The organism is Streptomyces sp. NPDC045431 (genome assembly GCF_040646655.1).
GTDB lineage: Bacteria > Actinomycetota > Actinomycetes > Streptomycetales > Streptomycetaceae > Streptomyces.
In genome coordinates this window covers 509,102-564,894 of the sequence record NZ_JBEZAQ010000001.1, presented here as the reverse complement: position 1 = coordinate 564,894, position 55,793 = coordinate 509,102, and the positions used below count along the sequence as shown (strand labels likewise).

Sequence of the window (55,793 nt, the reverse complement as noted above, 5' to 3'; positions counted from 1 at the left end):
GTGCCGCCCAGGTCGCGGAGCCTGCCGCGGATGGAGAGCGCCACCCCCATGCGTCCCTCTCCCTCCGCCTGCGCGAGCCGCCCCTCCGGGATGCCCGGCCCGTCGTCCCGTACCGTCACGATCACCTCGTCGGGCCAGTCCTCGACGAGGATCCACGCCTGGGCACCCTCGCCGGCGTGTCTGCGGACATTGTCCAGGGCGGCACTGACAGCGGCCGCCAGCTCCTTCGCCGCGGCGGGCGGCAGCAGCACCGGAGCACCCGGTTCCGAGAAGGTGACCCGCGATCCGGCGTGCGGGGCGAGCAGCGTGCGCAGGTCGACGGGGGCGCCGGGGGCGGTGTCGTCGTCGTCCGGCTCCTCCACCACGCGGACCACCGCGCCCTGGGACTCGTCCTCGGAGACGTACGAGGCCGGGGTCAGGCCGCCCGCGACCAGGGTGCGCAGCGCCACCTCCTGCTCCCCCGCCATCCGGCCGAGCTCGGCGGCCTCGCCGCCCAGCGCCGTCCCCCGGCGCTGGACCATGGCCAGCACCTGGAGGACGGAGTCGTGGATGTCGCGGGCCAGCCGCTCGCGCTCGCGGGTGGCGGCCTCGATCTCCAGGGCCCGCGCGAGGGTGCGCTCGGAGGCGCGGGCCACCTCCACGACGTAACCGATGGCGATGGAGGCCACCCATACGAGCAGCACGTTGTGGAGGGTGTCCCGGCTGGGCTGGCCGCGTTCGACGATGTTGGCGACGGCCACCAGGGACGAGGCGAGGGCGGCCCAGCGCCAGCCGCCCTTGATCGCGTACGCGAGGACCGAACCGGCGGTCCAGATGGTCGGCAGCGTCGAGCCGTCGAACGTCTGGGCGTGCACGTCGGCGAGCGGCGTCAGCAGGATGCCGGTGAGGGCGAGGGTGAGGTCGGCGACGAGGAACCGCTTGGTGCAGCCGGCGGCGCCGGCGACCTTCGGGAGGGTGGCCAGCGTCCACACCGACATCACGGCGAGGAAGGCGACGGCCACCCAGGGGCGCTCGAACTTGTCGCGGGTGAAGACGAACAGCAGCACCGCGTACACCATGGTGAGCACGCGGTACGCGGTCAGGGCACGCCACAGCGGCTGCTCGACGGACATGCGCACGACGCGCTCGCGCTTGGCCAACTTCCCCACCCCTGGATGTACAGCGGAACGTACGGACCGTACGGCGGCGTCAGGCGCCGGGCCGCTCGCGCGACGCGGCCTTCGCCGCTTCCCTGGCCGCTTCCTTCGCTGCTTCCTTGGCCGCCTTCTCGGCGTCGGCGATCTGGCGCTTGGCGGCGGTCGCGTAGACGTCGACGTACTCCTGGCCGGACAGCTTCATGATCTCGTACATCACCTCGTCGGTGACCGAGCGCAGGATGAACCGGTCGCCGTCCATGCCGTGGTAGCGGCTGAAGTCCAGCGGCTTGCCGATGCGGATGCCCGGGCGCATGAGCTTGGGGACGACCTTGCCGGGCGGCTGGATCTTCTCGGTGTCGATCATCGCGACCGGGATGACCGGCGCCCCGGTGGCCAGCGCCACGCGCGCGAGGCCGCCGGGCTTGCCGCGGTAGAGCCGGCCGTCCGGCGAGCGGGTGCCCTCGGGGTAGATACCGAAGAGCTCACCGCGCTCGATGACCTCGATACCGCTCTTGATCGCCGCCTCGCCGGCGCCGCGGGCACCCGAGCGGTCCACCGGCAGCTGGCCGACGCCCTTGAAGAACGCGGCCGTCAGCTTGCCCTTCACGCCGGGCGAGGTGAAGTACTCGGCCTTGGCGATGAAGGTCACCTTGCGGTCGAGGACCGCGGGCAGGAAGAAGGAGTCCGAGAAGGAGAGGTGGTTGCTCGCGAGGATCGCCGGCCCCTCGGCGGGAATGTTCTCGAGGCCCTCCACCCAGGGCCTGAAGGCGAGCTTCAGCGTCCCTCCGATGGAGAACTTCATTGCGCCGTAGATCAAGTTTCGAGTGCCTCTCCTGTGTTCCGTCGAACAGACCATAACCCGTGCGGCGCCTGGGCTCTTCCTGATGGGCTGATGGGTGGGACGACGGCTCTGGTCGGTGTCAGTCCGGTCGCGTACGGTGAAGTACACCTCCTTCCCGAGATCCACCCCCGCCCCATCGATCACCCTTTCCCGAACAGGAGACCCCCGTGCCGGTCGTCCCCGGAGCCGAGCCGTACCGCCACGAGGGCGGCCGGGTCGGCGTGCTGCTCTGTCACGGTTTCACCGGCTCGCCGCGGTCCATGCGGCCCTGGGCCGAGTACCTGGCCGCGCGCGGCCTGACGGTGTCGCTGCCGCTGCTGCCCGGGCACGGCACCCGCTGGCAGGACATGCAGGTGACCGGCTGGCAGGACTGGTACGCGGAGGTGGACCGCGAGCTGCGGGCGCTGCTGGCGCGGTGCGAGCAGGTCTTCGTCTTCGGGCTCTCCATGGGCGGGGCGCTCACCCTGCGGCTCGCCGCCCGGCACGGCGACGCCGTACGGGGCATCGTGCTGGTGAACCCGGCGAACAAGATCCACGGGCTCGCCGCCCACGCGCTGCCGGTCGTGCGCCACCTCGTCCCGTCGCGGCCCGGCATCGTGGACGACATAGCCAAGGAGGGCATGACGGAGGCCGGGTACGACCGGGTGCCGCTGCACGCCGCGCACTCGGTACGGCGGTTCTTCCGGATGGTCGACGGGGAGCTTCCGCAGGTCACGCAGCCGGTGCTGCTGCTGCACAGCCCGCAGGACCACGTGGTGTCGCCGGCCGACTCGGCCCGCATCCTGAGCCGGATCTCCTCGGTGGACGTCCGGGAGGTCCTGCTGGAACAGAGCTACCACGTGGCGACGTTGGACCACGACGCGGAGCGGATCTTCGAGGAGAGTTACGCGTTCATCGGCCGGCTCGCTCCGGGCGTCGGCGAGAAGGGGAGCACCACCGGTGGCTGAGCAGCACGACTCGGACAAGCGGGACGAGCAGCCGTTCGACGAAGAGGCGGCGTGGGCGGCGATCGTCGCCGGGTACGGCGAGGAGCCGGCGGACCCGCCGGGCGTGAAGCCGTTCACGTTCAAGGCCGTGGAGGACCTGGCGCTGCCGGAGGGCGACGTCAACGGGGACCTCGAGGACGGCGGCGTGGAGACCCGCGACGCGGGCGGGGCCTCCGACCGGCCGCTGGGCAGCTCGGTGGTCTTCGCCCCTGGCGTCGGAGGCGGCGGCCCGCGCGACTACGAGCTGCCCGAGGCCAAGGAGGACGACCTCGACGCATCGGACGAGGGCCACTTCGTGCCGCCGGAGCCGCCCCCGCTGCCGGAGGCGGACACGACCGCGAAGTTCGCGTGGCTCGGCGTGGTCGGCGGCCCGGTGCTGATGCTGGTCGCGGTGCTGCTGCAGTGGGACATGACGTGGTGGCTCACCACGCTGTGCGTCGGTGGCTTCGTCGGCGGCTTCCTCACCCTGGTGGCCCGGATGCGCCACGGCGACGAGGAGGACGACGACCCGGGCCGGGGCGCCGTGGTCTAAACGGTCCGGGCGGCGTCGCCGGGCACCCTGAGCGCCGCCAGGACCGGGAGGTGGTCCGTGGCCGCGCGCAGGTCCGTGTCCGTGATGCCCGGCAGACCCCGCGGGACGCCGCAGCCGAGCACCTCGACGCCCTTCGTGGCGAAGACCGCGTCGATCCGCTTGCGCGGCCCGCCGGGCGGCCAGGTGAGCTCGCCGCCCCAGGGCCGTACCGCCCAGCAGTCCTGGAGCTCGGCCGCGAGCCGCCGGAACGCGGTCCCGTCCGGCTCGTCGTTGACGTCGCCCGCCACGATCGCGTGCGGCGTGTCCAGGGCGGCCAGCCGGTCCAGCGCCATCCCGGCCTGGGCGTACCGCTCGTCGGAGCGCAGGCTCAGGTGGCAGCCGACCAGCCCGAGCCGGGCGCCCCCGACGCGTACGACCGCCGTCGCGAGGCCCCGCCGGTGCAGGCCGGGCGTGAGCGGCAGCAGGACGTCCTCGGTGCGCTCGACCGTCACCCGCAGCGAGCACAGCAGCAGCGGACCGGCCGCGCTCGCGCCACCCGTCAGCACCACCAGCTCGCTCTTCTTGGCCAGCCGCGCGGCGTGCTTGCGCCACCGGAAGAAGCGGGGCGCCTCCTGTACGAAGACGACGTCGGGCCGGCACGCCCGGATCACCCGCGCGAGCGCGTCCTCGTCGTCGCGCAGCGAGCGGACGTTGTAGCTCAGCACCCGGATGACGACGGAACCATCGGGCTCGGTACGGGAGTTGGGCAGGTCGTCGAGCGTCATACCAGCACGATATGACGGTGCCCGCCGCATCCGGGGGAGGACGCGGCGGGCACCGTGGGACGGAACGATCAGCCCTGGCGGGCCAGGTCCGCCGCGCCGACGAGCCCGGCCTTGCCGCCCAGCTGGGCCGCGAGCACCTGGGCGTGCGGGCGGTAGCGGCCGCCCACCAGCCAGCGGCGGAAGGACTTGCGGATCGGGCCGAGGACCAGCTCGCCCTCGTCCGAGACACCGCCGCCGACGATGAACGCCGACGGGTCGAACAGCGACGCCAGGTCGGCGAGGCCCGCCCCGGCCCAGCGGGCCAGCTCGCGGAACGAGTCGACGGCGACCGGGCAGCCCTGGCGGGCGGCGTCGCTGATGTGCTTGCCCTCGATGCCCTCGGGGGTGCCGTCGCCCAGCGCCAGCAGGATCGTGGCGTTCTCCGGGGTGGCGGCGGCGCGCTGCTTGGCGTACCGCACGAGGGCGCGCCCGGAGGCGTACTGCTCCCAGCAGCCCTGGCTGCCGCAGCCGCACAGCAGGCCGTCCGGCACCACCCGGATGTGGCCGAACTCGGCGGCCACGCCGAAGCGGCCGCGGCGAAGCTTGTTGCCGATGATGATGCCGCCGCCGAGCCCCGTGCCGAGGGTGATGCAGATGACGTCGTCGTGGCCCTGGCCGGCGCCGAAGCGGTACTCGCCCCACGCCGCGGCGTTCGCGTCGTTCTCCACGACCACCGGAAGGCCGGTGCGCTGCTCGACCTTGTCCTTCAGCGGCTCGTGCCGCCAGTGGATGTTCGGCGCGAACAGGACGGTGGCGCGCTTGTCGTCGACGTAACCGGCGGCACCGATGCCGACCGCCTCGATCTCATGGCCCTTGCCCGCTTCGGCGACGGCGGCGCAGATCGCGTCGACGATGCCGTCGGCGGTCGGCGGGGTGGGCACCTTGTGGATGTCGAGGATCGTGCCCTCTTCGTCGACCACTCCGGCCGCGATCTTCGTGCCGCCGATGTCGACGCCGATGGTGAGTCCCATGTGTCCCTCAGTTTTCGGTCGAGCCCCGCTACGGCCAACCGTACCCGAGGGCGGGCACGGAGCTCTCGGTCCCGGCCCCTCAGTCCAGGTCGATGTGCTCGCTCGGGTCCGGGCCTTCGCGGTCGTCGCGACCCCGGCCGCCGCCGAGGCCGTCGTCCTTCCCGGCCGTCGGCCGGCCCTGGGTCCAGCGGCGCTCCTGGCCCTCGACGGCGGAGCGGTACGCGGCGAGCAGTTCGCTGCCGGCGGCGGCGAGGTGGTCGAAGACCTCGGGGTTGCGCTCGATCACCGGCTCCACGGCCGACTTGGCCTGGCTGACGAGCTGCTGCACGGCGTTCTGCGCGCCCGCGCCGAGCAGCGGGGTGCGCAGCGAGGCGACCTTGTCGGCGACCGCGTCGACGAGCTTGCGCAGCTCCTCGGCGGCGGTGCCGGGCGGCGGTCCGGCCGGCCCGCGGCGGCGCGCCCGCTCGGCGTCCAGGTCCTCGGCGCAGGCCCTCGCCCAGGCGTCGGCGTCGGGATGCTGGGTGGCATCGCTCATGGCGTACTCCTGCGGCTGCTGCGGCTGTGTGGCTGGGTCACCCTCGACGTTACCGCGTACGGGGCCACAAATCCGGGTCGGGTGTGAAGCGCACGCTCAGCACGCCGTCCGCGAGGCCCGCGCCCGAGACGGTGCAGCGGCGCAGGGCGGACGGCAGCGGCACGATGCGGCGGAACGGGCCGACCGTGAGCACGAGTTCGTCACCCCGGCGGACGAGCCCGAGGTCGGGCTTGCCGGCTCCGGGCAGCGGGATCCGCCAGACCAGCACGCCGTCGGGGTCGCGGCGGTCCTCGACGGCCCACTCCGACGCGGGCCGGGCGCTGCCGGGAGGTACGTCGAGGGGCGCGAGGTCGCCGGCGGAGCGGGGCGCGTGCCCCAGGTGCGGCACCTCCCGCACCGCGTGCACGCCGTCGCCGAGGTCCTCGTACAGCGCCTTCAGGTGGTCCTGCTGCTGGGCGGCGAGGCCGGAGAGCCACGGGTCGGGGGAGGCGGTCGGCAGGATCCGGTTGGCGACGGCCGTGTCGACGGCGAGGCCGTACAGGGCGAGCCCCGCGCGGGCGGTGCGCAGCGCGGCGGTGGCGGCCGGTCCCGGCTCGGCCACGAGCCGCACCGAGGTCGTCGGGGCCTCGACGAGCGCCTGGACGGCGGCGAGTTCGCCGTCCCAGCGGCCCGCGGTCTCGTACAGCCACTCGGCGGGCATCGGGACGCCGGCGAGCTGCGCGAGCATCGGCCGCAGCGCGCGGGCGGCCTGCCGCTCGGGCGGCAGCAGCCGCCGCAGGTAGCGGCGCAGCTGCGCGGGCAGGGCGAGTACGGCGAGGGCGTCGGGCAGCGGCGGCATGTCGACGACGACGAGGTCCCAGTCCCCGGCGGCGGCGTCCCGCAGCGCCCGCAGCAGGGCGAACCGGTCGCTGCCGGGCAGTTCGGTGAGCTCCTCCTCCGCGAAGGGGGCCGCGCCCAGCAGACCGAGCGCGGCGCCGGCGCGCTCCTGGAAGGCGAGGAGCTCGGCGCGGAAGTGCGCGCCGGAGTCGATGGGGCGGACGACGGGGCCGTCACCGTCCGGGAAGCGGTCCCGGAACCACTCGCCGGGCGCCCGGTCGGCGGTGACGAGCAGGACCCGCCGCCCCTGCCGGGCGCTGCCGAGAGCGGTCGCGGCGGCGAGGGTGGTGCGGCCGGCGCCGCCGGGGCCGGTGACGAGGAGGGTGCGCATGGCGCCCCACGCTACCGGGGTGGCCCCCGGGGGCCGGGACGAGGCCCGGGCCCGGGGGCCATGAATGTTCGGTGCGGTGCCGGGCGTCGTGAGCCCGGCGGGGCGCCTTAGGGCGCGGTCGACTCGACGCGCTTCTTCAGGCCGTCCAGGGCCCGGTCGATGATGACCTTCTCGGCCTTGCGCTTGATCATGCCGAGCATCGGGATCTTGACGTCGACCGTCAGCCGGTACGTCACCTTGGTGCGGGTGCCGCCCGCGAGCGGGGCCAGGTGGTACGTGCCGTCCAGCGCGCGGAGCATCTGGGACTTGACCAGCGTCCAGCTGACCTCGTCGTCGCCGGTCCAGGTGTACGCCAGGGTGTGCTCGTCCCTGATCGCGCCCGCGTCCAGCAGCAGCCGGACCTTCTCGGCGCGGCCGGCGGCGTCCGTCGAGAGGACCTCGGCCTCCTTCACCTCGCCCGTCCACTCGGGGTAGCGCGCGAAGTCGGCGATCACGCCCATGACGTCGGCCGGCGCCGCCTCGATCTCAATGCTCGAGCTGGTGTGTTCCGCCATCGCTGTGGCTCCTTGGGTGAGTCTGAGGTGGGAAGGTTATCGCGTGGCCGCGGCTCACCATTCCAGGGCCCACGGCGTCCCGGTCGACGCGAAATGGCCGACGTTCACGCACTCCGTCGCCCCCACCCGCATCCGCCGCGCCAGCGGCTGGTGGACGTGCCCGAACAGCGCGTACCGCGGCTTCGTCCGCCGGATCGCGGCGAGCAGCGCCCGGCTGCCGCGCTCGAAGCGGCGGGCGACCGTGTCGTAGGTGAGCTCCGGCAGCTCCGGCGGGATGTGCGAGCACAGCACGTCCACCTCGCCGAGCGCCTCGACCTTCGCCGCGTACTCCTCGTCGGAGATCTCGTACGGCGTGCGCATCGGGGTGCGCAGCCCGCCGCCGACGAAGCCGAAGACGCGGCCGCCGATCTCGACGCGCTGCCCGTCCAGGACGGTGGTGCCGGGGCGGGCGTACTCGTGCCAGAGACCGGGCATGTCGACGTTCCCGTACGTCGCGTACGTCGGCGTCGGGAAGGCGGCGAAGAGCTCGGCGTACTGCGTGCGCACGGCCGCCTCGATGGCGCTCTCGCGGTCCACGTCCAGCTCGGCCCAGAGCCGGCGGCCCAGCTCGCGGGCCTCGTCGAAGCGGCGGGCGGTGCGCAGTTCGACGAGGCGGTCGGCGTTCTCGACGCCGAAGAGGTCGGGGAAGATGCCGCGCGAGTGGTCGTGGTAGTCGAGGAAGAGGACGAGGTCGCCGAGGCAGATGAGGGCGTCCGCGCCGTCCCCCGCCTTGGCCAGGTCCTCGGCGTTCCCGTGGACGTCACTGATCACGTTGACCCTCGTGCCTCGCATAACCCCCCACCCTAAGTGCTCGGACCTGCGGTTACTTCCGAGTCTTCCCGACTGTGGACTACTGTGCGCGAAGCACCCCCGAACACGTGTGACGCAGCGAACATTCGGCCGGGGCCCCTATCGGGAACCTAGTACCGGTCGGTAACGTCCGGGCAGTCCAGTCGTGCTCACCCCCACCGAGCACCTGCCCGATCATGGACCGCAGCCGGTGCATCACACAGAGCCGTGGCGCCGGCGCCCGATGAGGAGCAGCAGTCTTGCGCGAGTTCAGCCTTCCGGCCCTGTACGAGGTCCCCACGGACGGCAATCTGACGGATCTCATCCGCCGCAATGCCGCGCAGCACCCGGACGTGGCTGTCATGGGCCGCAAGGTGGCCGGTGCCTGGACGGACGTCACCGCCACCCAGTTCCTCGCCGAGGTGCGGGCCGCCGCCAAGGGCCTGATCGCGCAGGGCGTGCGGCCCGGCGACCGGGTGGGCCTCATCTCCCGCACCCGCTACGAGTGGGTGCAGATGGACTTCGCGATCTGGAGCGCGGGCGCGGTGACCGTGCCGGTGTACGAGACCAGTTCGCCGGAGCAGGTGCAGTGGATCCTGGGCGACTCGGGCGCGGTCGCGGTGATGGTCGAGAGCGACGCGCACGCCGCCGCCGTCGCGTCCGTGCGCGACGGGCTGCCGGAGTTGCGGCACGTCTGGCAGATCGACAAGGGCGGGATCGACGAGCTGGTCGCGGCCGGCGCGGACGTCTCGGAGGAGACGGTCGACGAGCGCAGCGCCAGCGCCAAGGCCGACGACATCGCCACCATCGTCTACACCTCGGGCACCACCGGCCGTCCCAAGGGCTGCGTGCTGACCCACCGCAACTTCTTCGCCGAGTGCGGCAACGTCGTCGAGCGCCTCAAGCCGCTCTTCCGTACGGGCGAGTGCTCCGTGCTGCTCTTCCTGCCCGCCGCGCACGTCTTCGGCCGGCTGGTCGAGGTCGCCTCCGTCCTCGCGCCCATCCGCCTCGGCTGCGTCCCGGACATCAAGAACCTCACCGACGAACTCGCCTCCTTCCGCCCGACCCTGATCCTCGGCGTCCCGCGCGTCTTCGAGAAGGTCTACAACTCGGCGCGCGCCAAGGCGCAGGCGGACGGCAAGGGCAAGATCTTCGACAAGGCGGCGCAGACGGCGATCGCGTACAGCCGCGCCGTCGACTCCCCGCAGGGCGCGTCGTTCGGTCTGCGGCTGAAGCACTTCGTCTTCGACAAGCTCGTCTACAGCAAGCTGCGCGCGGTGCTGGGCGGGCGCGGCGAGTTCGCCATCTCGGGCGGCGCGCCGCTGGGCGAGCGGCTCGGGCACTTCTTCCGGGGCATCGGCTTCACCGTGCTGGAGGGGTACGGCCTGACGGAGTCGTGCGCGGCGACGGCGTTCAACCCGTGGGACCGGCCGAAGATCGGCACGGTCGGCCAGCCGCTGCCCGGCTCGGTCGTACGGATCGCCGACGACGGCGAGGTGCTGCTGCACGGCGAGCACGTCTTCTCGGGCTACTGGAACAACGAGGCCGCGACCGCCGAGGCGCTGGCCGACGGCTGGTTCCACACGGGCGACATCGGCACGCTGGACGAGGACGGGTACCTCGCCATCACGGGCCGGAAGAAGGAGATCCTCGTCACCGCGGGCGGCAAGAACGTCGCCCCGGCGGTGATCGAGGACCGCATCCGTGGGCACGCCCTGGTCGCCGAGTGCATGGTCGTCGGCGACGGCCGGCCCTTCGTCGGCGCGCTGATCACGCTGGACGAGGAGTTCCTGGGCCGCTGGGCTGCGGAGCACGGCAAGCCGACGGGCTCGACGGCGGCGTCCCTGCGGGAGGACGCGGAGCTGCTGGCGGAGGTCCAGCGGGCCGTGGACGACGGGAACGCGGCGGTCTCCAAGGCGGAGTCGGTGCGGAAGTTCCGGATCCTCGCGTCGCAGTTCACGGAGGAGGCGGGGCACATCACGCCGTCGCTGAAGCTGAAGCGGAACGTGGTGGCGAAGGACTTCGCGGACGAGATCGAGGCGATCTACCACGCCTGAGGCGTGGCCTCGCGCCCCGGGGCCTGTGGTTCCGCGTCGGGCTGCGCGCTCCGGCTCGCGCCGGCCTGCCCTCCCGGGCGTGGGGCCCGGCGTCGGGGCTCGCCCCGAACCCGCTCGCCTGCGCTGGGCGGTGTTGTCTCCCACCCCTCCCCTTCCCGAAACCGGGGCTCCGCCCCGGACCCCGAGCGCCCTCCAGAGCGGCCCGGGCCACCGGCCGACGGGCCCGCCTCGGGGCTACGGCCCGCACCCGGCGTCCGGCCTCGGGGTGGGGCCGTGCAGGGTCGTCCCCGCAGCGGTTGGCGGCGCCGAAACCGTTCCGCGTCCGTACGGGCCAAGGCCGCCGGCCGCGAGGAGTCGAGCCCGGAGGGGTCCCGCCCCGCACCCCACCGGCGGCAGCCGCCCACGCGGAAGCGCGACCGGGGCGGCGCCGCGAGCCGCCGCAGCCCCCGCCCAGGCCAGCGCCCGCACGGCACGGAACCGCAGGCCGCCGCACCGCAAGCCACCGCACCGCAAGCCACCGCGTCGCAGGCAACCGCCTCACAGCAGCCGCTGCAGCCGCTCCGCCAGCGAGTCCCAGCGCCACTTCTCCTCGACCCAGGCGCGGCCCCGTTCGCCCATGCGGCGGCGGAGGTCCGGGTCGTCGAGGAGGGTGACGATGCGGTCGGCGCACTCCGCGGGGGAGGTGCCGCGGACGACCCAGCCCGTCTCGCCGTCGAGGACGGCGTCGGGCGCGCCCCCGGAGTCGCCGGCGACGACCGGGAGGCCGGTGGCGGAGGCCTCCAGGTAGACGATGCCGAGGCCCTCCACGTCGAGGCCGCCCCGCCGCGTACGGCACGGCATGGCGAAGACGTCGCCGGCACCGTAGTGCGCGGGGAGTTCCTCCCACGGCACCGCGCCGGTGAACCGTACGGATCCGGCCACGCCGGTCTCCGCGGCGAGGCGGCGCAGATCCTTCTCGTACGGGCCGCCGCCCACGATCAGCAGGACCGCGTCGGGCACGCGGGCCAAAATGGCGGGCATGGCCCTGATCAGGGTGTCCTGACCCTTGCGCGGGACGAGGCGCGAGACGCAGACGACGACCGGCCGGTCGGCGAGCCCGAGGCGCTCGCGCACGGCGTCGCCGCCCGAGCCGGGGTGGAACGTCTTCTCGTCGACGCCCGGCGGCAGCTGCACCATCCGCGCGGCGGCCTCGGGCGTCAGCGCGGCGGCGATGCGCGAGCGCGTGTACTCGCCGAGGTACGTGAGCGTGTCCGTGCCCTCGCCGATGCGCCGCAGCAGCTGCCGGGAGCCCGGCAGCTGGGCCCAGCCCGCCTCGTGGCCGTGGGTCGTGGCGACGATCCGCTTCGCGCCGGCCCGGCGCAGCGCGGGCGCCATGAGGCCGAGCGGCGCCGCCGCCCCGAACCACACCGACTCGCAGCCGTGCTCCCGCAGCAGCGCGACCGCCCGGGCGGTGACCCTGGGAGTGGGCAGCAGCATCGTCGTACGATCCCGGACAACCTGGAAGGGCTGTTCCGCGTCGAACAGAGCGGTCGCCTCGGCGCCCTCACGCCCCCGCTTCCAGGTGGAGGCGTACACAACAAGACGCTCGGGATCGAGCCTGAGCGCCATGTTGTGCAAGAACGCCTGAATCCCACCGGGTCTGGGCGGAAAGTCGTTGGTTACGATCAAGGTCTTGTGCATCGTTTGCATCAAGGCCGACAGTACCGAACGGCCCCGCTCCACTGCCCACGCGCGGTCTCCACCCCCCACCAGACGACGACGTAGACGTAGAGGTAGGCATGAAGGGCCCCATCCCCATATGGCTGCTGACCAGGACCCTCCTGCTGCTCCTCGTCTTCAAGGTGATGACCCTCCCGGGCCCGGACATCACCACGGACATCTCGCAGATCTACCGGGGCTGGTACGACGTGCTGCGGGCCGGCACGTATCCGATGGACGACGTGACCTGGCAGTACCCGCCGGCCGCCGCCCTCGCGGTCCTCTCCCCCGGCCTGCTGCCGTTCCTGGACTACGCCTCCGCCTTCTTCGTCCTCGCCTTCGTCTGCGACGCGGCCGTCTTCGGCCTGCTGCTGTACGCGGGCCGGCGCCCGGGCAAGTGCCTGTCGGGCGCCTGGGTGTGGGTCGCGGGCGTCCCGCTGCTGGGGCCGACGGCGTACGCGCGCTATGACCTGATGGTGACCGCCGTCGCCGTCGCCGCGCTCCTCGCGGGTGTCCGGCACCCGAGGATCATGGGGGCGTTGGCCGGTTTCGGCGCGATGCTGAAGGTCTGGCCGGTGCTGCTGCTCGCGGGCACGCGGCGCGGGCGCGTCACCCTGCGTTCGTGGACCGCCGCGGTGGCGACGGCGGCCGGGGTGCTGCTGCTCTGTACGGCGGCGATGCCGGGGGCGCTGGCGTTCCTGACGTTCCAGCGGGACCGGGGCACCGAGGTGGAGTCGCTGGGGGCGCTGGTGTTCCACGTGGCGCGGCACTTCGGCTGGGAGGGGCGGGCGACGCTGAACTACGGCTCGGTGGAGTTTCTCGGGCCGTACGTGCCGGTGGTGTCCACGGCCGCGCTGGCGCTGACGGTCGCGGCCTTCGGCTGGCTGCTGGTGTGGCGGGTGCGGGTGTGGCGTACGGGCGCGTTCGGGAAGACGACGCTGTGCGACGCGGCGTTCGTGGCGGTGCTGCTGTTCACCACCACGAGCCGGGTGATCAGCCCCCAGTACATGCTGTGGCTGGTCGGCCTGGCGTCGGTCTGCCTGGTCTTCCCGACGAGCCGGATGCGCACGGCGGCCCGGCTGGTGCTGGTGGCGACCGGGGTGACGCTGCTGGAGTTCCCGATCTGGTTCTCGCACGTGTCGGACAGCGACCCGCTGGGGCTGCTGCTCCTGCTGGTACGCAATGGGCTCCTGGTGGCGGCGACGCTGACGGCGTGCCGGGTGCTGTGGACGCAGACGGTCACGGAGCCGCGACTGCGCGAGCGGGCCGCGGCGGTCCCGGTGCAGGACGGCACCGCGCCCGCGGACGACCGGGACGCCGACCGAAACCGGGTACTCACCTCCTGAGGCCCTCTGCCAGAATCCGATCATGGCTCCCTCCCACAGGCCCTCCCACAGTCCCTCCGACAGCCCCTCCGACGCCCCTTCCGGTACGCCCACCACGCCGATCCGCTACCCACGGCCCCTGCGCCCCGGTGACCGCGTGGGCGTCACCTCCCCCTCCAGCGGCGTCCCCGAGCCGCTCCGCAAGCGCCTGGAGGTGGCCGTCGCGACGGTGGAGGCGCGGGGGTACGAGGTGGTCGTCGGCGACTGCATGGGCGGCTCGGGGCACGTCAGCGCCCCGGCGGCGGAGCGCGCGGCGGAGCTGATGGCGATGCTGACGGACCCGGACATCAGGGCCGTCGTGCCGCCGTGGGGCGGGGAGACCGCGATCGACCTGCTGCCGCTGCTCGACTTCGACCGGCTGCGCGAGGCCGAGCCGACCTGGCTGGTCGGCTACTCGGACATGTCGACGATCCTCACGCCGCTGACGCTGTTGACCGGAATCGCGACCCTGCACGGCAACAACCTGATGGACACCCCCTACCGGGTGCCCGAGGGGCTGCTCTCCTGGCTGGACATCGCCGCCCTGCCCGAGGGGAGCCGGTTCGCCCAGACCCCGCCCGGCCGCCACCGCACCAGCGGCTGGGACGACTACAGCGTCTTCCCGGACGTGCGCGAGTACACCCTGAACGCGACCGGCACCTGGACCCGCCTGGACAGCGGCGGCGACGGTGACCTGGAGGTCGAGGGGCGCCTGATCGGCGGGTGCATCGAGACGGTGAGCAACCTGGCGGGCACGCCGTACGGCGACGTCACGGCGTTCGCCCGCGCCCACGCGCCCGAGGGGCTGCTCGTCTACGTGGAGGCGGTGGGCGACGACGACGCGCTCGAGATCTGCCGCAACCTCCACGGCATGCGCCTGGCCGGCTTCTTCGACGCCGCGAACGCCGTCCTGGTCGGCCGTACTTCGGCGCCCGACCGCGACTCGCTCACCCAGCACGAGGCCGTGCTGGACGCGCTCGGCCCGCTCGGCGTGCCGATCATCGCCGACGTCGAGTGCGGCCACGTCCCGCCGTACCTGCCGCTCGTCAACGGCGCCCGCGCCCGTGTCGTCCTCACGCCGACCCGCCAGGAGCTCGTCCAGACGCTGGACTGACGGCGCGGGCGGTGAGGGGCGGCGAGGGATGGCGAGGGTCTCAGCCCAGCCGCTCCCGCACGTAGCCGCGCCACCGGGCGGTGAACTCCTCCGGGGTCGTGCCCAGCACCTCTCGCAGCGCCTGCGACACGGCCTGCTCCCGGGCCTCGCGGCGCCGGTGCGCGCCCACCGCGCGGTAGAAGGCCCGCAGCTCCGGCTCGCCCCACCGGTCGGCGATCAGCGCGCAGGCCAGCCAGCCGCCCTCGTACGCGCGGGCCAGGGCCTCCGCGTCGCCGGTGAAGGCGAAGTCCCCGTCGGACGGCAGTCCCGCGGGGGCCAGGCCCGCGCGCACCGCGTCCCGCAGCGCGGGCGCCGCCTGGCCGGCCGGGTGGGCCGTGCCCCGGTAGGCCGCCCAGTCGGCGAAGCCCTCGGAGAGCCACATCGGGGTCGCCGCCGAGGTGTGGGTGCGGGTGGCCACGTGGGCCGTCTCGTGGGTGAGCACCATGTCCTGGCCGACTCCGCTGAGCCCGGTGTACGCCTCGGGGTTGACGACCACCCGGTCCGCCGGGGCGTCCGGTCCTCCCCCGGCCCGGCCGGTCGTCACCGCGGCGATGCCCCGGTGCCGGTCGGCCGGCGCCCCGAGCAGCGCGCCCATGCCCTCCAGCGAGCCGGGGACGAGCACCACCACGCGCCCGGGCCAGGGACCGGCCCAGGCGGCCGACACCGCCGGAACCGCCCGGTCCGCCGTGGCCGCGACGGCCCGCAGCCGCTCCGGGTCCTGCCCGGAGCCGAGGACCAGGCTGCGCCGCCCGCGTACGACCTGGAGGGCGCCCTGGTCCCACAGCTGCTGGGCGGCGCCCTGAGCGGGCCGGTCGGACGTCACCTGCCAGCGGCCGTCCCGCCGCGCGAGCCGCAGGGCGCGCTCGGTGGTGACGGGGCCGCTGTCGTACCCGGCGATGCGGTAGCCGAGCTCGGCGCGGACGGTGGCCCGCCCGTCGCCGTCCTGCCGCGCCCGCGTGATCCGGTACGACCAGGAGGCCAGCTCCACGCCGGCGAGGTCGCCGGAGCGGACGGCCGCCGCCCACCGGTCCACCGCCGCCCGGAGCTCCTCGGCGCCCGCCGCCGTCTCCGGAGCCGTAGCCGTAGCCGTACAGCCGGAGGAGACACCGGAGAGCAGCAGGGGGCCGAACGCCGCCACCACCGCCCGCCTCCGCACCACCACCCGGCGATCGTACGGTCAGACGCGGGTGACCGCCGAGATGGGCATCATGCCCACGGGGTCGTAGCGCACCGGCGCGCCCGGGTAGGGGGCGTGGACGACCTGGCCGTTGCCCATGTACATCCCGATGTGGCTGGCGTCGGAGCGGTACGTCACCAGGTCGCCGGGGCGCGCCTCGGAGAGCGGCACGTGGCGTCCCGCGTTGCGCTGGGCCTGCGAGGTGCGCGGCAGGCTGACGCCCGCCTGTGCGTACGCCCACTGCGTGAGGCCCGAGCAGTCGAAGCCGTACGGCCCGTTGGCGCCCCAGATGTAGGGGCGCCCGAGGGCGGAGCGGGCCGCCCGGACCGCGGCGGCCGCCCGCTCGGACGCGGCCTCGCCCGCGGGGCCTTCGGCGCCGTCGGCGCCGTCGAGCGGGGGCAGGTCGTCGCGCCCGGAGCGCGAGGCCCGGTCGAGGCTGTCGCGCTCCTCGGCGGTCAGGGAGTTGAGCAGCGTCCGCGCCTCGGCCAGCTTGCGCTCGACGAGCCGCTTGTGGCGGGCGACGGCGGCCCGGCTGCGCTCCAGCTCGGCCAGCTGGCGGGTGGCCTCCGCGCGCTGTTGGCCGAGCAGGCGCTGGGCACGCCGCAGTTCGGTGAGGGCGTGGGCCTGCCGCTCGCTGATCCGGTCGAGGGTCGCGGCCTTGTCGAGGTAGGTGTCGGGGTCGTCGGAGAGCAGCAGCGCGAGCGCCGGGTCCATGCCGCCGGAGCGGTACTGGGCGCCGGCGACCGTGCCGAGCGCGCCGCGCATGTGGTTGATGCGCTCCTGGCCGCGGGCGACGGCGTCCTGGGTGCGGGAGACCTGCTCGCGCAGGGTGTCGGCGCGTTCGTCGGCCTTGTTGAACCCCTCGGTGGCCTTCTCGGCCTCCTCGAAGAGCCGGTCGACCCTGGCCCGGGTGGTCTCCGTGGTGTCGGCCGGCTCACCGGGGGCCGCGCCCGCGGGGGCTGCGCCGAGGGCGGCCGCCGCGGTGGCCGCCGCGGCGGAGAGGACCGTGACCGTCGCGTTCCGGGTGGCCTGGGTGAGACCCGTGAAACCCGTGAGACCCGACGGCGAGGACCGGCGATGGGACGCCACGAACCGCGCTCCCTTCAGCTGTGTGCGTTGCGCGCCAGACAGTAGCCGGACGGCTACGCACAGGCCAAAGGCCGCGTGAGGCTCCGGAGGGCTCGAACAGCGGCGCCCCGCCGGTAGACCGCAAGGTCACCGGCGGGGCGGAGCGTCAACTGAAGGGATCGCGATTCCCCTGATCAGGGGAGTGTACGGGCGCGTCCCGAGGGGCCCGGTACGTCAGATGCGGACGCCGAACTGGAACGTGCCCAGCCAGTCCATCGACTCGTACCGGACGACCGTCCCGGGCTTCGGGGCGTGCAGGACGGTGTTGTTGCCCGCGTACAGGCCGACGTGCGAAAGGCCGTTGAAGAAGACCAGGTCGCCGGGCTTGAGCTGGCTGCGGCCGATCTTCACACCGTCGTTCTGCTGGGTGTACGTGGTGCGGGTGAGGCTGACGCCGGCCTGGCGGTAGGCCCACTGGGTCAGACCGGAGCAGTCGTACGCGTTGGGGCCCTCGGCACCGGAGATGTACGGCTTGCCCACCTGGGTGTCGGCGGCCGCGAGGGCGGCGGCGCCGCGCGCCGAGGCGGGGACCTCGTTGCCGAGCTCCACGCGGTCGCTCGCGGCGCGGCTGGCGCGCTGCTCCTCCTCCTGCATCTTCGCGCGCTCGGCGGCGGTGAGCGTGTTGAGGAGCTTCTGGGCCTCGGCGAGCTTGCCCTGGAACGCCTTCTTCTTCTCGCCGAGCGTCTTGCGGACGTCCTCGAGGTCGGCGAGCTTCGCGGTCGCCTCGGCGCGCTCCTGGGCGAGGGTGCGCTGCTTGGCCTGGATGGTCTCCAGGACCTCGGCCTGCTTGGCGCTCAACTGGTCGACGGCGGAGGCCTTGTCGAGGTAGTCGTCCGGGTTGGAGGAGAGGAAGAGCTGAAGGGAGGGGTCCATGCCGCCGGCGCGGTACTGGGCGCTGGCCACCGAACCGATGCTGTCGCGCAGCGTGTTGAGCTCTTCCTGGCCGCGCGCCACCTTGTCCTGGAGGGCGCTGATCTCCTTCTGGAGCTTCTCGCGCTGCTCTTCGGCGAGGTTGTACTGCTCCGTGGCCTCCTCGGCCTCGTGGTGGAGCTTGTCGACCTTGGCCTTGACCTCGCTCTTGCTCGGCTTGGGGTCTGCCTGAGCGGCCTGGGAGGACAGGGCGACGGCAGCGGCGGCGGTCGCGGTGAGCACGGTCACGCGGGCACGGCTCGGCTGCTTGGGACGACGGTGGGACGCCACGGAGGCGAGCTCCTTCTCCTTCGAGAGCCGCCTCGGCCCTTCGGGGACTGCGCGGGAGAGGCGGTTCCTTCGCTGTCACCCCGGGTGGGCGATCAACTGCGCGAAGGTTCGAGCAGACCCTAGTGACCATGCTGTGATCAGTTCAAATCCTCATGCGAAAAATCTCGCTCAGGGGCCCCATTCTTTACACACATTCCACGCTGTGTCATGAGCACTTGACGTTACGTTCGCGCAACTGGTTTCTCAGAACGGGTCGAATTCGGGCAAGAGGCCCGGGAATTCACGAGAGCCGCGAAAGACGCTTCAACAGCAGCGCGGAGGAGACCGGCCGCGCACCCGACTTGGCCACGCCGTCGGCCACCTCGCGGTCCGTGGAGACCACGACCACGGGCCGGCCCGGCGGTTCCGCGCGCACCAGCTGACGGATCAGTTCGTCCGCCGTCACGCCCGGCTTGGAGAACAGCACCCGCACCCCGCGCGGCGGCGCGAGCAGCACCGGCGCGGCGAGTTCGGCGCCGTCGAAGACACAGGTGACCTCCGCGCCCGTGCGCGCGGCCAGCGCCGACAGGCCGCCGAGCAGCCGCAGCCGCTGCTTCTCCAGCGGCATCGTCGGATAGCCGGTCTTGGTGACGTTGTAGCCGTCCACGACCATGTGCGCCTGCGGCAGCGCCAGCAACTGGTCGAGCAGTGCCGGATCGGTCTCCGACAGGGCGCGCGCCGCGATGTCCTTGGGTGACATCCGGCCCGGCTCGACCGCGTCGACGGTGTCCGCCGGATGGACCGAGACCGGCGGCAGCGCCAGCTCGCGGCGCAGGCCCTGCGCCGACTCCAGGACGGTGTCCAGCAGCAGCCGCACCCGCATGTCCTCCACCGAGCGCCCCTCCCGGGCGGCCCGGCGGCTGGCCTCCAGAGCGGCCTCCGTCTCACCGAGCCGCGCCTTGAGGCGCCGCGTCTCGCTCTCGGCGGCGGAGACCTGCGCCGCCGCCTCGGCCCGGATCGCGTCGATGTCCGCCTGCGTACGGCGCAGGGCGGCCTCGCCGCGCTTGACATCGCTCTGCGCGCTGCGGAGCTTGCGGTGAAGCGATTCGGCTTCCTTGCGGGCCGCGTCCAGCTCGGCGCGCAGCCGCTCCGTCTCCGTACGGGTCTGCGCCCGCGCCTCGGCGAGCTCCGCGCGCAGCCGCTCCAGCTCCCGGCGCCCCTCCTCGTCGGCGCGCTCGGCATCCGCCCGCTGGGCCTCCTCGCCGGCCGCGGCGACGAGCTTCGCCCAGCCGGCGGGGCGCAGCACGTAGGCGGCCGCGGCGACGTCGACGGGGTCGGCGGCCGCCGGCGGCGAGCCGCCCTCGACCGCACCGGCCAGCTCCGGCTGCGCCTCCTTGAACCGCTCGCCGATCCGCTGCCGGAAGACCGGGTCGCCCTCCAGGGCGGCGGCCATGGCGTTGCCCGCGAACTTGACCCGGCGGGACGGGGTGAAACGGGCGTACTGCCGCAACTGGGCGGGCAGTTCCGCGACGGTCAGACCGCCGAAGGCGTCCGACACCAGTGCGACGACCCGGCGCCGCACCCCCTCGGGCATCGGGCGGTCGAGCGCCTCGGCGGCGTCTCCGGCCGCGCCGGCCGGTTCAGCACCGCTTGCGGGCTGCTCCACGTTCTCACCCCACTACCCGTCGTCCTCGCCCCCGCCGGGCCTCCCGTCAGGAGGCGGCGTCCGGCCTGTCCACCAGCTCGATCTGGTCCACCGCGCTGCACCAGCGGCACCGGACCGACTCGATGGTCTCACTGACCACCTCGCGCTCCTCGACCTTCGGCTCACCGGCGAGGTCCAGATGGACGTACTCGACGACCTTGGAAGACCTGGTCACGTCGAAGCGCGTCAGATTGCCGCAGAGCGCGCACCGCCAGCGGGTCGTCGCGGTCGGCATGGGAACCGTCGTCATGGGTGCCGTCCTCTTTCGTACCGGTCGTGCCGGGTGCGAGCCCGCGGTGCGCCATCGAACTGCGGATGTACTGCCCGTAACCCTACGGCCTCACGGGTACCCCTGTGGCCCGGCGAGGCACCCTGTCCCGCTCCCTCCCTTTACGTCATGATCTGTGCATGATCGAGCGGGGTCCGGTGGTGACGTACGGCGTGATGGCGGCGTGCTGTCTGGTCTTCCTGATCAGTCCGGTGTCCGGCCTGAACCACGAGTACGGCACCGGTGACGCGCTCCTCGCGGCGCAGAGCGCGTACTTCCGGCGCTGGGGGGTGATCCCCGCCGAACTGCTGACCGGCACCCCCGGCGCGCTGCCGTCCCCGCTGACGGCCCTCTTCGTCCACGGAAGCTGGCTGCACCTCCTCGGCAACATGCTGTTCCTCTACGTCTTCGGCGCCATGGCCGAGGAACGGCTCGGGCACCTGGAGTTCGCCCTCTTCTACGTGGGCTGCGGCTACCTCGCGCTCGTCGGCTACGCCGTGGCCCACGCGCACTCCGCGCAGACCCTCGTCGGCGGCTCGGGCGCCATCTCCGGAGTCCTCGGCGCCTTCCTGTTCCTCTTCCCGAAAGCCCGCGTCACCAGCCTCTTCCCCTTTCTCTTCTTCCTGCCCCTGCGGTTCCCCGCCTGGATCGTGCTGGTCTTCTGGTGCGTCCTCCAGTGGCTGGCGGCCCGCGGCGCGGGCGCCGGGCCCGGGGTCGCGTACCTGGCGCACCTGGTGGGCTTCGGCCTGGGGTTCCTCTACGCGTGGGTCCGGTACGGGTGGAGGGCTAGAGTGAAGGCCCAGACAGCGGGCCCCGAGGGAGAAGGACAGCCGTGATCACCGCGATCGTGCTCATCAAGACCAGCGTGGACCGCATCCCCGAGATCGCCGAGTCGATCGCCGCGCTGGAGAACGTCAGCGAGGTCTTCTCCGTCACCGGCACGTACGACCTGATCGCCATGGTGCGGGTGGCCAAGCACGACGACCTGGCGGACGTCATCCCGGGCCGCATCAGCAAGATCCCGGGCGTCGAGGCGACGGACACGCACGTCGCGTTCCGCACGTACTCGCAGCACGACCTGGAGGCGGCGTTCGCGATCGGCCTCGACGCGTAGGTTGCTCTCGCGGGGGGCGTGGGTTGCTGCCCGGTGGGCGGCTTTCCGCTGCGCGGTGGCTTGGGCCCGGTGGGTGGTTTTCCGCTGCGCGGTGCTCTTGCCCGGTGGGCTCCGGGCGGGTGCCGGGGGTTCTGGTGGGGGGTGGTCGGACTCTCGTTCACCGCGCTTCGCGCGAGTTCAGTCGTTTGACGTCCGACCACCCCCCACGCTCCACCCCCGACCCCCTCACGTGGTCGGGCTCGATCCACAGCCGGTGCGTGCATCCCCCTGTGGGTGCCCACACGCCGCCGCCGAGGGAGCTGGGCGCGTCGCAGCTGCCGCGCTCCGGAGTGTGGGAGCGCCAGCCGCCAGGGACCGGAAGGGGCGAAGGGGGAAAGCCCCTCGCGGCGCGAAGCCGCCGCGCTCCAGGGTGTGGGGGCGTCAGCCCCCACGTACACCTCCCCCTCCCGGGGGGTCTGGGGCGTCAGCCCCAGTTACGGGAAGTGGGGGTCCCCCCACGCCCGCAGGGCGTAGGGGGAGGGGTGGGGGGACAAACCCCCGCCCGTGACGTGTCACCCTTCAGGGGGGTGGGGCCCGGAGCACGGGGCTCGAAGGGGCGCGGTCGGGGAGCATGCGGTTCATGAAGGAGCCTTCATCTCGCGCTCATTCGCGGCGGCGTACACCCCGCCCAGGATGGCCGCATGGCCTTCACCCACCGCATGGCTACGCTCGCCGCCGTCGTCGCCATCCCCCTCGGGATCGCGGCGACCAGCTATCTGCTGACCGACTCCCCCGAGGCGCCCCACGTACCGGCCGAGGTGGAGCTGGACGCCACGCCGCGACCGAGTGCGAGCGGCCGGAGCCAGAGCCCCGCGAGCCCCGCGCCCGCGAGCCCCGCGCCCGCGAGTGCCTCGCCGTCGGCGGTGCCGCCGAGCCGGACGTACGCGCCCGGCGGCACGCCGAACGACACCGTCGTGCCCGGGCCGCCCGCCGCCAAGGTGCCCGCACCGGCCCCGGGGGACGACGACGATGACGACTTCGGTGACGACGCCCTTGACGAGAACTGACCGCCGCGTCTCCGCGCGCGTACGGATCCTGCTGTGGCTGCTGCTGGTGATGGCCGTGGCGCTCGCCGCCGTGGCGACGACCACGCGGTCGATCCTGCTGCGGGACGTGGACCACCGGATCAGCCAGCTGCTGACGCAGGAGACGCGGGAGTTCGCGAACTTCGTGGACCAGGGCGTGGACCCGGCCGACGGTGCCCGGTTCACCGAGCCGCGACGGCTGCTCCAGGTGTTCCTGCAGCGCCAGTACTCCGACCCCGACGAGGAGTTGCTGGGCCTGACCGAGGGTGCGGGCCCCGCGCCGGACGTGCTGCGGCAGCCGCGGGACATCGCGGAGGACATCGCCCTGTACCGGGACCGCGACGCGCTCGCGCGGATCTTCGCGGCGGACGCCCGCTCCGGCACGCTGGAACGCCCGCAGGGCGAGGTGCGGTGGGCGAAGGTGCCGATCAGCCCGGCCGGTACGGCGCCGCAAGGCGCGTTCGTGGTGGCGTTCCACGCGGACCACGAACAGGCGATCGCCGCCGAGGCGTTCCGTACGCAGCTGGCGATCTCGGGGGTCGCGCTGCTGATGACGACGGGGATCGGCTGGGCCGTCGCGGGCCGGATCCTCGCGCCGGTGCGGGTGGTCCGGCAGACCGCCGCGCAGCTGACCGAGCAGGACCTGACGCGCCGGATCCCGGTGCAGGGCCGGGACGACATCGCGCTGCTCGCGGAGACGTTCAACGCCATGCTGGACCGGCTGGAGCGGGCGTTCGCCGCGCAGCGGCAGTTCGTCGACGACGCCGGCCACGAGCTGCGCACGCCGATCACCATCGTGCGCGGACACCTGGAGCTGATGGGCGACGACCCGGCCGAGCAGGCGGAGACCATCCGGCTGGTCACGGAGGAACTGGACCGGATGAGCCGGATCGTGGAGGACCTGCTCCTGCTGGCCAAGGCGGAACGCCCGGACTTCGTGGCGCCGGAGCCCGTCCAGCTGGGCGAGCTGACGGCCGACGTCTTCGTGAAGGCGCGGGCGCTCGGCGAGCGGGAGTGGGTGCTGGACGGGGTCACCGACCGCGAGGCCGAGCTCGATCCGCAGCGCATCACGCAGGCGATGGTCCAGCTCGCGCAGAACGCCGTCCAGCACACCGTGCCGGGCCAGCGGATAAGGATCGGTTCGCGGGAGGTCACGGGTCGCATCGAGCTGTACGTGGCCGACAGCGGCGTCGGCGTGCCGGCCGAGGACGCCGGTGTGATCTTCGAGCGGTTCCGGCGCGGCAGCTCCCGGCGCGGCACCCGTACCAGCGGCGGCGCGGGGCTCGGGCTGTCCATCGTGAAGGCCATCGCCGAGGGCCACCGGGGCCGGGTCGAGCTGCGTCCCACCGAGGGCGGCGGCGCCACCTTCGTACTCGTACTGGAGGAAGAGGACGCGTGAACCGCATTCTGATCGCCGAGGACGAGGAGCGGATCGCCTCCTTCGTCGAGAAGGGGCTGCGTGCCAACGGCTTCACCACCACGGTGGCCGCCGACGGCGACACGGCGCTGGACTACGCCGTCACGGGCGGCTTCGACCTGATGGTGCTGGACATCGGGCTGCCGGGCCGTGACGGCTTCACCGTGCTGCGGGAGTTGCGCGAGGCACGGGTGACGCTGCCGGTGATCGTGCTGACCGCGCGGGACTCGGTAGGGGACACGGTCGCCGGGCTGGAGGGCGGCGCCGACGACTGGATGACCAAGCCGTTCCGCTTCGAGGAGCTGCTGGCGCGGGTACGGCTGCGGCTGCGCACCGCCGCCCGCGCGCCCGAGGTGACGGTGTTGCGCAGCGGCGACCTGAGCCTGGACCTGCGCACCCGGCGGGCCCGCGCGGAGGACCGGACCGTCGACCTGACGGCCCGTGAGTTCGTGCTGCTGGAGCTGTTCCTGCGCCACCCGGGGCAGGTGCTGTCGCGGGAGCAGATCCTGTCCCATGTGTGGGGGTACGACTTCGATCCGGGGTCGAACATCGTGGACGTGTACGTGCGCAACCTGCGCAGGAAGCTGGGGGCGCGGCGGCTGGAGACGGTGCGGGGCATGGGCTACCGCATGCCGTAGATGAACTTTCCCTCATAGAAGCCTCATTGAGGGCTCACGGCGGGTGGGGAGACTCGGTGGTGTGACGCTCTCCCTCAGCCGGGCGGTGTGGCTGGGTGCCGCGCTCGGCTTGTGCGCGGTGCTGGCGATACCGTCCTACTTCCCAGGACTCGGCGCCGACGCGCGCCTCACGCTGGGCGTGTTCATCCTCGCCACCGTCGCCTGGATCGCCACGCCCGTCGACGACACCTACATCGCGCTGGGCGCGGGGCTGGCGCTCACGGCGACCGGTGTGATCAGCAGCGAGACGCTCTTCGCGACGCTGGGTGATGAAACGATCTGGCTGCTGATCTGCGCGTTCGTCCTGGCGGCGGCGGTCACCCGGACGGGCCTCGCGGGCCGGGCCGCGGCGTTCCTGGTCAGCGGGGCCCGTACGGTGCGCCAGCTGGTCCACCTCACCACCGCCGCGCTGGTGGTGACGTCGTTCGCCGTCCCGGCCACCTCGGGGCGGGCCGCGCTCGCCCTGCCGGTCTTCCTGGCGCTGGCGAAGGTGCTGGCGGACCGGGGGCGGCTGGTGGTGATGCTGGCGCTGCTCTTCCCGACCGTCGTCCTGCTGTCCGCCGTCGCCACGCTCATCGGCGCGGGCGCGCATCTGATCACGGTCAACGTGCTGTGGGAGCAGTCGGGGCAGCGGCTGGGGTTCGTGGAGTGGCTGCTGCTCGGCCTGCCGCTCGCGGTCGTGTCGTCCCATCTGGCCGCCGAGGCGGTGCTGCTGACCTCCACGTCGCGGGCCGACCGGCGCGGCCCGGTGCGCATCACGCCCGCCGACATCGAGGCGCACTCCCCCGCGCCGGTGACCGGGCCGCTGTCCATCGCCGAGGCGCGCTGCGCGCTGCTGCTGGCCACGGTGGTGGTGCTCTGGTGCAGCGAGCCGCTGCACCGGGTGTCGCCCGCGGTGGTGGCGCTGATCGGCGCGGTGGTCGCGTCGTCGCCCGCGCTCGGGACCGTACGGCTCAAGGACGCGCTGCGGACGGTGCCGTGGCCACTGCTGCTGTTCATGGCGGCGACGATGGCGATGGGTGTGGCGCTCGCCGACTCGGGGGCGGCGGGGTGGCTGGTGGCGGGGCTGCCGGTGGACGCGCCGCCGTGGCTGTTCCTCACCGTGGTCGTGGTCGTCTCCACGGCCGCGCATCTGGTGCTGCAGTCCCGTTCGGCCCGCTCCTCGGTGCTGGTGCCGCTGGTGGTGGCGGCCTCGGCGGCCGCCGGGGTCAATCCGGTCACGGCCGCGCTGGCGTCCACCGCCGCGGCCGGGTTCTGCCACACGCTGCCCGCGTCGGCCAAACCGGTGGCCCTGTTCGCGGACGTACCGGACGGCGTGCCCACCTACACGCCGCGTGACCTGCTGCGGCTGTCGGCCGTGCTGGCCCCGCTCACCGCGGGCGTGGTGCTGCTGTTCGCCCTGACCGTCTGGCCGCTGCTCGGCGTGCCCGTCCTCCTGGAGTCCCACCCATGAGCCACTCGTACCGCATCGCCGTCGCGCCCAGCGGCTTCAAGGAGTCCCTGTCCGCGCGCCAGGCCGCCGAGTCCATCGCCGAGGGCGTGCGGCGGGTCCTGCCGGGCGCGCGGCTGGACCTGATCCCGCTGGTCGACGGTGGCGAGGGTACGGCGGAGGCGCTGGCCGCCGCGACCGGCGGGCGGTTGGTGCCGTGCGTGGCGACCGGGCCGCTGGGCTCACCCGTGGAGAGCCACTTCGCGCTGCTCGGCGACGGTTCGGCGGTGGTGGAGATGGCCGCCGTCGCGGGTCTCGCGCTGGTGGAGCCGGGCCGCCGCGACCCCGGCGCCACGACCACGTACGGCGTCGGCGAACTGCTGCGCGCGGCCCTGGACTCCGGTGCCCGCCGCATCCTCGTCGGCTGCGGCGACTCCGGTACGTCGGACGGGGGCGCCGGCGCGCTCCAGGCGCTGGGCGTACGCCTGCTGGACGCGGACGGCCGCGAACTCCCGCGCGGGGGCGCCGCCCTGGGGCGGCTCGCGGCCATCGACGCCGACGGGCTCGACCCGCGCCTCGCGGAGACCGAGCTGCTGGTGGCGTGCAACCCGTACAACGTGCTGTGCGGCGAGCGCGGCGTGGCGCGGGTCTTCGGCCCCCAGAAGGGCGCCTCCCCCGCTCAGGTCGAGGTCCTGTCGGCGGCCCTGGAGCGCTGGGCTGCGGCGCTCACGGAGGCGTTCGCCCCGGGCGTCGACCTGCGCGGGGCGCCCGGCACCGGCGCGTCCGGCGGCCTGGGCGCGGGGCTCGCGGCGCTCGGCGCCCGGCTGCTGCCCCGGTTCGAGGTGCTGCTCGACGGGCTGGACCTCGGCGCGCGCCTCGCCCGCGCGGACCTGGTCATCACGGGCGAGGGCGCCCTCGACGCGCAGACCGTGCGCGGGAAGATCCCGGGCGAGGTGGCGCGCCGCGCCCGGGAGGCGGGTGTGCCGGTCCTCGCGCTGGCCGGCACGCTCGGCCCCGGCGCCCGCGACGCCGAGCTGGACGCCTACGAGTCGCTGGCGCCCGGGCCGCTGCCGCTCCAGGAGTCCCTGGAGCGGGCGGCCGAGCTGCTGGCGGACGCGGCCGAGCGGGCGCTGCGCACGGTCCTGGTGGGCACGCGGCTGGTCAGCCGCGGTCGGGCACACACCGCCCGTCCTCCGTACGGTAGTTCCACTTCGCCCCGTCCCGCACGAGCTCCTTCACGGCCCGAACGAAACGGTCGACGTGCTCATCCGGCGTCCCCGCCCCGAAGCTGACCCGGATCGCGTTGAGCGACTTCTCGCCGGGCGGGGCCGCCTCGGGCGCGCCGCACTCGCCGACCTGCTGCGGGTCGCTGCCGAGCAGCGTCCGCACCAGCGGGTGGGCGCAGAACAGGCCGTCGCGCACGCCGATGCCGTACTCGGCGGAGAGCGCCGCCGCGAAGTGCGAGCTGTTCCAGCCGTCGACCACGAAGGAGATCACGCCGACGCGCGGGGCATCGTCGCCGAAGAGCGACAGCACCCGCACCTCGGGCACCTCGGCCAGGCCCTCGCGCACCGTGCCGATGAGGTACCGCTCGCGCGCCACCAGGTCGTCGAAGCCGGCCTCGGTGAGCGCCTTGCAGGCGGAGGCGATGGCGTACGCGCCGATGACGTTCGGCGAGCCGGCCTCGTGGCGGGCCGCGGTGGTGTGCCACTCGACGTCGACGCCGCCGTCGGCGCGCCGGGCCACGGTGCGGGAGGCGCCGCCGCCCGCCAGGTACGGCTCGGCCTCCTGCAGCCAGTCGGGCCGCCCTGCGAGCACGCCGGAGCCGAACGGCGCGTACAGCTTGTGCCCGGAGAAGGCGACCCAGTCGACGTCCAGGTCGCGTACGGACACCGGGTGGTGGGGCGCCAGCTGGGCGGCGTCCAGCACGATGCGGGCGCCGTGCGCGTGGGCGGCGGCGGCGAGCTCCCGTACCGGCCACAGCTCACCCGTCACATTGGACGCGCCGGTGACGCAGACGAGGGCCGGGCCGTAGGGGTCGCGGTCGGCGAGGGCGCGCTCCAGCGTGTCGACCGCCTCGCCCGGCGTGCGGGGCGCGTTGAGGTAGGTGACGCGGGCGTCCCTCCAGGGGAGCAGTGAGGCGTGGTGCTCGGTCTCGAAGACGAACACCTGGCAGTCGGCGGGCAGGGCGGCGGCCAGCAGGTTCAGCGAGTCGGTGGTGGAGCGGGTGAAGACGACCTCGTCGTCCTCGCGGCAGTCGAGGAAAGCGGCGACGGTGGCGCGGCTGTTCTCGAAGAGGTCGGTCGACAGCTGCGAGAGGTACCCGGCGCCGCGGTGCACGCTGCCGTAGTACGGGGCGTACGCGGCGACGTCGTCCCACACCCGCTGGAGCGCGGGAGCGCTGGCGGCGTAGTCGAGCGCGGCGTAGGTGACCTCGCCGCCGGTGACGAGCGGCACGGTGACATCCCGGCCCAGAACGGGCAGCGGCGTACAAACGGACTGGTCGGCGGCAGCGGTGAAGACGGACATGGCGAACTCCCGTACAGGGCAGGCGAATTCGACGCGTCGACGCACAGGGGTGCGGACGCGGCGGAAGGAAAAAGGGGATGCCGAAGAAGGGGCGATACGCCCTATCGCATTCGCTTGCTCACGAGACTGCTCCCTTGAGGACCAGGACCCCAGGGTGTGCAGGGGTCCGCGCTTGCCGCAGACCTCGCTGCCTGCGACCTGGTCTTCACCCGGGGCACCCCGCCACGGACGGAGGGTTGCCGGACAGCGGGCCGGGGCCGTAGTCGCTGTCACTCATGACCTTGAATGGCATCATGCCATACGTCTCGGCATGCGCAAGGCGCAGTCCGGTTCTTGAGACAAGAAGGGCCGGACCGCGCCTTGTGTCACACCCACCCGCGCGGGTTCAGCGGTGGCTGGCCTCCACCCACCGGTCGAGCGCCGCGCGCGCCGCGCCCGAGTCGATGGACTCGGCCGCCTTGGCCATGCCGGCCCGGATCTGCTCGGTGAGCGGCGCGTCCGTCGGCTCCAGCGCCACCAGCGCCGCCGCGGAGTTGAGCAGCACCGCGTCCCGCACGGGCCCGGTCTCCCCCGCGAGCAGCCGGCGCGCCACATCGGCGTTGTACGAGGCGTCCGCCCCGCGCAGCGCCTCGACCGGTACGAGCGCGATGCCCACGTCCCGCGGGTCGAAGGACTCCTCACGCACGGCCCCGTCCCGTACCACCCACACCTTCGAGGTGGCGGTGGTGGTCAGCTCGTCCAGCCCGTCGTCGCCGCGGAAGACCAGCGCGGAGGAGCCGCGCTCGGCGAGGACCCCGGCGAGGATGGGCGCCATGCGGGCGTCCGCGACACCGGTGGCCTGGGCCTTGACCCGGGCGGGGTTGGTCAGCGGCCCGAGGAAGTTGAAGGTGGTGCGGATGCCGAGCTCCTTGCGGGCGGCGGCCACATGGCGCAGCGCGGGGTGGAACTTCACCGCGAAGCAGAAGGTGACGCCCGCCTCCTCGGCGACCTCGGCGACCCGCCGGGGCGTCAGCTCCAGGTTGACGCCGAGCTTCTCCAGGACGTCCGAGGCCCCGGAGGCGGAGGAGGCGGCGCGGTTGCCGTGCTTGACGACCTTGGCGCCGGTGCCGGCGACGACGATCGCCGACATGGTGGAGATGTTGACCGTCTTGGCGCCGTCGCCGCCCGTACCGACGATGTCGACGGAGGGGCCGGGCACCTCGATCAGGTTGGCGTGCGCGTACATCGTCCGGACCAGGCCGGAGATCTCCTCGACGGTCTCGCCCTTGGCGCGCAGGGCCACCGCGAAGCCGGCGATCTGGGCGTCGGTGGCCTCGCCGCTCATGATGCGGTCCATCGCCCACGCCGTGTCGTCGGCGCTCTGGTCGCGCCCCTCGAGCAGGCCGTTCAGTACCACGGGCCAGGAGCGGCCCGCCGCGTTGTCGCCTCCAGCGGGTGGTACAGCGCTCATGGTCGCTCCTGGTGTCCGTACGTATGGGGATGACCACAGCCTATCGAGCCACGGGCACGGCAAAGAGCCCCGTCCGGTGAATGGACGGGGCTCTGTGCGGTGTGGCGACCGTGTGGGTCAGGCGGCGAGTGCCGGTCGATCAGTGGTGGCCGTGGCCACTGGCGATCTCCTTGTACTCCTCCACGCTGGCCTTCGGGACCTGGTTGCCGTCCCCGAAGTAGCCCTTGCTGAGCTTGGCGCGGAGCTTCTCCTTGCGGGTCGGCTTGCGCTCGACGCCGTTCTCGTCGACCGTCGGGCCGATCTCGGCCGGCGTGTACTGCTCGTGCGCGGTGAGCGCGTGCAGCTGGGCCTGGCTGAGGGGCTCGTGGATCTCGACGAACTCGCCGTGCGGCAGGCGCTTGATGATGCCGGTCTCCCGGCCGTGCAGCACCTTGTCCTTGTCGCGCCGCTGCAGACCCAGGCAGATCCGCTTGGTGACGACGAAGGCGATGACCGGACCGAGGAAGAAGAAGATCCGGACGAACCAGGTGATCGCGTTGATCGACAGGTGGAACTTGATGGCGAAGATGTCGTTGCCACCACCGATCAGCATGATCATGTACGCGGTCACCCAGGCGACACCGAGGGCGGTCCGGGTCGGCGCGTTGCGCGGCCGGTCCAGGAGGTGGTGCTCCCGCTTGTCACCGGTGATCCACGACTCGATGAACGGGTACATCGCGATCGCGCCGAGCATGAGGCCGAAGACGACCAGCGGGATGAACACACCCAGGACGAGCGTGTGGCCCCACAGGGTGATCTCCCAGCCCGGCATGACACGGATCAGACCCTCGGCGAAGCCCATGTACCAGTCGGGCTGGGCGCCGGTGGACACCTGGTCCGGACGGTACGGGCCGAGCGCCCAGATCGGGTTGATCGTGAACAGCGCGGCGATGACCGAGATGACACCGAAGACCAGGAAGAAGAAGCCTCCGGCCTTGGCCATGTACACCGGCAGCAGCGGCATGCCGACGACGTTCTTGTTCGTCCGGCCGGGGCCGGGGAACTGCGTGTGCTTGTGGTAGAAGACCAGGATCAGGTGCGCCACCACGAGGCCGAGCATGATGCCCGGCAGCAGCAGGATGTGGATCGAGTAGAACCGGGCGATGATGTCGTGGCCCGGGAACTCCCCGCCGAACAGGAACATCGAGATGTACGTGCCGACGATCGGCGTGGACAGGATCGCGCCCTGGGTGAAGCGGACACCGGTGCCGGAGAGCAGGTCGTCCGGGAGCGAATAACCGGTGAAACCGGTGAACATGCCCAGGACGAACAGCAGGAAGCCGAACAGCCAGTTGACCTCACGCGGCTTGCGGAACGCGCCGGTGAAGAAGACGCGCATCATGTGCACGAACATGCCGGCGATGAAGATCAGCGCCGCCCAGTGGTGGATCTGCCGGATGAGCAGACCACCGCGGACGTCGAAGCTGATGTCCAGGGTCGAGGCGTACGCCTCGGTCATGCGGATGCCCTGCATCGGCACGTACGAGCCGTGGTACTCGATCTCGTTCATGCTCGGGTGGAAGAACAGCGTCAGGTACACACCCGTGAGGATGATGATGATGAAGCTGTAGAGGCAGATCTCACCGAGCATGAAGGACCAGTGGTCCGGGAAGATCTTCCGCATGTTGGCCTTGGCCAGGGAGTAGATCCCGAGACGGCCGTCGGCCCAGTCGGCCACCCGCTCGCCGGCGGGCGCCTTCCGCTGTGCGTCTGTTGCGGTCGTGGTGCTCATCCGCGCTCCCAGAATGCAGGACCGACGGGCTCCTCGAAGTCGCCGAGCGCCTCGAGGAAGCCCTCGTCATTGACGCCGATCCGCAGCTGCGGAAGGGCGTGACCGGCCGGGCCGAAGATGACGCGGGCGCCGTCGGAGAGGTCGAAGGTGGACTGGTGGCACGGGCAGAGGACGTGGTGGGTCTGCTGCTCGTACAGGGAGATCGGGCAGCCCACGTGGGTGCAGATCTTGGAGAAGGCCACGATGCCCTCGTGCGACCACTCGAGCTCGCGCTTGTCCTTGATGTCCTCCGGCTGGATCCGGACGATCATCAAGGCATCCTTGGCGATCTTCGTGTTGAACTCGTGGTCGTGCTCCTCCAGGCCCTCGGGCTTGGCGAAGGTCAGCGAACCGACCGCGACGTCCTCGGGACGCAGCGGCTCGTTCGTGTTCATGTTGATGAGCTGCTTGCCCTTGGCCCACGACGTGTGGAACAGCTTCTTCTCGGGCAGCGGGCCCAGCTCGCGCAGCAGCACCACGCCGGAGAGCGGCACCATGGCCAGCGCGCCGAGCATCGTGTTGCGGATCAGCGGACGGCGGCCGATCGCGGACTCCCGCGCGCCGTCGGCGAAGTCGGCCATGACCTTGGCCTTGACCTCGGCCGGGGCCTCGATCGGGTGACGGTCGTCCGCGACCTCGTGGTCGGACATCAGGGTGCGGGCCCAGTGGACCGCGCCCGCGCCGATGCAGAAGAGCGCGATGCCGAGCGTCAGGCCGAGCGACAGGTTGGTCGCGCTGACGTGGCCGAGCGGCCAGACGTACACGAGCTTGTCGACCGGGAAGATCACGAACGAGGCGATGAAGCCGATCGTGGCCAGCATCGACAGCGTGAACAGCAGGGCGACCGTGCGCTCGGACCGCTTGGCGGCCCGCTCGTCGATGTCCTGGATGCGCGGCTTGTGGGGCGGCAGCCCCGGGTCGGCGAACGGGTTCTCGGCTACCGCCGTGCCGTGCGCGGCGTCCTGCTTGTGCGGCAGGCTCTCTTCGGAAATGTCTTGGCTACTCATGACTTCTTGGCCTTAGCGGTGTGGGCCGCGACCCAGACGGCAACAGCGATCAGCGAACCCAGACCGAAGATCCAGCCGAACAGGCCCTCGCTGACCGGTCCCAGACCGCCCAGCGCGAAGCCGCCGGGAGTCGGGGTCTCGTCACCGTTCACGGTCTTGATGTACGCGATGATGTCCTTCTTCTCCTTCTCCGGCATGGTGGTGTCGGGGAAGGACGGCATGTTCTGCGGGCCGGTCTGCATGGCCTCGTAGATGTGCTTCTCGCTCACGTCCTCGAGGCTGGGCGCCCACTTGCCCTTGGTGAGCGCACCACCCTCGCCGGTGAAGTTGTGGCACTGCGCACAGTTCGTGCGGAACAGGTCACCACCGCGGGCGATGTTCGCCCCGTCGGGGCTGTACTGCTTCTCGGTCGGCGTGGCCGGGCCGGGGCCCAGGGACGCGACGTACGCGGCGAGCTGGTCGATCTGCGCCTGCGAGTAGATGTTCCTCTTCTCCGGCACCTGGGCGCCGGGCTGCTGCGCCGGCATGCGGCCGGTGCCGACCTGGAAGTCCACGGACGCGGCGCCGACGCCGACCAGGCTCGGACCGTCGGAGGTGCCCTGACCGCCGGTTCCGTGGCAGCTGGCACAGCCGACGGAGTAGAGCTTCTTGCCCTCCTCGATGGCGAGTGACTGGGCGGTTTCGTCGGCCTGCGCCTTGTCCGCGGGTGCGAACGCGGCGTACAGCCCCCCAGTGGCCGCCAGCGCGAGAAGTAGGACGACGACCGCCGCCAGCGGATGGCGTCGTCGTGCGGAGAGCTTTTTCACGGATTACCCCGGTGTCAGGATCTTCTGCGTCGATGCTTGCTGGATGTGTTCGGGCGTACCGGAGGTACGGGCCCGATTACTTGATCATGTAGATCGTGGCGAAGAGGCCGATCCAGACGACATCGACGAAGTGCCAGTAGTAGGACACGACGATGGCGGCGGTTGCCTGCTCATGGGTGAATCTCTTCGCCGCGTACGTCCGGCCGAGGACCAGCAGGAAGGCGATCAGGCCGCCCGTCACGTGCAGTCCGTGGAAGCCGGTCGTCATGTAGAACACGGAGCCGTACGGGTCGGACGAGAGCGAGAGGCCCGCGTCCTTGACCAGCTCGGTGTACTCGAAGACCTGGCCGCCGATGAAGATGGCACCCATGACGAACGTGATGATGAACCACGTCCGGAGCTTCTTCACGTCGCCCCGCTCGGCGGCGAACACGCCGAGCTGACAGGTGAGGGAGGAGAGCACCAGGATCGTGGTGTTGGTCGCCGAGAACGGAAAGTTCAGGTGTCCCGCCTGCTGGGACCAGAACTCGGCACCCATCACCGAACGAAGGGTGAAGTACATCGCGAAGAGGGCCGCGAAGAACATCAGCTCGGAACTCAACCAGATGATGGTTCCGACGCTGGTGAGGTTCGGCCGATTGACCGACGGGTGCGCGTGCCCGGTTTCTACTGTCGTTGCTGTCGCCACGACCGACATTATGTCGGTCGCTTATCCCGCCCTCACTCCGGGGGGTGCCGTTCGGTGTGTTGATGCGCTCCGTCCAGCCCGAACGGCCCATCCGAACCGGTGTTGACGCGGTGTGGGGAGGAGTAGCATCCGGCCCATCGGTACCTGCCTTACCTGCCCTCACCGCCGACGTACTCGGAGGAACAATGCAGTCGAGCGCCACCGTCCTGGTCTACAGCGACGACGCCAACACCCGCGCGCAGGTGCGGCTGGCGGCCGGGCGCAGGCCCGCGGCCGACGTTCCGCCGGTCGAGTACGTCGAGTGCGCGACGCTGCCGGCCGTGCTGGAGCGGCTGGACCAGGGCGGGATCGACGTCTGCGTCCTGGACGGCGAGGCGGTGCCCGCCGGGGGCATGGGGGTGTGCCGGCAGATCAAGGACGAGGTCTTCCGCTGCCCGCCCGTGCTGCTGCTCATCGGCCGCCCGCAGGACGCCTGGCTGGCCACCTGGAGCCGCGCCGACGCGGCCGTGACGCTGCCGGTGGACCCGGTGGAGCTGGCCGACTCCCTGGCCGCGCTGCTGCGCAGCAGGCTGTCCGTGGAGGCGTGAGGGTCAGAAGGCGACCGGGCGGACGCGTGCCGCGTCGGCGGGGTTGACGCCCGGGCGGGCGGCGTCCACGAGGGCGCTGCCCGTGCGCCACTTGTCCCAGGGGATGTTCCAGTCGCCGAAGCCGTTGCCGAAGGGGTCCATCGGGCTTCCCCCGCTGTTGACGACGGCGACGATGTCCCCCGGACGGACGGTTTTGAAGAACCAGGCGGCATTGCTGGTGGACATGCCCGTGCAGCCGTGGCTGACGTTGGCGAAGCCGTGCGACCCGGCGGACCAGGGTGCCGCGTGGACGTATTCGCCGCTCCAGGTCACCCGGGTGGCCCAGTAGACGGGCAGGTCGTAGGACTCGCTGCTGCCCGCGGCGATGCCGACGGTGGTGGAGCGCATCCGGACGAACTGCTCCTTGCCGAGCACCACTTTGATGCCGTTACGGGTGGCGAAGCCCGGTTTGCCGGTGGTCACCGGAATGGTGTTGATCACTTGCCCGTTGCGCTTGACCGTCATCTGGTGGGCCGCCGCGTCGGTGATGGCCTCGATGCGGTCGCCGATGGTCAGGCTGAGGGGCTTGACGGGCCCGCCGTACAGGTCGCCGTCTATCCGTACGCCGGCGAGCTTGCCGGTGGCGGTGACGGACGCGCCCGTGGGCCAGAAGTCCTTGGGGCGGAAGTGCAGTTTCTTGTCGTCCACCCAGTACCAGGAGCCCTCGACGGCCGGGGTGGAGCGGACCTTCAGGGAGCGTTCGACCGCGGCGCGGCCCGCCCGGGATCGCACGGGGACGCTCAGCTCCGCCGTGATGGGCTGTCCGACGCCGTACGTGCCCGCCTCCGGGCCGAACCGCACGGCCAGCACCTTCTTGGCGGGTGCGGTCTCGAATGTCAGCGTACGGACGCCAGGAGCGCCTTCGCGGTCCTCCGTGGCCACCCTGACGGTGTAGCGGGCGCCGGCCGTCAGGGACCCCGTGGAGCGCCAGCGGCTGCCGTCCGCGGAGAGCTCGCCCGCCAGGTGGTGACCGGCCTCGTCGCGGGCCGTGACGTCCGTGATGCGGCCGTCCTTGACCTTGGCGGTGACTTCGAGCGGCTTGTCGAGCGGCGCCTTGCGGCCCTCCGAGGGGCCGTTGAAGGTGACCTGCCGAGCCGCGTCGTACGGCTCCGCGGAGAGGGGGTGGCCCTCCGGGCCACCGCACGCGGTCGCGCTCGCTCCGGTGACGGCGACCAGGAGGGTGCAGCTTATGGCGGTGCGCATGCGGCTCGTGTGGCTCATGAGCACACCGTAGGAAGAGCTGTCGACCGCGGCACGCGGGATGCAACCAAAAGAGGGACCCGGTGACCTCCCTGTGGAGGTCACCGGGTCCCTTGGAGCAAGACGAACCGTGCGACTACTGGTTCTGGTTCTCGCCCCGGTAGTACTCGAACACCCAGCCCCAGACACCGATCAGGATCAGCGGCAGGGAGAAGTACAGCAGCCACCAGCCGAGCGCGACGCCCAGGAAGGCGAGGGCGCCACCGATGGCCAGGGAGAGCGGCTGCCAGCTGTGCGGCGAGAAGAAGCCGACCTCACCGGCCTCGTCCGCGACGTCGGCCTCCTTGTCGTCCTGCGCCATGGCGTCCACGCGCCGGGCCGTGAAGGCCAGGTAGTAGCCGATCATGATCGCCAGGCCGAAGGCCAGGAAGAGCGCCGTCGTACCGGCCGGCTCCTTCGACCACAGGCCGTACACGATGGCCATGGCGAGGATGAAGACGCTCAGCCAGATGAACATCTTGCCCTGGATCTTCACTTGCCGACCTCCTTGCCACCGAACAGCGCGGTGTCCTTCTGCCCGTGGTTCTCGAGCTGGCCGACCGCCGCGATCTCGGGGTGGTGCAGATCGAACGCCGGGGATTCCGACCGGATGCGCGGCAGCGTGAGGAAGTTGTGCCGCGGCGGCGGGCAGGACGTCGCCCACTCCAGGGAGCGGCCGTAGCCCCACGGGTCGTCGACGCCGACCGGCTTGCCGTACTTGGCCGTCTTCCAGACGTTGTAGAAGAACGGCAGGATCGACATGCCGAGCAGGAACGACGCGATCGTGGAGATCGTGTTCAGCGCGGTGAAGCCGTCGGCGTGGAGGTAGTCCGCGTAACGACGCGGCATGCCCTCGGCACCCAGCCAGTGCTGCACCAGGAACGTGCCGTGGAAGCCGATGAACAGCGTCCAGAAGGTGATCTTGCCGAGCCGCTCGTCCAGCATCTTGCCCGTGAACTTCGGCCACCAGAAGTGGAAGCCGGCGAACATCGCGAAGACCACGGTGCCGAAGACGACGTAGTGGAAGTGCGCGACGACGAAGTACGAGTCCGAGACGTGGAAGTCCATCGGCGGCGAGGCCAGGATGACACCGGTCAGACCACCGAAGGTGAAGGTGATCAGGAAGCCGATCGTCCACAGCATCGGCGTCTCGAAGGAGAGCGAGCCCTTCCACATGGTGCCGATCCAGTTGAAGAACTTCACACCGGTCGGGACCGCGATCAGGAAGGTCATGAAGGAGAAGAACGGCAGCAGCACACCGCCGGTGACGTACATGTGGTGCGCCCACACCGTCACGGACAGACCGGCGATCGCGATCGTCGCCGCGATCAGGCCGATGTAACCGAACATCGGCTTGCGGCTGAAGACCGGGATGATCTCCGAGACGATGCCGAAGAACGGCAGGGCGATGATGTACACCTCTGGGTGACCGAAGAACCAGAAGAGGTGCTGCCACAGCAGCGCGCCGCCGTTGGTCGGGTCGAAGATGTGCGCACCGAACTTGCGGTCCGCCTCCAGCGCGAAGAGCGCGGCGGCGAGCACCGGGAAGGCGAGCAGGACCAGGACACCGGTCAGCAGCACGTTCCAGGTGAAGATCGGCATGCGGAACATCGTCATGCCCGGGGCGCGCATGCAGATGATCGTGGTGATGAAGTTGACCGAGCCGAGGATCGTGCCGAAGCCGGAGAAGGCCAGACCCATGATCCACATGTCGGCACCGACGCCCGGCGAGCGGACCGCGTCCGACAGCGGGGTGTAGGCGAACCAGCCGAAGTCGGCGGCACCCTGCGGGGTGATGAAGCCGGCCACCGCGATGAGCGAGCCGAACAGGTACAGCCAGTAGGCGAACATGTTCAGCCGCGGGAACGCCACGTCGGGCGCGCCGATCTGCAGCGGCATGATCCAGTTGGCGAATCCGGCGAACAGCGGCGTCGCGAACATCAGCAGCATGATCGTGCCGTGCATCGTGAACGCCTGGTTGAACTGCTCGTTCGACATGATCTGCGTACCCGGACGGGCGAGCTCGGCGCGCATGAAGAGCGCCAGCAGACCGCCGATGCAGAAGAAGACGAACGACGTGACCAGGTAGAGCGTGCCGATCGTCTTGTGGTCCGTGGTGGTCAGCCACTTGACGACGATGTTGCCGGGCCGCTTGCGCCGTACAGGGAGCTCGTTCTCATACGGCTCGGTCACCGAGCCGTCGGCTCCCGTGGCGGCACCCTGAGGTTCGTTGAGGATGCTCACAGTTGGTTGATCTCCGAGTTCCTGGCCGAGTCGGTCATCTGAATGCCCGCCGGGATGTAACCCGTCTGCCCCTTCTCGGCCAGCTCCTTCAGGTGCTGCTGGTAGCGCTCCGGGGAGACTACCTTGACGTTGAACAGCATGCGGGAGTGGTCGACGCCGCAGAGCTCGGCGCACTTGCCACGGAAGGTGCCCTCCTGGGTGGCGGTCACCTCGAAGACGTTGACGTTGTGGCCCGGGAAGACGTCCTGCTTGAACAGGAACGGAAGCACCCAGAAGGAGTGGATGACGTCACGGGACGTCAGGATGAACCGGACCTTCTCGCCCTTCGGCAGCCACAGGGTCGGGCCCGGGTTGCCGTTCTGGGGGTTCCGGGTGCCGGGGATGCCGTAGTCGTAGACGCCTTCGGCACCCGCCGGGAACTCCTTCTGGAGCCGGTCCGGGATGGGAGCGAGCTCCTTGGCGGACCTGGCGTCCGTGTCGGGCTTGCCGTCGACGTTCTCGATGTAGTTGAAGCCCCAGCTCCACTGGTAGCCCACCACGTTGATGGTGTGGGTGGGGTTCTTGGAGCGCTCGAGGAGCTTCGACTCATCACGTGCGGTGAAGTAGAACAGCACCGAGACGATGATGAGCGGGGTCACCGTGTACAGCGCCTCGATGGGCATGTTGTACCGGGTCTGCGGAGGAACCTCGACCTTGGTGCGGCTGCGCCGGTGGAAGATGACGCTCCACAGGATCAGGCCCCAGACCAGCACGCCCGTGGCGAGCGCAGCCGCCCACGAGCCCTGCCAGAGGGAGAGGATCCGCGGAGCCTCCTCCGTCACCGGGGTGGGCATACCAAGGCGGGGGAAGTCCTCCCAGTTGTACGAGCAACCGGAGGCGGTAGCCAGGATCAGGCCCGCAGTCAGCACCTGCGGCAGCTTCCGCCGCATCGGGCGCCGCGACGAGCGGTCGGAGCCGTTGGGACTCACGTAGCGCCTTCCCGAGAGTCTCGCCCGCGCGGTCGGCTGCGGCCGTCACGCTGGTCGGTCGCCGGCCCTGACGCGGGCAGGGGTTTGGATGTTTATGCGGACCAAACCCTACTGGACGCTATTTGGGGTCGCGCGGGGAGGGTGCCCAACGCGCCGCCGGACCCCTCTTTTGAGGGTTCGGCGTACCTCCGGGGCGCCGCGCGGGGGCTGGAGGCGGTGGCAGTACCGGGGTTCACGGGGGCGGAGTTAGCGTGGGGGCGTGGCCTACTTCGATTCCGCTTCCTCCGCTCCCCTCCACCCCGTTGCCCGGCAGGCGCTGCTCGCGGCGCTCGACGAGGGGTGGGCCGATCCGGCGCGGCTGTACCGCGAGGGGCGGAGGGCGCGGATGCTGCTGGACGCGGCGCGGGAGGCCGCGGCGGAGGCCGTGGGGTGCCGTCCGGACGAGCTCGTCTTCACCCCTTCGGGGACACGTGCGGTGCACTCCGGAATTGCCGGGGCGCTCGCCGGGCGTCGGCGTGTCGGGCGGCACCTGGTCGTGTCGGCGGTCGAGCACTCCTCCGTGCTCCACTCGGCGGCCGCCCACGAGGCGGACGGCGGCACGGTGGCCGAGGTGCCGGTGGGCCGGGCCGGCCGGGTCGACCCGGCCGCGTACGCCGCCGCCCTGCGCGCCGACACCGCCCTCGCGTGCCTGCAGTCCGCCAACCACGAGGTGGGCACCGAGCAGCCCGTGGCCGAGGTGGCCGAGGCGTGCCGGGCGGCCGGGGTGCCGCTGCTGGTGGACGCGGCGCAGTCGCTGGGGTGGGGTCCGGTCGCCGGCGACTGGTCGCTGCTGACCGCGAGTGCCCACAAATGGGGCGGTCCCGCGGGGGTGGGGCTGCTCGTCGTCCGCAAGGGTGTCCGGTTCGCCGCCCAAGGCCCGGCGGACGAGCGCGAGTCGGGGCGGGCCGCCGGGTTCGAGAACCTCCCGGCCATCGTCGCCGCGGCGGCCTCGCTGCGGGCGGTACGGGCCGAGGCGGACGCGGAGGCGGCGCGGCTGCGGGGGCTGGTGGAGCGGATCCGGGCGCGGGTGGCGGAGGCGGTGCCGGACGTGGAGGTGGTCGGCGACCCGGTGCGGCGGCTGCCGCACCTCGTCACCTTCTCGTGTCTCTATGTCGACGGGGAGACCCTGCTGCACGAGCTGGACCGCGCGGGCTTCTCGGTGTCGTCCGGCTCGTCGTGTACGAGCTCGACGCTGACGCCCAGCCATGTGCTGCGCGCGATGGGTGTGCTGTCGGAGGGCAACGTACGGGTCTCGCTGCCGTTCGGTACGCCCGAGGCGGACGTCGAGCGGTTCCTGGAGGTGCTGCCGGGCGCGGTGGCGGGCGTACGGGAGCGCTTCGGCGCCCCGGCGTCCGCCCCCGCGCCGGCGCCCGGGGCCGGGGACCTCGTCGTCGACGCGCTCGGCAAGCGGTGCCCGATCCCGGTGATCGAGCTGGCGAAGGTGATCGGCGACGTACCGGTCGGCGCCACCGTGACGGTGCTCAGCGACGACGAGGCCGCCCGCCTCGACATCCCGGCGTGGTGCGAGATGCGGGGCCAGGAGTACGTGGGCGAGCGGCCGGCGGAACGCGGCAGCGCGTACGAGGTGCGCCGCACGGCCTGACGGCCGGGCCTCAGGCGAGGTGCTTGTGGACCTCCGCCGCCGCGTCGTCGCCGTACGCCTTGGTGAAGCGCTCCATGAAGTGGGCCCGGCGCAGCGTGTACTCCTGGGTGCCGAGCGTCTCGATCACCAGGGTGGCGAGCATGCAGCCGACCTGGGCGGCGCGCTCCAGGCTGACGCCCCAGGTCAGGCCGGACAGGAAGCCGGCCCGGAAGGCGTCGCCGACGCCCGTCGGGTCGACCTTGGCCTCTTCCTGCGGGCAGCCGACCTCGATGGCCGGCTCGCCCACCCGCTCGATGCGGACGCCGCGCGAGCCGAGCGTGGTGACGCGGTGGCCGACCCGGCCGAGGATCTCCTCGGCCGTCCAGCCGGTCTTGGACTCGATGAGCCCCTTCTCGTACTCGTTGGAGAAGAGGTAGGTCGCCCCGTCCAGCAGGATCCGGATCTCGTCGCCGTCCATGCGGGCGATCTGCTGGGAGAAGTCCGCCGCGAACGGGATCCCGCGCGAGCGGCACTCCTCGGTGTGGCGCAGCATCGCCTCGGGGTCGTCCGCGCCGATCAGGACGAGGTCGAGGCCGCCGACGCGGTCCGCCACCGCCTGGAGCTCGATCTGGCGGGCCTCGCTCATGGCGCCGGTGTAGAAGGAGCCGATCTGGTTGTGGTCGGCGTCGGTGGTGCAGACGAAGCGCGCGGTGTGCAGGACCTCGGAGATCCGTACGGAGCCGGTGTCGACGCCGTGCCGGTCGAGCCAGGCGCGGTACTCGTCGAAGTCGTAGCCGGCCGCGCCGACCAGGATCGGGTGGGCGCCCAGCTGCCCCATGCCGAAACAGATGTTGGCGCCGACGCCTCCCCTGCGGATGTCGAGGTTGTCGACCAGGAAGGAGAGGGAGACCGTGTGCAGCTGATCGGCGACCAACTGGTCGGCGAATCGGCCGGGGAAGGTCATCAGGTGGTCGGTGGCGATGGAGCCGGTGACTGCGATACGCACGGCTGGGCGCTCCTGGGGAAGGTGGAGTTGACGGTTAACGCTACCCGGTCACGGAGCCGCCGACATGCGGAAACTACCCGATAGTAGGTCTTTTTCGGTCGGGTGCGGCTGCGTACGGTGCCGATATGACCGAGTACATCGCTCCACTTGAGCGGGGGGAGTCCGACATGGGCCTGGAGTTCGGCCTGGCCGAGCTGCGCGGTGACAGCGCGCGCATGGCGCCGCACTGGAGGGTGCCGGCGGAGGACGCTCCCCCGCCCGGTCCGGTGTCGCCGTCGCTGATCCACGGGGTGGTGGTGCCGCCCGCGTCCGCGCGGCTGATCGACGCGACGGTGGAGTACGGCGCCTGATCCCCGGCCGTCTCGTGGAACCGGGTGCTCCTCCGCTCCGTCCCATGGGTGTCTTCCGTAAGGGGAGTACGACGGACGAAGGAGCGTTGCGGTGAGCAGTACGGAACCCGAGCCCACGCAGGACACCGCCCGCCCCGGGCGTTCCCCGCTGGTCGTCGCCTCGGTGGCGATGGCGGTGCTGCTCGCCGGGGGCGGCGGCGCGTACTTCGCCACGAGCGCGTCGGACGGCGGCCGCGCCGAGCCGGCGGCCGGCCGTACGGCGCCGCCCCCGCTGGCGCTGGACGGGCACACCGAGGGGTCGTCGGGGCCGGGGATCGCGCCCGGCGAGCCGGCGCCGAACGGCGTGGTCTACCGCGCGTCGGGCCCGCTGCCGGACGGGCCGGACACGGCGCACGTCCACCGGTCCCGGGGCGCGGTCGGCGCGGACGAGGTGGCGCGGCTCGCGAGGGCCCTGGGGGTGTCGGGGGCGCCGCGCCCCGACGGTACGGCGTGGAAGGCCGGCCCCGAGAAGGACGGCTCGGGCGGGGTGCTGCAGGTCGAGAAGGAGGCGCCGGGGACCTGGTCCTTCGGTGCGGCGCCGGCGGGTGACGACTGCCGCAAGGGCACGAGCTGTCCCGGCGGCGGGCACAACGGCGGGCCGACGGGCTGGGGCGGGACCCCGGTGGGCGAGGAGGCGGCGAAGAAGGCGGCCGCTCCGGTGCTGAAGGCGCTGGGGCAGGACGACGCCAAGCTGGACGCCACCCAGCTGATGGGCGCGGTACGGGTCGTCAACGCCGATCCGGTCGTCGGCGGGCTGCCGACGTACGGCTGGACCACCGGCATCCAGGTGGGTCCGGACGGGCAGGTGGTCGGCGGCAGCGGGCGGCTGAAGGAGCCCGTCAAGGGTGACGAGTACCCGGTGATCGGCGCGGAGGAAGCGCTGAAGCTGCTGAACGCCGGATCCCCGGACGAGGGGGGCGTCTCCATCGGCGGGTGCGCGACGCCCGCGCCGCTGGAGGGCGAGGGGAAGGCCGGCCCCGAGGTGAGCTGCGCGCCGGAGCGGAAGCCCGCCAAGGAGACCGTGACCATCTCCCAGGCCGTCTTCGGGCTGGCCGCGCACACCGTGGAGGGACGGCCGGCGCTCGTGCCGTCGTGGCTGTTCCAGGTGGAGCCGAAGGGCGACGCGCGGCCGTTCACGATCACGTACCCGGCGGTGGCGCCCCAGCACCTCGCGCCGGCGCCGAAGCCCTCCCCGACGCAGCCGGCGGTCCCCGAGCAGTCCGCTCGGCAGGTCGAGTCGTACCGGACGGACGGGAGCGGGCGGAAGCTGACCGTCACCTTCTGGGGCGGCGTGTGCAGCACCTATACGGCCAAGGCCGCGGAGAGCGACGCGCTGGTGAAGGTGACCGTGGTCGAGTCGCCGGCGGACCCGGAGCGGTACTGCATCGCGATGGCGCAGGAGCAGACCGTCACGGTGACACTGGACCGGCCGCTGGGCGCGCGGCAGGTCGTGGACGCGGCGTCGGGTGGGGCGGTGCCGCGGAAGTAGGGCGCAAGCGGTACCGGGGTACGACGAAGGCGGCAGACCTCCATCGGGGTCTGCCGCCTTCGTCGTACGGGCTCAGCTGAACGAGTCGCCGCAGGCGCAGGAGCCGGTGGCGTTCGGGTTGTCGATGGTGAAGCCCTGCTTTTCGATGGTGTCGACGAAGTCGATGGACGCGCCGCCCAGGTACGGGGCGCTCATGCGGTCGGTGACCACCTTGACGCCGTCGAAGTCCTTGACGACGTCCCCGTCGAGCGAGCGCTCGTCGAAGAAGAGCTGGTAGCGCAGGCCGGAGCAGCCGCCGGGCTGAACGGCGACGCGCAGCGCCAGGTCGTCGCGGCCTTCCTGGTCCAGCAGCGCCTTGACCTTGGCCGCCGCGGCGTCCGACAGAAGGATGCCGTCGCTGACAGTGGTCTTCTCGTCCGATACGGACATCTGCTTCTCTCCCGGTGTGTACGGAGACTGCTTGCCGACGGTTGCAACCGGCGGGGCCGCGGATTCATTCCGGGCCGAGTGCGTGCTTTCCCCTTCATGCTCGCACACGCGCGCGCACGCACGTCGGGCAAGCGCCACCCCGGGGACGGGGGATGTGTCACATCGACACTATGGCCATCGTCAAAGTGACGTGAAGCGGTTATGATAGATAGCGTCATTTAGACGAAAAGGTTCCTTCGCCGCGCTTACCGAAGAAAGAAAGGGTGCGTGACGTGACCACCGCCCAGCCCCTGGATGTCCAGCCGACGCCGCTCGCCCTGCTGCTGCTCGGCCGCGAGGCCGACCCCAAGAGCGAGCGGGGCGTCGAGTGCCCCGGCGACCTTCCATCGCCGTCCGACCCGGACCTGGTGGAGCGCGCCCGCGCGGCCAAGGAGAAGCTGGGCAGGAAGGTCTTCGTGCTGGGGCACCACTACCAGCGCGACGAGGTCATCCAGTTCGCCGACGTCACCGGGGACTCGTTCAAGCTCGCGCGGGACGCGGCGGCGCGGCCGGAGGCCGAGTACATCGTCTTCTGCGGTGTGCACTTCATGGCCGAGTCGGCCGACATCCTGACGACCGACGACCAGAAGGTCGTGCTGCCCGACCTGGCCGCCGGCTGCTCGATGGCCGACATGGCCACGGCCGAGCAGGTCGCGGAGTGCTGGGACGTGCTGACGGAGGCGGGCATCGCCGAGCAGGTCGTGCCGGTCTCGTACATGAACTCCTCCGCCGACATCAAGGCCTTCACCGGCAAGCACGGCGGCACCATCTGCACCTCCTCCAACGCCAAGCGGGCCCTGGACTGGGCCTTCGAGCAGGGCGAGAAGGTGCTCTTCCTGCCCGACCAGCACCTGGGGCGCAACACCGCCGTCCGGGACATGGGGATGTCGCTGGACGACTGCGTCGTCTACAACCCGCACAAGCCCGGTGGCGGGCTGACCGTGGAGCAGCTGCGCGCCGCCAAGATGATCCTGTGGCGCGGGCACTGCTCGGTGCACGGGCGCTTCTCGCTGGACTCCGTGAACGACGTGCGCGAGCGGATCCCGGGCGTCAACGTGCTGGTGCACCCGGAGTGCAAGCACGAGGTCGTGGCCGCGGCGGACTACGTCGGGTCGACCGAGTACATCATCAAGACGCTGGAGGCGGCCCCGGCCGGGTCCAAGTGGGCCATCGGTACGGAGCTGAACCTGGTGCGGCGCCTGGCGAACCGTTTCGCCGACGAGGGCAAGGAGATCGTCTTCCTCGACAAGACGGTCTGCTTCTGCTCCACCATGAACCGCATCGACCTGCCGCACCTGGTGTGGACGCTGGAGTCGCTCGCCGAGGGCAAGCTGGTCAACCAGATCCAGGTCGACCGCGAGACCGAGAGCTTCGCCAAGCTGGCGCTGGAGCGCATGCTGGCGCTGCCGTAGCCGTCTCCCGAGACGAACGTGAGGGGCGCCCCGCATCACCGGGGCGCCCCTCACCGTTGTTCACACCGCGGCCGGGGTCCGCTCCGGCTCGCGCGCCGCCGCGCGGGCGGCGCGCTTGGTGCGGCGGCGCTCCTTGCGGAGCTCCACCATCGCGTACAGCGTCGGCACCAGCAGCAGGGTGAGCAGCGTGGACGTCACCAGGCCGCCGATCACCACCACCGCGAGCGGCTGGGCGATGAAGCCGCCCTCGCCCGTGATGCCGAGCGCCATCGGGAGCAGGGCGAAGATCGTCGCCAGGGCGGTCATCAGGATCGGGCGGAGGCGGTGGCGGCCGCCCTCGACGACCGACTCGATGACGCCGAGGCCCTGCGCCCGGTACTGGTTGATCAGGTCGATCAGCACGATGGCGTTGGTGACCACGATGCCGATCAGCATCAGCATGCCGATCATCGCCGGGACGCCCATCGCCGTGCCCGTGGCGACCAGCAGGCCGATGGCGCCGGTGGCCGCGAACGGGATGGAGACCAGCAGGATCAGCGGCTGGACCAGCGACTTGAAGGTCGCCACCAGCAGCATGAAGACGATCGCGATGGCCGCCAGCATCGCCAGGCTCAGCTTGGCGAACGCCTCCTCCTGGTCCTCGGACACACCGCCGATGGTGGCGGTGGCCCCGTCGGGCAGGTCCAGTGCGTTGATCTTCGACTGGAGGGCGGCGCTCACCGCGCCCGTGTTGTCACCGGTCGGCTTCGCCGTGATGGTCGCGGCCCGCGAGCCGTCGATGCGCGTCATCGAGACCGGGCCGGGGACCAGCTTCACCTCCGCGATGTCGCCGAGCTTCACCGGGCCGAGCGGCAGCTGCTGGAGCTGGGCCATCGTCCGCGCCGGCGCGGCGGAGGTGATGACGATGTCGCGCTCGGTGTCGTCCAGGATCGCCTTGCCGGCCGGGGTGCCGCGTACCGCCTGGGCGACCGCCATGCCGAGCGCGGCGTCGTTGAACCCGGCCTCGGCCGCCTTGGCGTTGGCCTTGACCGAGACGCGCGGGATCGACTGCGACAGGTCGCTCTGGACGTCGGTGACGTCGTCCAGCTCGGCGACCTCGGTACGCACCTGGTCGGCGGCCTTCTTCAGGGTGGCGGCGTCGGCGGCCTTGACCACGACGCTCAGGTCCTGGTTGCCGAAGCCGTCACCGGCCGCGATGGTCGTGTCGCCGATGCCGTCGAGCTTGCCGAGCTCGGCGTCGAGGTGGTCGCGTACCTTCTCGTACGAGGCCGAGTCCGCGAGCGTCACCTGGTAGGAGGCCTGGTTGGCGCCCGTACCGCCGCCGAAGGCCGCCATGAAGCCGGAGGAGCCGACGGTGACCTGGTAGTCCTTCACCTCGGGGGCGCCGGCCAGGACCTTCTCGACCTTCTTCGCCGCAGCGTCCGCCGCCTCCAGGCTGGTGCCGGCGGGCAGCTCCTGCTTGATGGAGAGGACCTCCTGGTCGCCCTGGTCGAAGAAGTTCGTCTTCAGCAGCGGGGCCATGCCGAAGGTGCCGACGAGGACGACGATCGCGAGGGCCACGCTGGTGAGGCGGCGGCGGGTCGCGAACCGCAGCACCGGCACGTACATGCGCTGCAGGAGGCTGCGGTTCTCCCTCTCCTCGGCCTTGCGGCGCGCCTCCTCCGGGTCCGCCGACGTGCCCTTGGGGGCGCGCAGGAACCAGTACGACAGGACCGGGACGACCGTCAGCGAGACGAGCAGGGAGGCGAGGAGGGCGGCGGTGACGGTGAGGGAGAACGAGCCGAACAGCTCGCCCACCATGCCGCCGACCAGGCCGATCGGCAGGAAGACGGCGACGGTGGTGAGGGTGGAGGAGGTGACGGCGCCCGCCACCTCGCGCACCGCCGTGAGGATCGCCGCCTGGCGCTCCTCGCCGTAGCCGAGGTGCCGCTTGATGTTCTCCAACACCACGATCGAGTCGTCGACGACCCGGCCGATGGCGATGGTCAGCGCGCCCAGCGTCAGCATGTTGAGCGACAGGTCCCGCGTCCACAGCACGATCAGGGCGAGGACGACGGAGAGCGGGATGGAGACCGCGGTGACCAGGGTGGAGCGGAGGGACGCCAGGAAGACCAGGATGACGATGACGGCGAAGAGGAGGCCGAGGGCGCCCTCGGTGGTCAGGCCGGAGATCGACTTGGAGACCGCCGGGCCCTGGTCGGAGACGACCGTCAGCTCGGCGCCCGAGCCCAGGTCCTCGCGCAGCTCGGGCAGCTTGTCCTTGACCGCCTCGGAGATGGCGACGGCGCTGCCGTCGTTGTCCATGGTGGCCATGACGGCGAGGCTCGGCTTGCCGTTCGTCCGGGTGAGGGAGACCCGGCGGGACTCCTCCTGCTTCACGGTGGCGAGGTCGCCGAGGCGGACCGCGTCGCCCTTCGCGGGCTTGATCCGCAGGTCCTGGATCTGCTCCAGGGAGGTGAAGCCGCCGCCGACCTGGACCGTGCGGCTCTGGCCCGCCTCGGAGAAGGAGCCGGCCGGGACGGTGGCGCCGCCCGCCTTCAGCGCCTCGGCCAGGGTCATGGCGTTCAGGCCGGCCGCGGCGAGCTTGCGGTCGTCGGGCGTGATGGAGACCTGGAGGTCCTGGACGCCGTCGATGGACACCTGGCCGACGCCGTCGATGTCCTCCAGGGCCGGGACGACGGTCCGCTCCAGCTGGTCGGCCAACGCCTGCTGGTCCTTGGTGGACGTGACGGCGAGGACGACGGTCGGGATGTCGTCGGTCGAACCGGCCACGACCTGCGGGTCCACGGTGTCGGGCAGCTGCACGCGGGCGCGGTTCACGGCCTGCTGGACGTCGGCGACGAGCTGCTTGGTGTCCGCGTCGCCGTAGTCGAAGGTGGCCATGATGAGGGCGTTGCCCTCGCTGGCCGTGGAGGTGACGCCCTTGATGCCGTCGACGGCCTTGAGGGTGGACTCGAGCGGTTCGACGACCTGCTTCTCGACCACGTCGGGGGACGCGCCCTGGTAGGGGGCGAGGACCGACACCATCGGCAGCTCGATGGAGGGCAGCAGCTGTTGCTTGAGCTGCGGGATGGCGATCGCCCCGAAGACGATCGCCACGATCGATATCAGCCCGACCAGGGCCCGTTGCGCGAGGCTGAATCTGGACAGCCAGGACATGGGGTCTCTCTTCTGTGGCGGATCGGCAGGTCTTTCACACGATCAGCCATGGAGGGGAGGGTTCCGTCGCCCCCAGGTCCCGTTTGCTCATCCCCGGCGTACACCGGATGGAGTACTCGTTCACTCCGCCCTGGGGCGTACCAACCCGGATTCGTACGCGGTCACGACCAGTTGGGCGCGGTCGCGCGCGCCGAGTTTGGCCATGGCGCGGTTGACGTGGGTCTTGACGGTGAGGGGGCTCACCGCGAGGCGGTCGGCGATCTCGTCGTTGGAGCGGCCGCCGGCGACGAGGACCAGGACCTCCCGTTCCCGTACGGTCAGGGCGGCGAGGCGCTCGGAGTACGTGGACGGCTCCGCGGTGTCCTTCTGGGTGAGGAACCGGGCGATCAGGGCCTTCGTCGCGGCGGGTGAGAGCAGCGCCTCCCCGGCGGCGGCGATCCGGATGGCGTTCAGCAGCTCGTCGGGCTCGGCGCCCTTGCCGAGGAAGCCGGAGGCCCCGGCGCGCAGCGACTGGACCACGTACTCGTCCACCTCGAAGGTCGTCAGCATGACGACGCGTACGCCGGCCAGGTCCGGGTCCGCGCTGATCAGGCGGGTGGCGGCGAGGCCGTCCGTGCCGGGCATCCGGATGTCCATCAGGACGACGTCGGCCCGCTCCGTGCGGGCGAGCGCGACCGCCTCGGCGCCGTCCGCCGCCTCGCCGACCACCTCCATGTCGGGCTCGGAGTCCACCAGGATCCTGAACGCGCTGCGCAGCAGTGCCTGGTCGTCGGCGAGCAGCACCCTGATGGTCACACGGCCTCCCCTGTGGTTGCGGTGAGCGGAAGTATCGCGTGGACGCGGAAGCCGCCTCCGTAGCGGGGGGCGGCGGTGAGGGTGCCGCCGAGGGCGGTGGCGCGCTCCCGCATGCCGAGCAGGCCGTGGCCGCCGCTCTCCTGCGTGGCCGTCGGTACGCCGTCGTCGAGGACCGTCACCTCCAGGGTCCGGCCGACCCGGACGACGCTCACCTCGGCCCTGGCGTCCGGGCCCGCGTGCTTCTGCACGTTGGTCAACGCCTCCTGGATGATCCGGTACGCCGCGAGGTCGACGGCCGCGGGCAGCGGGGTGCCCTGGTCGGTGCGGGCCAGCTGCACCGGCAGGCCGGCGTGCCGGAAGGTGGCGAGCAGCTCGTCGAGGACGGCGAGACCGGGCGCCGGTTCGGTGGGGGCCTCCGGGTCGCCGGACTGGCGGAGCAGGCCGACCGTGGCGCGGAGCTCGTCGAGGGCGGACCGGCTGGCCTCGCGGACGTGCGCGAGGGCCTCCTTGGCCTGGTCGGGGCGCTTGTCCATGACGTGGGCGGCGACCCCGGCCTGGACGTTGACGAGCGCGATGTGGTGCGCGACCACGTCGTGCAGGTCGCGGGCGATGCGCAGCCGCTCCTCGGCGACCCGGCGGCGGGCCTCCTCCTCGCGGGTGCGTTCGGCGCGTTCGGCGCGCTCGCGGATGGCGTCGACGAAGGCGCGGCGGCTGCGTACGGCGTCGCCCGCGGCGGCCGCCATACCGGTCCAGGCGAAGACGCCGAGGTTCTCCTGGCCGTACCAGGGGGCGGAGCCGAGGAACATGGCGGTCGCGGTGAGCACCGTCATCGTGGCCAGACCGACCCGCCAGGTGGTGGGCCGGTCGGTGCGCGAGGCGACGGTGTACAGCGCGACGACGGCGCTCATCGCCACGGGCGAGGCGGGGTCCCCGGCGGCGAGCTCGACGACGGAGAGGGCGCAGGTGACCAGCAGGACGGGCAGGGGCTCGCGCCGCCGCCACACCAGGGCCGCGGCCCCGGCGAGCATCAGCAGCACGCTGCGCGCGTCGGGGGTGCGCTCGCCGAAGGTCGGGCCGTGGGGGTGACCGTGCGGATCGGCGTACGAGCCGGCGACCATGCAGGCGAGGACGGCGGCGGCGAGGGCCGCGTCGAAGGCGAGGGGGTGCTCGCGCAGCCAGCACCGGCCGCGCGCGAGCCGGGTTCCGGGCGGTGTTCCGGGCGGTGTTCCGGGGGACGTCACGACAGGACACGGTACGGCGACGCCCCGCTCCCGGGGACCGGGGCGGGGCGTCGAGGCGTTGGACGTGCGGGGGGCGTGCCGCGGTGTCAGGCCGCCGAGCCCGGAATGAGGCCGTCCTCGGACAGCATCGCGCGGACCTCGTCGAGCGTCGCGTCGGGCGCGGGCAGGATCAGCTCGGACGGTTCGAGGGAGTCGTCGGGAAGCGGCTCCCCCAGCGTCCGCACGGTGTCCAGCAGGGCGTGGAACGTGCGGCGGAAGCCCTCCCCGTCGCCGTTCTCCATCTCGGCGAGCAGTTCGTCGTCGAGCTTGTTCAGTTCGGCGAAGTGGCTGTCCGCCACCCGCAGCTGGCCCTCCCCCATGATCCTCACGATCATGACGCGACCGTCCTTACTCTTTGTCGAACCGGGGCTGGGAGGACTGCTGCCGCTGCTCGTCCTGCGGGGCGGCGCCGCCCTCGATGGCCTGCTGGGAGGTGGATCCGCCGGCCAGCTCCGCCTTCATGCGCTGGAGCTCCAGCTCCACGTCCGTACCGCCCGACAGACGGTCCAGCTCGGCCTGGATGTCGTCCTTCTGGAGCCCGGACTGGTCGTCGAGCGCCCCGGAGGCGAGCAGCTCGTCGATCGCGCCCGCCCGCGCCTGGAGCTGTGCGGTCTTGTCCTCGGCGCGCTGAATGGCGACGCCGACGTCGCTCATCTCCTCGGAGATGCCGGAGAAGGACTCGGCGATCCGGGTCTGCGCCTGGGCGGCGGTGTACGTGGCCTTGATGGTCTCCTTCTTCGTACGGAAGGCGTCCACCTTGGCCTGGAGCCGCTGCGCCGCGAGCGTCAGCTTCTCCTCCTCGCCCTGGAGGGTCTGGTGCTGCGTCTCCAGGTCCGACACCTGCTGCTGGAGCGCCGCCCGGCGGGACAGCGCCTCGCGGGCCAGGTCCTCGCGGCCCAGCGCGAGCGCCTTGCGGCCCTGGTCCTCCAGCTTGGCCGACTGGGACTGGAGCTGGTTGAGCTGGAGCTCCAGGCGCTTGCGGGAGGTCGCCACGTCGGCGACGCCGCGGCGGACCTTCTGGAGCAGCTCCAGCTGCTTCTGGTACGAGTAGTCGAGGGTCTCGCGCGGATCCTCGGCCCGGTCAAGGGCCTTGTTGGCCTTCGCGCGGAAGATCATCCCCATACGCTTCATGACACCGCTCATGGGCTTCGCGCGCCCCCTTCGTGACGGACTTCGGCTCCAGCACTCCAACAGAACCCACAGTACGGGCCCTGCATCCATTACCGCACTGTTCGAGCGGGGATGCGCTCATCCCCAAGGACGACTGCGGACGGCTCATGATCCGGCGCAAGGAGTAGGGGTTCCGGCGGGATCCCTTGTACGGGTGGACGCAGGCCGTTGCCGGATCGTTCCCCGCGGGGGTGGGGCGCATGCCGGGTACCCCGTACCCTTGGGCTTTGTGTTCCGTAGCCGTTCGAAGGATGAGAAGGCCCCCACCGACAAGGTGACGGCGGACCTCTCCAAGCAGCCCCGCGACCCCCAGGCCCCCAAGGGCCGCCCGACCCCGAAGCGGAGTGAGGCCCAGACGCAGCGCCGCCGCGCGCAGACCGTACCGACCGACCGCAAGGAGGCCATGCGCCGCCAGCGCGAGGCCCGCCGCGCGGACCTGGCCAAGCAGCGCGAGGCGCTGGCGAGCGGCGACGAGCGCTACCTGCCCGTCCGCGACAAGGGCCCGGTCCGCCGCTTCGTCCGCGACTTCGTCGACTCGCGGTTCTGCTTCGCCGAGTTCTTCCTGCCGCTGGCCGTGGTGATCCTGGTCCTGTCCATGGTCCGGTCGGCGCAGATGCAGAACATCGCCCTGCTGCTGTGGCTGGGTGTCATCGCCATGATCGTGGTGGACTCGGTCGGCATCTGGATCCGGCTGAAGAAGCAGCTGGGCGAGCGCTTCCCCAACGAGCCCAAGCGGGGCGCGATCGCGTACGCCCTGATGCGTACGCTCCAGATGCGCCGACTGCGGCTGCCCAAGCCGCAGGTCAAGCGCGGAGAGCGGCCCTGAGCACCCAGGTCTCCGGTTTCGGAGGCGCTTCGGGGAGCTGGCTCGACGGGCTCGGCGGACTGCGCAACACGGTCCGCCAGGAGCTCGTCGCCCGCCAGCTGGACGAGCAGATAACCGCCCGCTACCCCGTGGGGCAGCGGCTGCGGGTCCTCGACGTCGGCATGGGCCAGGGCACGCAGGCCCTGCGCCTGGCCCGGGCGGGGCACACCGTCACCGGGCTGGAGTCCGACCCCGAGATGCTGCGGTACGCCCGGGAGGCGCTGGCGACCGAGCCGGCGGGCATCCGGGAGCGGGTCCGGCTCATCGAGGGCGACGGCCGGGAGACCGGCGTGCACTTCCTGCCGGGCAGCTTCGACGTGGTGCTGTGCCACGGCGTGCTGATGTACGTGGAGGAGCGCGACGCCATGCTCGCGGGCCTCGCCCGCATGCTGGCGCCGGGCGGCCTGCTGTCGCTGCTCGTACGGAACGCGGACGCGCTGGCGATGCGGCCCGGGCTGGCCGGGGACTGGTCCGGGGCGCTTGCGGCCTTCGAGTCGGACGCCTACGTCAACCGGCTCGGGCTGCCCGTGCGGGCCGACCGGCTGGGGGCGCTGACGGCGACGCTCGCGGGGATCGCGGCGCCACTGCACGCCTGGTACGGCGTGCGGGTCTTCACCGACAACGCACCCGACGAAGAGGGCCTGCCGGCCGCCGAGGAGCTGGAGCTCCTCCTCGCGGCGGAGGACCGCGCGGGCCGCACGGACCCGTACCGCCGGGTGGCGGCGCTGCTGCACCTGTGCGGGGTCCGGGGCTGAGCCCCGCCCCCTGATCGCTGAATCGGACGCGCTGGGCGGGCCGTGGCGGGGGGTTCCGCAGGACACTCGCGGCATGGCCCTGACCGTGAACGTGACCGCCGCCGTACGCGTGCTGGTGCCGCTGCTGCCGGTGACCGCCGCCGCCGTGCTGCTGGGCGGCTGCGTGGCCCCGGCGCCACGCGCGGCGCCGCCCGCCGCCACGCCCGCCGTGTCACCCGCGGCCGCCGGACGGGCGGCCGGGGAGCTGGAGGAGGACTACCGCAACGTCATCCGGGACGTCCTGCCGTCGGTCGTGCAGATCGAGGCGGGGCAGGGGATCGGTTCCGGGGTGGTGTGGGACGAGCGGGGTCACATCGTGACGAACGCTCACGTGGTGGGCGGGGAGCGGTCGTTCCGGGTCACCGTCGCGACGGGCGAGGAGGTGCTGGCCGCCCGGCTGGTCTCCAGCTACCCCGAACAGGATCTCGCGGTCATCCGGCTGGACGCGCCGCCGCCGGGGCTGAAGCCGGCGAGGTTCGGTGACTCGTCGAAGGTCGAGGTGGGCCAGATCGTGCTCGCGATGGGCTCGCCGCTGGGGCTGTCCGGCAGCGTCACACAGGGCATCGTGTCGGCGACCGGCCGCACGGTGAGCGAGGGCGGCGCGGGCGGCGGGACGGGCGCCACCATCGGGAACATGGTGCAGACGTCGGCGGCGATCAACCCGGGCAACAGCGGCGGCGCGCTGGTGAACCTGGCGGGTGAGGTCGTCGGCATCCCGACGCTGGCGGCCACCGAACCGGGCATGAGCGGCGGTCCGGCGCCGGGGATCGGTTTCGCGATCCCGTCCTCCATGGTCCGTACGATCGCGGACCAGATCGTCCGCACGGGCCGGGTCACGCACTCGGGCCGCGCGGCCCTCGGCATCGCCGGCCGCACCGTCCTGGACGACGACTACCGGCCGGCGGGCGTGGCGATCGCCGAGGTGGCGCGGGGCGGGGCGGCGGCGGACGCGGGGCTGCGGGCGGGCGACATCATCACCCGCGTCGGTGACACGGACATCACCACGATCACCTCGCTGCTGGAGGCGCTGGCGTCCGCGAAGCCGGGCGACCGGGTGCCGGTGACGTACCTGAGGGACGGGCGGCGGGGGACGGTGACGGTGACGCTCGGCGAGATGTGAGCCTCCCCGGCGCGCGCGCCTCCGGGCGGAGTCCCCCGCGCGCCCTGGTCCGCTACTCGGCGGCCTCGGCCTCGCGCAGGCTCATCGGGCCGTAGATCTTCGTCTCGTCCTCGAAGAGGTGGACCTGCTCCACGCCCTCGTCGAGGAGGTCCTTCCAGGTCTCACCGAGCCAGGACTCCGCGTCGCCCTGGGTGGTGAACTCCTCCGGCTGGGTTGCCGGCTGGACCTCCGTGCCGTCGGACCTCTCGAATCGCCACGTCCATGCCATGTGCGCCTCCCGGGTTCACCAGGTGATCGGTTTCCTGCCCGCAGCGTAGCCGGGCGCGCACCCCGTGCGGGGACGCGGGAGGATCATCCCTGTGGAACTGACTCTCCTCGGCACCGGCGCCCCCGACGGGCTGCCCCGCCCCGACTGCCCCTGCGCCCGCTGCGCCACCGCCCGCGGCGCGGACGCGCGTGCCGCGACCGCGCTGCTCGTGGACGGGGCGCTGCTGCTCGATCTGACGCCCGGGGCCGCGCTGGCCGCCGCACGGGCGGGGCGGTCGCTCAGCGGCGTACGGCAGGTGCTGTTGACCCACCCGCACGACGGGCCGGCCGTGGAGCTGCCCGCCGGGCTGCCGGCGGCCGGTCGGGTGCCGGACGGGCGGGAGCTGACGCTGATCAGCGGGCACCGGGTGCGGGCCGTGCCGATGGACGCGCCGGGCACCGGGTACGAGGTCACCTCCCCGGACGGGCTGCGGCTGCTGTACCTGCCGCCGGGCGGCGCCCCGGCGGGCGTGAGCGAGGCCGGGACGGCGTACGACATGGTCGTGGGCGACGTGGTGGGGCGGCCGGACGGGATGGCCCGGCTGCGCGGCGCCGGTGCGATCGGGGCGGCCACCGACGTCGTCGCCGTCCACCTGGGCCACGAGGTGCCGCCCGGGCCCGAGCTGGACCGGCGGCTGGCGGCGGCCGGGGCGCGGGCCGTGCCGGACGGGACGACGCTGCTCGTCGGCGACTACCAGAGCGTCCCGGACATACCGCGCCGGACGCTGG

General features: G+C 72.2%; 52 protein-coding genes, 1 pseudogene and 1 riboswitch (2 of these 54 running past the window's edge). Of the genes and pseudogenes, 21 read left to right on the top strand and 32 right to left on the bottom strand.

The window, feature by feature from the left end; genetic code table 11:
- Both AB0A69_RS02545 and AB0A69_RS02540 read right to left on the bottom strand, forming a co-directional pair.
- Window positions 1-1,139: the 5' portion of a DUF5931 domain-containing protein gene (locus tag AB0A69_RS02545; RefSeq protein WP_361414484.1), read on the bottom strand. Its footprint begins 76 nt before the window's first position; the window shows 1,139 of its 1,215 coding nt (coding positions 1-1,139); its start codon is at window positions 1,137-1,139; its stop codon lies beyond the left edge, outside the window.
- 49 nt (window positions 1,140-1,188) lie between these two features.
- A complete protein-coding gene (locus tag AB0A69_RS02540; protein WP_361415175.1) occupies window positions 1,189-1,938 on the bottom strand; it encodes a lysophospholipid acyltransferase family protein in 750 nt (249 codons plus the stop codon).
- Window positions 1,939-2,144: 206 nt separating this feature from the next.
- Between AB0A69_RS02540 and AB0A69_RS02535 the strand changes: the two genes are divergently transcribed.
- Entirely contained in the window at window positions 2,145-2,924 is a 780-nt protein-coding gene (locus tag AB0A69_RS02535) for an alpha/beta fold hydrolase (RefSeq protein ID WP_361414482.1), read from the top strand.
- Window positions 2,917-3,495, top strand: coding sequence for a hypothetical protein (locus AB0A69_RS02530; protein WP_361414480.1), 579 nt, complete (start codon window positions 2,917-2,919; stop codon window positions 3,493-3,495). The genes AB0A69_RS02535 and AB0A69_RS02530 overlap by 8 nt, the downstream gene beginning before the upstream one ends.
- On the opposite strand, the gene AB0A69_RS02525 is transcribed toward AB0A69_RS02530, so the two are convergent.
- The 6 genes from AB0A69_RS02525 to AB0A69_RS02500 form a co-directional block, all read right to left on the bottom strand.
- The gene (locus AB0A69_RS02525) at window positions 3,492-4,259 is read right to left on the bottom strand and encodes an endonuclease/exonuclease/phosphatase family protein (RefSeq protein ID WP_361414478.1); all 768 of its coding nucleotides are present in this window, start codon (window positions 4,257-4,259) and stop codon (window positions 3,492-3,494) included. The genes AB0A69_RS02530 and AB0A69_RS02525 overlap by 4 nt on opposite strands.
- A gap of 68 nt (window positions 4,260-4,327) precedes the next feature.
- Window positions 4,328-5,269, bottom strand: coding sequence for an ROK family glucokinase (locus AB0A69_RS02520; protein ID WP_361414476.1), 942 nt, complete (start codon window positions 5,267-5,269; stop codon window positions 4,328-4,330).
- 79 nt (window positions 5,270-5,348) lie between these two features.
- The gene (locus tag AB0A69_RS02515; protein WP_361414474.1) at window positions 5,349-5,804 is read right to left on the bottom strand and encodes a DUF5304 domain-containing protein; all 456 of its coding nucleotides are present in this window, start codon (window positions 5,802-5,804) and stop codon (window positions 5,349-5,351) included.
- 49 nt (window positions 5,805-5,853) lie between these two features.
- On the bottom strand, window positions 5,854-7,011 hold the full coding sequence (locus AB0A69_RS02510) for an ArsA-related P-loop ATPase (RefSeq protein WP_361414472.1): 1,158 nt from the start codon (window positions 7,009-7,011) through the stop codon (window positions 5,854-5,856).
- Between the two features lie 107 nt (window positions 7,012-7,118).
- The gene (locus tag AB0A69_RS02505; RefSeq protein WP_361414470.1) at window positions 7,119-7,565 is read right to left on the bottom strand and encodes an SRPBCC family protein; all 447 of its coding nucleotides are present in this window, start codon (window positions 7,563-7,565) and stop codon (window positions 7,119-7,121) included.
- A gap of 54 nt (window positions 7,566-7,619) precedes the next feature.
- On the bottom strand, window positions 7,620-8,396 hold the full coding sequence (locus AB0A69_RS02500) for a metallophosphoesterase (protein ID WP_361414468.1): 777 nt from the start codon (window positions 8,394-8,396) through the stop codon (window positions 7,620-7,622).
- Window positions 8,397-8,653: 257 nt separating this feature from the next.
- On the opposite strand from AB0A69_RS02500, the gene AB0A69_RS02495 reads away from it, so the two are divergent.
- Complete coding sequence (locus AB0A69_RS02495; RefSeq protein WP_361414466.1) at window positions 8,654-10,450, top strand: AMP-binding protein; 1,797 nt, start codon at window positions 8,654-8,656, stop codon at window positions 10,448-10,450.
- Window positions 10,451-10,987: 537 nt separating this feature from the next.
- Here the strand turns inward: AB0A69_RS02495 and AB0A69_RS02490 are convergent.
- Window positions 10,988-12,130, bottom strand: a complete 1,143-nt coding sequence (locus AB0A69_RS02490; protein ID WP_361414464.1) for a glycosyltransferase family 4 protein — start codon at window positions 12,128-12,130, stop codon at window positions 10,988-10,990.
- Window positions 12,131-12,228: 98 nt separating this feature from the next.
- Here AB0A69_RS02490 and AB0A69_RS02485 point away from each other — a divergent pair, with 98 nt between their 5' ends.
- Window positions 12,229-13,494 (top strand): glycosyltransferase family 87 protein, encoded by a 1,266-nt coding sequence (locus AB0A69_RS02485; protein ID WP_361414462.1) that lies wholly within the window; start codon window positions 12,229-12,231, stop codon window positions 13,492-13,494.
- Between the two features lie 22 nt (window positions 13,495-13,516).
- The gene (locus tag AB0A69_RS02480) at window positions 13,517-14,626 is read left to right on the top strand and encodes a S66 peptidase family protein (RefSeq protein ID WP_361414460.1); all 1,110 of its coding nucleotides are present in this window, start codon (window positions 13,517-13,519) and stop codon (window positions 14,624-14,626) included.
- 40 nt (window positions 14,627-14,666) lie between these two features.
- Here AB0A69_RS02480 and AB0A69_RS02475 read toward each other — a convergent pair whose 3' ends face one another.
- The 5 genes from AB0A69_RS02475 to AB0A69_RS02455 all read right to left on the bottom strand — a co-directional run bounded on the left by AB0A69_RS02475 (window position 14,667) and on the right by AB0A69_RS02455 (window position 20,104).
- Window positions 14,667-15,824, bottom strand: coding sequence for a hypothetical protein (locus AB0A69_RS02475; RefSeq protein WP_361415173.1), 1,158 nt, complete (start codon window positions 15,822-15,824; stop codon window positions 14,667-14,669).
- 18 nt (window positions 15,825-15,842) lie between these two features.
- A complete protein-coding gene (locus AB0A69_RS02470; protein WP_361414458.1) occupies window positions 15,843-16,931 on the bottom strand; it encodes an NlpC/P60 family protein in 1,089 nt (362 codons plus the stop codon).
- A gap of 213 nt (window positions 16,932-17,144) precedes the next feature.
- On the bottom strand, window positions 17,145-18,170 hold the full coding sequence (locus tag AB0A69_RS02465; protein ID WP_361414456.1) for an NlpC/P60 family protein: 1,026 nt from the start codon (window positions 18,168-18,170) through the stop codon (window positions 17,145-17,147).
- Between the two features lie 280 nt (window positions 18,171-18,450).
- A complete protein-coding gene (locus AB0A69_RS02460) occupies window positions 18,451-19,815 on the bottom strand; it encodes an NYN domain-containing protein (protein WP_361414454.1) in 1,365 nt (454 codons plus the stop codon).
- 46 nt (window positions 19,816-19,861) lie between these two features.
- Window positions 19,862-20,104, bottom strand: a complete 243-nt coding sequence (locus tag AB0A69_RS02455) for a hypothetical protein (protein WP_361414452.1) — start codon at window positions 20,102-20,104, stop codon at window positions 19,862-19,864.
- 158 nt (window positions 20,105-20,262) lie between these two features.
- Between AB0A69_RS02455 and AB0A69_RS02450 the strand changes: the two genes are divergently transcribed.
- From AB0A69_RS02450 to AB0A69_RS02420, 7 genes and pseudogenes are all read left to right on the top strand, one after another.
- Window positions 20,263-20,958 (top strand): rhomboid family intramembrane serine protease, encoded by a 696-nt coding sequence (locus tag AB0A69_RS02450; RefSeq protein ID WP_361414450.1) that lies wholly within the window; start codon window positions 20,263-20,265, stop codon window positions 20,956-20,958.
- The gene (locus AB0A69_RS02445) at window positions 20,955-21,236 is read left to right on the top strand and encodes an Lrp/AsnC ligand binding domain-containing protein (RefSeq protein ID WP_267241175.1); all 282 of its coding nucleotides are present in this window, start codon (window positions 20,955-20,957) and stop codon (window positions 21,234-21,236) included. The genes AB0A69_RS02450 and AB0A69_RS02445 overlap by 4 nt, the downstream gene beginning before the upstream one ends.
- A gap of 680 nt (window positions 21,237-21,916) precedes the next feature.
- The gene (locus AB0A69_RS02440; protein WP_361414448.1) at window positions 21,917-22,282 is read left to right on the top strand and encodes a small hydrophilic protein; all 366 of its coding nucleotides are present in this window, start codon (window positions 21,917-21,919) and stop codon (window positions 22,280-22,282) included.
- Window positions 22,245-23,699: a HAMP domain-containing sensor histidine kinase gene (locus AB0A69_RS02435; RefSeq protein ID WP_361414446.1), complete on the top strand. Its 1,455-nt coding sequence runs from the start codon at window positions 22,245-22,247 to the stop codon at window positions 23,697-23,699. The genes AB0A69_RS02440 and AB0A69_RS02435 overlap by 38 nt, the downstream gene beginning before the upstream one ends.
- On the top strand, window positions 23,696-24,355 hold the full coding sequence (locus AB0A69_RS02430; protein ID WP_361414444.1) for a response regulator transcription factor: 660 nt from the start codon (window positions 23,696-23,698) through the stop codon (window positions 24,353-24,355). Before AB0A69_RS02435 ends, AB0A69_RS02430 begins: the two co-directional genes overlap by 4 nt.
- 61 nt (window positions 24,356-24,416) lie before the next feature.
- On the top strand, window positions 24,417-25,847 hold the full coding sequence (locus AB0A69_RS02425; protein ID WP_361414442.1) for an SLC13 family permease: 1,431 nt from the start codon (window positions 24,417-24,419) through the stop codon (window positions 25,845-25,847).
- A pseudogene (locus AB0A69_RS02420) lies at window positions 25,844-26,983 on the top strand (glycerate kinase); the annotation flags it as partial. The gene AB0A69_RS02425 and the pseudogene AB0A69_RS02420, both read left to right, overlap by 4 nt.
- A 1-nt stretch (window position 26,984) precedes the next feature.
- Here the strand turns inward: AB0A69_RS02420 and AB0A69_RS02415 are convergent.
- The 6 genes from AB0A69_RS02415 to AB0A69_RS02390 form a co-directional block, all read right to left on the bottom strand.
- Window positions 26,985-28,352 (bottom strand): aminotransferase class V-fold PLP-dependent enzyme, encoded by a 1,368-nt coding sequence (locus tag AB0A69_RS02415; protein ID WP_361414440.1) that lies wholly within the window; start codon window positions 28,350-28,352, stop codon window positions 26,985-26,987.
- A 163-nt stretch (window positions 28,353-28,515) separates the two neighbouring features.
- A riboswitch (SAM riboswitch) is annotated at window positions 28,516-28,633 on the bottom strand.
- Window positions 28,634-28,737: 104 nt separating this feature from the next.
- The gene (trpD, locus tag AB0A69_RS02410; RefSeq protein ID WP_361414438.1) at window positions 28,738-29,802 is read right to left on the bottom strand and encodes an anthranilate phosphoribosyltransferase; all 1,065 of its coding nucleotides are present in this window, start codon (window positions 29,800-29,802) and stop codon (window positions 28,738-28,740) included.
- Between the two features lie 139 nt (window positions 29,803-29,941).
- The gene (locus AB0A69_RS02405; RefSeq protein ID WP_361414436.1) at window positions 29,942-31,573 is read right to left on the bottom strand and encodes a ubiquinol-cytochrome c reductase cytochrome b subunit; all 1,632 of its coding nucleotides are present in this window, start codon (window positions 31,571-31,573) and stop codon (window positions 29,942-29,944) included.
- Complete coding sequence (locus AB0A69_RS02400; protein ID WP_361414434.1) at window positions 31,570-32,619, bottom strand: Rieske 2Fe-2S domain-containing protein; 1,050 nt, start codon at window positions 32,617-32,619, stop codon at window positions 31,570-31,572. The genes AB0A69_RS02405 and AB0A69_RS02400 overlap by 4 nt, the downstream gene beginning before the upstream one ends.
- On the bottom strand, window positions 32,616-33,425 hold the full coding sequence (locus AB0A69_RS02395; RefSeq protein WP_361414432.1) for a c-type cytochrome: 810 nt from the start codon (window positions 33,423-33,425) through the stop codon (window positions 32,616-32,618). The genes AB0A69_RS02400 and AB0A69_RS02395 overlap by 4 nt, the downstream gene beginning before the upstream one ends.
- A 76-nt stretch (window positions 33,426-33,501) precedes the next feature.
- Window positions 33,502-34,122: a heme-copper oxidase subunit III gene (locus tag AB0A69_RS02390; RefSeq protein WP_355367190.1), complete on the bottom strand. Its 621-nt coding sequence runs from the start codon at window positions 34,120-34,122 to the stop codon at window positions 33,502-33,504.
- Window positions 34,123-34,298: 176 nt separating this feature from the next.
- On the opposite strand from AB0A69_RS02390, the gene AB0A69_RS02385 reads away from it, so the two are divergent.
- Window positions 34,299-34,700, top strand: a complete 402-nt coding sequence (locus tag AB0A69_RS02385; protein ID WP_361414430.1) for a hypothetical protein — start codon at window positions 34,299-34,301, stop codon at window positions 34,698-34,700.
- 3 nt (window positions 34,701-34,703) lie between these two features.
- On the opposite strand, the gene AB0A69_RS02380 is transcribed toward AB0A69_RS02385, so the two are convergent.
- The 4 genes from AB0A69_RS02380 to AB0A69_RS02365 form a co-directional block, all read right to left on the bottom strand.
- A complete protein-coding gene (locus AB0A69_RS02380; RefSeq protein WP_361414428.1) occupies window positions 34,704-35,960 on the bottom strand; it encodes an Ig-like domain-containing protein in 1,257 nt (418 codons plus the stop codon).
- Window positions 35,961-36,075: 115 nt separating this feature from the next.
- Window positions 36,076-36,474 carry a cytochrome c oxidase subunit 4 gene (locus AB0A69_RS02375; protein ID WP_361414426.1) on the bottom strand — a complete coding sequence of 133 codons (399 nt, stop codon included), beginning with the start codon at window positions 36,472-36,474 and terminating at the stop codon, window positions 36,076-36,078.
- The gene (gene ctaD, locus AB0A69_RS02370) at window positions 36,471-38,222 is read right to left on the bottom strand and encodes a cytochrome c oxidase subunit I (protein ID WP_361414424.1); all 1,752 of its coding nucleotides are present in this window, start codon (window positions 38,220-38,222) and stop codon (window positions 36,471-36,473) included. The genes AB0A69_RS02375 and ctaD overlap by 4 nt, the downstream gene beginning before the upstream one ends.
- Window positions 38,219-39,190 carry a cytochrome c oxidase subunit II gene (locus tag AB0A69_RS02365; protein ID WP_361414422.1) on the bottom strand — a complete coding sequence of 324 codons (972 nt, stop codon included), beginning with the start codon at window positions 39,188-39,190 and terminating at the stop codon, window positions 38,219-38,221. The genes ctaD and AB0A69_RS02365 overlap by 4 nt, the downstream gene beginning before the upstream one ends.
- A 259-nt stretch (window positions 39,191-39,449) precedes the next feature.
- On the opposite strand from AB0A69_RS02365, the gene AB0A69_RS02360 reads away from it, so the two are divergent.
- Window positions 39,450-40,832: an aminotransferase class V-fold PLP-dependent enzyme gene (locus AB0A69_RS02360; protein WP_361414420.1), complete on the top strand. Its 1,383-nt coding sequence runs from the start codon at window positions 39,450-39,452 to the stop codon at window positions 40,830-40,832.
- Window positions 40,833-40,842: 10 nt separating this feature from the next.
- Here AB0A69_RS02360 and AB0A69_RS02355 read toward each other — a convergent pair whose 3' ends face one another.
- Entirely contained in the window at window positions 40,843-41,817 is a 975-nt protein-coding gene (locus AB0A69_RS02355) for a carbohydrate kinase family protein (protein ID WP_361414418.1), read from the bottom strand.
- 125 nt (window positions 41,818-41,942) lie between these two features.
- Here AB0A69_RS02355 and AB0A69_RS02350 point away from each other — a divergent pair, with 125 nt between their 5' ends.
- Both AB0A69_RS02350 and AB0A69_RS02345 read left to right on the top strand, forming a co-directional pair.
- The gene (locus AB0A69_RS02350; RefSeq protein WP_361414416.1) at window positions 41,943-42,167 is read left to right on the top strand and encodes a hypothetical protein; all 225 of its coding nucleotides are present in this window, start codon (window positions 41,943-41,945) and stop codon (window positions 42,165-42,167) included.
- 91 nt (window positions 42,168-42,258) lie between these two features.
- Window positions 42,259-43,695 (top strand): hypothetical protein, encoded by a 1,437-nt coding sequence (locus AB0A69_RS02345; protein ID WP_361414414.1) that lies wholly within the window; start codon window positions 42,259-42,261, stop codon window positions 43,693-43,695.
- A gap of 72 nt (window positions 43,696-43,767) precedes the next feature.
- Here AB0A69_RS02345 and AB0A69_RS02340 read toward each other — a convergent pair whose 3' ends face one another.
- Window positions 43,768-44,124, bottom strand: coding sequence for an iron-sulfur cluster assembly accessory protein (locus AB0A69_RS02340; protein WP_018848827.1), 357 nt, complete (start codon window positions 44,122-44,124; stop codon window positions 43,768-43,770).
- Between the two features lie 263 nt (window positions 44,125-44,387).
- On the opposite strand from AB0A69_RS02340, the gene nadA reads away from it, so the two are divergent.
- Window positions 44,388-45,575: a quinolinate synthase NadA gene (gene nadA, locus AB0A69_RS02335; protein WP_361414412.1), complete on the top strand. Its 1,188-nt coding sequence runs from the start codon at window positions 44,388-44,390 to the stop codon at window positions 45,573-45,575.
- 60 nt (window positions 45,576-45,635) lie between these two features.
- Here the strand turns inward: nadA and AB0A69_RS02330 are convergent, their stop codons facing one another.
- The 5 genes from AB0A69_RS02330 to AB0A69_RS02310 form a co-directional block, all read right to left on the bottom strand.
- Window positions 45,636-48,734 (bottom strand): efflux RND transporter permease subunit, encoded by a 3,099-nt coding sequence (locus tag AB0A69_RS02330; RefSeq protein WP_361414410.1) that lies wholly within the window; start codon window positions 48,732-48,734, stop codon window positions 45,636-45,638.
- A gap of 120 nt (window positions 48,735-48,854) precedes the next feature.
- Window positions 48,855-49,529 (bottom strand): response regulator transcription factor, encoded by a 675-nt coding sequence (locus AB0A69_RS02325; protein WP_361414408.1) that lies wholly within the window; start codon window positions 49,527-49,529, stop codon window positions 48,855-48,857.
- The gene (locus tag AB0A69_RS02320; RefSeq protein WP_361414406.1) at window positions 49,526-50,770 is read right to left on the bottom strand and encodes a sensor histidine kinase; all 1,245 of its coding nucleotides are present in this window, start codon (window positions 50,768-50,770) and stop codon (window positions 49,526-49,528) included. Before AB0A69_RS02320 ends, AB0A69_RS02325 begins: the two co-directional genes overlap by 4 nt.
- 86 nt (window positions 50,771-50,856) lie before the next feature.
- Window positions 50,857-51,144, bottom strand: coding sequence for a hypothetical protein (locus AB0A69_RS02315; RefSeq protein WP_361414404.1), 288 nt, complete (start codon window positions 51,142-51,144; stop codon window positions 50,857-50,859).
- A 13-nt stretch (window positions 51,145-51,157) separates the two neighbouring features.
- Window positions 51,158-51,952 (bottom strand): PspA/IM30 family protein, encoded by a 795-nt coding sequence (locus tag AB0A69_RS02310; protein WP_361414402.1) that lies wholly within the window; start codon window positions 51,950-51,952, stop codon window positions 51,158-51,160.
- Window positions 51,953-52,208: 256 nt separating this feature from the next.
- Between AB0A69_RS02310 and AB0A69_RS02305 the strand changes: the two genes are divergently transcribed.
- The 3 genes from AB0A69_RS02305 (at window position 52,209) to AB0A69_RS02295 (ending at window position 54,758) form a co-directional block, all read left to right on the top strand.
- Window positions 52,209-52,805 (top strand): DUF3043 domain-containing protein, encoded by a 597-nt coding sequence (locus tag AB0A69_RS02305; protein ID WP_361414400.1) that lies wholly within the window; start codon window positions 52,209-52,211, stop codon window positions 52,803-52,805.
- A gap of 59 nt (window positions 52,806-52,864) precedes the next feature.
- Window positions 52,865-53,599: a class I SAM-dependent methyltransferase gene (locus AB0A69_RS02300; protein WP_361415171.1), complete on the top strand. Its 735-nt coding sequence runs from the start codon at window positions 52,865-52,867 to the stop codon at window positions 53,597-53,599.
- A 73-nt stretch (window positions 53,600-53,672) separates the two neighbouring features.
- Window positions 53,673-54,758 (top strand): trypsin-like peptidase domain-containing protein, encoded by a 1,086-nt coding sequence (locus AB0A69_RS02295; RefSeq protein WP_361414398.1) that lies wholly within the window; start codon window positions 53,673-53,675, stop codon window positions 54,756-54,758.
- 52 nt (window positions 54,759-54,810) lie between these two features.
- Here AB0A69_RS02295 and AB0A69_RS02290 read toward each other — a convergent pair whose 3' ends face one another.
- Window positions 54,811-55,026 (bottom strand): hypothetical protein, encoded by a 216-nt coding sequence (locus AB0A69_RS02290; RefSeq protein WP_361414396.1) that lies wholly within the window; start codon window positions 55,024-55,026, stop codon window positions 54,811-54,813.
- A 91-nt stretch (window positions 55,027-55,117) separates the two neighbouring features.
- Here AB0A69_RS02290 and AB0A69_RS02285 point away from each other — a divergent pair, with 91 nt between their 5' ends.
- A protein-coding gene (locus AB0A69_RS02285) for a bifunctional adenosylcobinamide kinase/adenosylcobinamide-phosphate guanylyltransferase (protein ID WP_361414394.1) crosses the window boundary here: on the top strand, window positions 55,118-55,793 show its 5' portion. Its footprint extends 524 nt past the window's final position; the window shows 676 of its 1,200 coding nt (coding positions 1-676); the start codon lies at window positions 55,118-55,120; the stop codon falls past the right edge of the window.

Excerpts from the sequence above, each read along its gene's own strand:
- AB0A69_RS02540 (WP_361415175.1), bottom strand. The coding sequence starts at position 1,938 with ATGAAGTTCTCCATCGGAGGGACGCTGAAGCTCGCCTTCAGGCCCTGG.
- AB0A69_RS02525 (WP_361414478.1), bottom strand. The coding sequence starts at position 4,259 with ATGACGCTCGACGACCTGCCCAACTCCCGTACCGAGCCCGATGGTTCC.
- AB0A69_RS02520 (WP_361414476.1), bottom strand. The coding sequence starts at position 5,269 with ATGGGACTCACCATCGGCGTCGACATCGGCGGCACGAAGATCGCGGCC.
- AB0A69_RS02515 (WP_361414474.1), bottom strand. The coding sequence starts at position 5,804 with ATGAGCGATGCCACCCAGCATCCCGACGCCGACGCCTGGGCGAGGGCC.
- AB0A69_RS02510 (WP_361414472.1), bottom strand. The coding sequence starts at position 7,011 with ATGCGCACCCTCCTCGTCACCGGCCCCGGCGGCGCCGGCCGCACCACC.
- AB0A69_RS02505 (WP_361414470.1), bottom strand. The coding sequence starts at position 7,565 with ATGGCGGAACACACCAGCTCGAGCATTGAGATCGAGGCGGCGCCGGCC.
- AB0A69_RS02500 (WP_361414468.1), bottom strand. The coding sequence starts at position 8,396 with ATGCGAGGCACGAGGGTCAACGTGATCAGTGACGTCCACGGGAACGCC.
- AB0A69_RS02490 (WP_361414464.1), bottom strand. The coding sequence starts at position 12,130 with ATGCACAAGACCTTGATCGTAACCAACGACTTTCCGCCCAGACCCGGT.
- AB0A69_RS02485 (WP_361414462.1), top strand. The coding sequence starts at position 12,229 with ATGAAGGGCCCCATCCCCATATGGCTGCTGACCAGGACCCTCCTGCTG.
- AB0A69_RS02480 (WP_361414460.1), top strand. The coding sequence starts at position 13,517 with ATGGCTCCCTCCCACAGGCCCTCCCACAGTCCCTCCGACAGCCCCTCC.
- AB0A69_RS02455 (WP_361414452.1), bottom strand. The coding sequence starts at position 20,104 with ATGACGACGGTTCCCATGCCGACCGCGACGACCCGCTGGCGGTGCGCG.
- AB0A69_RS02450 (WP_361414450.1), top strand. The coding sequence starts at position 20,263 with ATGATCGAGCGGGGTCCGGTGGTGACGTACGGCGTGATGGCGGCGTGC.
- AB0A69_RS02440 (WP_361414448.1), top strand. The coding sequence starts at position 21,917 with ATGGCCTTCACCCACCGCATGGCTACGCTCGCCGCCGTCGTCGCCATC.
- AB0A69_RS02435 (WP_361414446.1), top strand. The coding sequence starts at position 22,245 with ATGACGACTTCGGTGACGACGCCCTTGACGAGAACTGACCGCCGCGTC.
- AB0A69_RS02415 (WP_361414440.1), bottom strand. The coding sequence starts at position 28,352 with ATGTCCGTCTTCACCGCTGCCGCCGACCAGTCCGTTTGTACGCCGCTG.
- trpD (WP_361414438.1), bottom strand. The coding sequence starts at position 29,802 with ATGAGCGCTGTACCACCCGCTGGAGGCGACAACGCGGCGGGCCGCTCC.
- AB0A69_RS02405 (WP_361414436.1), bottom strand. The coding sequence starts at position 31,573 with ATGAGCACCACGACCGCAACAGACGCACAGCGGAAGGCGCCCGCCGGC.
- AB0A69_RS02400 (WP_361414434.1), bottom strand. The coding sequence starts at position 32,619 with ATGAGTAGCCAAGACATTTCCGAAGAGAGCCTGCCGCACAAGCAGGAC.
- AB0A69_RS02390 (WP_355367190.1), bottom strand. The coding sequence starts at position 34,122 with ATGTCGGTCGTGGCGACAGCAACGACAGTAGAAACCGGGCACGCGCAC.
- AB0A69_RS02385 (WP_361414430.1), top strand. The coding sequence starts at position 34,299 with ATGCAGTCGAGCGCCACCGTCCTGGTCTACAGCGACGACGCCAACACC.
- AB0A69_RS02380 (WP_361414428.1), bottom strand. The coding sequence starts at position 35,960 with ATGAGCCACACGAGCCGCATGCGCACCGCCATAAGCTGCACCCTCCTG.
- AB0A69_RS02350 (WP_361414416.1), top strand. The coding sequence starts at position 41,943 with ATGACCGAGTACATCGCTCCACTTGAGCGGGGGGAGTCCGACATGGGC.
- AB0A69_RS02340 (WP_018848827.1), bottom strand. The coding sequence starts at position 44,124 with ATGTCCGTATCGGACGAGAAGACCACTGTCAGCGACGGCATCCTTCTG.
- AB0A69_RS02330 (WP_361414410.1), bottom strand. The coding sequence starts at position 48,734 with ATGTCCTGGCTGTCCAGATTCAGCCTCGCGCAACGGGCCCTGGTCGGG.
- AB0A69_RS02315 (WP_361414404.1), bottom strand. The coding sequence starts at position 51,144 with ATGATCGTGAGGATCATGGGGGAGGGCCAGCTGCGGGTGGCGGACAGC.
- AB0A69_RS02310 (WP_361414402.1), bottom strand. The coding sequence starts at position 51,952 with ATGAGCGGTGTCATGAAGCGTATGGGGATGATCTTCCGCGCGAAGGCC.
- AB0A69_RS02295 (WP_361414398.1), top strand. The coding sequence starts at position 53,673 with ATGGCCCTGACCGTGAACGTGACCGCCGCCGTACGCGTGCTGGTGCCG.
- AB0A69_RS02290 (WP_361414396.1), bottom strand. The coding sequence starts at position 55,026 with ATGGCATGGACGTGGCGATTCGAGAGGTCCGACGGCACGGAGGTCCAG.